The sequence below is a fragment of the Erythrobacter cryptus DSM 12079 genome (assembly GCF_000422985.1).
Taxonomy (GTDB): Bacteria; Pseudomonadota; Alphaproteobacteria; order Sphingomonadales; family Sphingomonadaceae; genus Erythrobacter; species Erythrobacter cryptus.
In genome coordinates this window covers 268,185-322,886 of record NZ_KE383966.1, presented here as the reverse complement: position 1 = coordinate 322,886, position 54,702 = coordinate 268,185, and the positions used below count along the sequence as shown (strand labels likewise).

Annotated in this window: 57 protein-coding genes (2 of these 57 running past the window's edge); 34 read left to right on the top strand and 23 right to left on the bottom strand. The window is 67.7% G+C overall.

The genetic code is table 11. From position 1 onward, the window contains the following. A protein-coding gene (locus G524_RS0113670) for an ABC transporter permease (RefSeq protein WP_084625194.1) crosses the window boundary here: on the bottom strand, nucleotides 1-789 show its 5' portion. Its footprint begins 114 nt before the window's first position; only the first 789 of its 903 coding nucleotides appear in the window; it begins with the start codon at nucleotides 787-789; its stop codon lies beyond the left edge, outside the window. A gap of 67 nt (nucleotides 790-856) precedes the next feature. Here G524_RS0113670 and G524_RS0113665 point away from each other — a divergent pair, with 67 nt between their 5' ends. Next, nucleotides 857-1,579, top strand: a complete 723-nt coding sequence (locus tag G524_RS0113665) for a GcrA family cell cycle regulator (RefSeq protein WP_027444198.1) — start codon at nucleotides 857-859, stop codon at nucleotides 1,577-1,579. A gap of 109 nt (nucleotides 1,580-1,688) precedes the next feature. Next, nucleotides 1,689-2,648 carry a DUF481 domain-containing protein gene (locus tag G524_RS0113660; RefSeq protein ID WP_027444197.1) on the top strand — a complete coding sequence of 320 codons (960 nt, stop codon included), beginning with the start codon at nucleotides 1,689-1,691 and terminating at the stop codon, nucleotides 2,646-2,648. A gap of 86 nt (nucleotides 2,649-2,734) precedes the next feature. Here the strand turns inward: G524_RS0113660 and pnp are convergent, their stop codons facing one another. The 3 genes from pnp to truB form a co-directional block, all read right to left on the bottom strand. Next, nucleotides 2,735-4,990, bottom strand: a complete 2,256-nt coding sequence (gene pnp, locus G524_RS0113655; RefSeq protein ID WP_027444196.1) for a polyribonucleotide nucleotidyltransferase — start codon at nucleotides 4,988-4,990, stop codon at nucleotides 2,735-2,737. A gap of 227 nt (nucleotides 4,991-5,217) precedes the next feature. Continuing rightward, nucleotides 5,218-5,487, bottom strand: a complete 270-nt coding sequence (gene rpsO / locus G524_RS0113650) for a 30S ribosomal protein S15 (RefSeq protein ID WP_027444195.1) — start codon at nucleotides 5,485-5,487, stop codon at nucleotides 5,218-5,220. Between the two features lie 12 nt (nucleotides 5,488-5,499). After that, nucleotides 5,500-6,468, bottom strand: coding sequence for a tRNA pseudouridine(55) synthase TruB (gene truB, locus G524_RS0113645; protein ID WP_051221273.1), 969 nt, complete (start codon nucleotides 6,466-6,468; stop codon nucleotides 5,500-5,502). Nucleotides 6,469-6,516: 48 nt separating this feature from the next. Between truB and glpD the strand changes: the two genes are divergently transcribed. Beyond that, on the top strand, nucleotides 6,517-8,061 hold the full coding sequence (glpD, locus tag G524_RS0113640) for a glycerol-3-phosphate dehydrogenase (RefSeq protein WP_036858003.1): 1,545 nt from the start codon (nucleotides 6,517-6,519) through the stop codon (nucleotides 8,059-8,061). Here the strand turns inward: glpD and G524_RS0113635 are convergent. Together G524_RS0113635 and G524_RS0113630 are read right to left on the bottom strand one after the other, a co-directional pair. Next, the gene (locus tag G524_RS0113635) at nucleotides 8,019-8,744 is read right to left on the bottom strand and encodes a site-2 protease family protein (protein WP_036858000.1); all 726 of its coding nucleotides are present in this window, start codon (nucleotides 8,742-8,744) and stop codon (nucleotides 8,019-8,021) included. The two genes, glpD and G524_RS0113635, sit on opposite strands and share 43 nt — an antisense overlap. 47 nt (nucleotides 8,745-8,791) lie before the next feature. Then, nucleotides 8,792-9,370 carry a thymidine kinase gene (locus G524_RS0113630; protein ID WP_027444191.1) on the bottom strand — a complete coding sequence of 193 codons (579 nt, stop codon included), beginning with the start codon at nucleotides 9,368-9,370 and terminating at the stop codon, nucleotides 8,792-8,794. A gap of 80 nt (nucleotides 9,371-9,450) precedes the next feature. Here G524_RS0113630 and G524_RS0113625 point away from each other — a divergent pair, with 80 nt between their 5' ends. Continuing rightward, a complete protein-coding gene (locus G524_RS0113625) occupies nucleotides 9,451-10,044 on the top strand; it encodes a YceI family protein (RefSeq protein ID WP_036857999.1) in 594 nt (197 codons plus the stop codon). Here the strand turns inward: G524_RS0113625 and rbfA are convergent. From rbfA to pspF, 8 genes are all read right to left on the bottom strand, one after another. Beyond that, nucleotides 10,041-10,445: a 30S ribosome-binding factor RbfA gene (gene rbfA, locus G524_RS0113620; RefSeq protein ID WP_027444189.1), complete on the bottom strand. Its 405-nt coding sequence runs from the start codon at nucleotides 10,443-10,445 to the stop codon at nucleotides 10,041-10,043. The genes G524_RS0113625 and rbfA overlap by 4 nt on opposite strands. Continuing rightward, a complete protein-coding gene (locus G524_RS0113615) occupies nucleotides 10,445-10,888 on the bottom strand; it encodes a PaaI family thioesterase (protein ID WP_027444188.1) in 444 nt (147 codons plus the stop codon). The genes rbfA and G524_RS0113615 overlap by 1 nt, the downstream gene beginning before the upstream one ends. Further along, a complete protein-coding gene (gene infB / locus G524_RS0113610) occupies nucleotides 10,885-13,461 on the bottom strand; it encodes a translation initiation factor IF-2 (protein WP_027444187.1) in 2,577 nt (858 codons plus the stop codon). Before infB ends, G524_RS0113615 begins: the two co-directional genes overlap by 4 nt. A 10-nt stretch (nucleotides 13,462-13,471) precedes the next feature. Continuing rightward, nucleotides 13,472-14,251, bottom strand: a complete 780-nt coding sequence (locus tag G524_RS16045; RefSeq protein WP_084625193.1) for a DUF448 domain-containing protein — start codon at nucleotides 14,249-14,251, stop codon at nucleotides 13,472-13,474. Further along, entirely contained in the window at nucleotides 14,232-15,860 is a 1,629-nt protein-coding gene (nusA, locus tag G524_RS0113600; protein WP_027444186.1) for a transcription termination factor NusA, read from the bottom strand. The genes G524_RS16045 and nusA overlap by 20 nt, the downstream gene beginning before the upstream one ends. Then, a complete protein-coding gene (gene rimP / locus G524_RS0113595) occupies nucleotides 15,860-16,429 on the bottom strand; it encodes a ribosome maturation protein RimP (RefSeq protein ID WP_027444185.1) in 570 nt (189 codons plus the stop codon). Before rimP ends, nusA begins: the two co-directional genes overlap by 1 nt. Before the next feature lie 175 nt (nucleotides 16,430-16,604). Next, nucleotides 16,605-16,901: a hypothetical protein gene (locus tag G524_RS0113590; protein WP_027444184.1), complete on the bottom strand. Its 297-nt coding sequence runs from the start codon at nucleotides 16,899-16,901 to the stop codon at nucleotides 16,605-16,607. 432 nt (nucleotides 16,902-17,333) lie between these two features. Then, complete coding sequence (gene pspF / locus G524_RS0113585) at nucleotides 17,334-18,377, bottom strand: phage shock protein operon transcriptional activator (RefSeq protein WP_027444183.1); 1,044 nt, start codon at nucleotides 18,375-18,377, stop codon at nucleotides 17,334-17,336. Between the two features lie 150 nt (nucleotides 18,378-18,527). Here pspF and G524_RS0113580 point away from each other — a divergent pair, with 150 nt between their 5' ends. From G524_RS0113580 to G524_RS0113530, 11 genes are all read left to right on the top strand, one after another. Next, a complete protein-coding gene (locus G524_RS0113580) occupies nucleotides 18,528-18,710 on the top strand; it encodes a hypothetical protein (RefSeq protein WP_027444182.1) in 183 nt (60 codons plus the stop codon). Between the two features lie 142 nt (nucleotides 18,711-18,852). Then, nucleotides 18,853-19,698: a phage shock protein PspA gene (gene pspA / locus G524_RS0113575; RefSeq protein WP_027444181.1), complete on the top strand. Its 846-nt coding sequence runs from the start codon at nucleotides 18,853-18,855 to the stop codon at nucleotides 19,696-19,698. Nucleotides 19,699-19,701: 3 nt separating this feature from the next. Next, nucleotides 19,702-20,013, top strand: a complete 312-nt coding sequence (gene pspB, locus G524_RS0113570; protein WP_027444180.1) for an envelope stress response membrane protein PspB — start codon at nucleotides 19,702-19,704, stop codon at nucleotides 20,011-20,013. Next, nucleotides 20,010-20,384 (top strand): envelope stress response membrane protein PspC, encoded by a 375-nt coding sequence (gene pspC, locus G524_RS0113565; RefSeq protein WP_027444179.1) that lies wholly within the window; start codon nucleotides 20,010-20,012, stop codon nucleotides 20,382-20,384. The genes pspB and pspC overlap by 4 nt, the downstream gene beginning before the upstream one ends. Before the next feature lie 36 nt (nucleotides 20,385-20,420). After that, nucleotides 20,421-20,735, top strand: coding sequence for a hypothetical protein (locus G524_RS0113560; protein ID WP_027444178.1), 315 nt, complete (start codon nucleotides 20,421-20,423; stop codon nucleotides 20,733-20,735). Beyond that, complete coding sequence (locus tag G524_RS0113555; protein ID WP_027444177.1) at nucleotides 20,735-21,061, top strand: hypothetical protein; 327 nt, start codon at nucleotides 20,735-20,737, stop codon at nucleotides 21,059-21,061. Before G524_RS0113560 ends, G524_RS0113555 begins: the two co-directional genes overlap by 1 nt. After that, on the top strand, nucleotides 21,061-21,432 hold the full coding sequence (locus G524_RS0113550) for a hypothetical protein (protein ID WP_027444176.1): 372 nt from the start codon (nucleotides 21,061-21,063) through the stop codon (nucleotides 21,430-21,432). The genes G524_RS0113555 and G524_RS0113550 overlap by 1 nt, the downstream gene beginning before the upstream one ends. After that, nucleotides 21,429-21,743 carry a hypothetical protein gene (locus G524_RS0113545; protein ID WP_027444175.1) on the top strand — a complete coding sequence of 105 codons (315 nt, stop codon included), beginning with the start codon at nucleotides 21,429-21,431 and terminating at the stop codon, nucleotides 21,741-21,743. The genes G524_RS0113550 and G524_RS0113545 overlap by 4 nt, the downstream gene beginning before the upstream one ends. Further along, the gene (locus G524_RS0113540; RefSeq protein ID WP_036857997.1) at nucleotides 21,740-21,988 is read left to right on the top strand and encodes a hypothetical protein; all 249 of its coding nucleotides are present in this window, start codon (nucleotides 21,740-21,742) and stop codon (nucleotides 21,986-21,988) included. Before G524_RS0113545 ends, G524_RS0113540 begins: the two co-directional genes overlap by 4 nt. Beyond that, nucleotides 21,985-22,158 carry a hypothetical protein gene (locus G524_RS17020; protein WP_169447854.1) on the top strand — a complete coding sequence of 58 codons (174 nt, stop codon included), beginning with the start codon at nucleotides 21,985-21,987 and terminating at the stop codon, nucleotides 22,156-22,158. Before G524_RS0113540 ends, G524_RS17020 begins: the two co-directional genes overlap by 4 nt. A 68-nt stretch (nucleotides 22,159-22,226) precedes the next feature. After that, the gene (locus tag G524_RS0113530; protein ID WP_027444173.1) at nucleotides 22,227-22,634 is read left to right on the top strand and encodes a SufE family protein; all 408 of its coding nucleotides are present in this window, start codon (nucleotides 22,227-22,229) and stop codon (nucleotides 22,632-22,634) included. A gap of 277 nt (nucleotides 22,635-22,911) precedes the next feature. Here G524_RS0113530 and G524_RS0113525 read toward each other — a convergent pair whose 3' ends face one another. Together G524_RS0113525 and G524_RS16040 are read right to left on the bottom strand one after the other, a co-directional pair. Further along, a complete protein-coding gene (locus G524_RS0113525) occupies nucleotides 22,912-23,451 on the bottom strand; it encodes a sterol desaturase family protein (RefSeq protein ID WP_027444172.1) in 540 nt (179 codons plus the stop codon). After that, nucleotides 23,448-24,245 (bottom strand): fatty acid desaturase, encoded by a 798-nt coding sequence (locus G524_RS16040; protein ID WP_036857995.1) that lies wholly within the window; start codon nucleotides 24,243-24,245, stop codon nucleotides 23,448-23,450. The genes G524_RS0113525 and G524_RS16040 overlap by 4 nt, the downstream gene beginning before the upstream one ends. A 164-nt stretch (nucleotides 24,246-24,409) precedes the next feature. Here G524_RS16040 and G524_RS0113515 point away from each other — a divergent pair, with 164 nt between their 5' ends. After that, nucleotides 24,410-26,461 (top strand): GMC family oxidoreductase N-terminal domain-containing protein, encoded by a 2,052-nt coding sequence (locus G524_RS0113515; protein ID WP_027444171.1) that lies wholly within the window; start codon nucleotides 24,410-24,412, stop codon nucleotides 26,459-26,461. Here G524_RS0113515 and G524_RS0113510 read toward each other — a convergent pair. Both G524_RS0113510 and G524_RS0113505 read right to left on the bottom strand, forming a co-directional pair. After that, entirely contained in the window at nucleotides 26,458-27,129 is a 672-nt protein-coding gene (locus tag G524_RS0113510; RefSeq protein ID WP_027444170.1) for an HAD family hydrolase, read from the bottom strand. The genes G524_RS0113515 and G524_RS0113510 overlap by 4 nt on opposite strands. 13 nt (nucleotides 27,130-27,142) lie before the next feature. After that, entirely contained in the window at nucleotides 27,143-27,559 is a 417-nt protein-coding gene (locus G524_RS0113505; protein WP_027444169.1) for an acyl-CoA thioesterase, read from the bottom strand. A gap of 134 nt (nucleotides 27,560-27,693) precedes the next feature. Between G524_RS0113505 and leuC the strand changes: the two genes are divergently transcribed. The 11 genes from leuC (at nucleotide 27,694) to G524_RS0113450 (ending at nucleotide 38,135) form a co-directional block, all read left to right on the top strand. Next, nucleotides 27,694-29,124: a 3-isopropylmalate dehydratase large subunit gene (leuC, locus tag G524_RS0113500; protein ID WP_027444168.1), complete on the top strand. Its 1,431-nt coding sequence runs from the start codon at nucleotides 27,694-27,696 to the stop codon at nucleotides 29,122-29,124. 47 nt (nucleotides 29,125-29,171) lie between these two features. Further along, the gene (locus G524_RS0113495) at nucleotides 29,172-29,348 is read left to right on the top strand and encodes an LPXTG cell wall anchor domain-containing protein (RefSeq protein WP_027444167.1); all 177 of its coding nucleotides are present in this window, start codon (nucleotides 29,172-29,174) and stop codon (nucleotides 29,346-29,348) included. A gap of 24 nt (nucleotides 29,349-29,372) precedes the next feature. Further along, the gene (gene leuD, locus G524_RS0113490) at nucleotides 29,373-29,978 is read left to right on the top strand and encodes a 3-isopropylmalate dehydratase small subunit (RefSeq protein WP_027444166.1); all 606 of its coding nucleotides are present in this window, start codon (nucleotides 29,373-29,375) and stop codon (nucleotides 29,976-29,978) included. A 24-nt stretch (nucleotides 29,979-30,002) separates the two neighbouring features. Next, nucleotides 30,003-31,001, top strand: a complete 999-nt coding sequence (locus G524_RS0113485) for an NADPH:quinone oxidoreductase family protein (protein ID WP_027444165.1) — start codon at nucleotides 30,003-30,005, stop codon at nucleotides 30,999-31,001. Between the two features lie 85 nt (nucleotides 31,002-31,086). Further along, entirely contained in the window at nucleotides 31,087-31,410 is a 324-nt protein-coding gene (locus G524_RS0113480; RefSeq protein WP_027444164.1) for a DUF1476 domain-containing protein, read from the top strand. A gap of 4 nt (nucleotides 31,411-31,414) precedes the next feature. Beyond that, complete coding sequence (locus G524_RS0113475; protein ID WP_027444163.1) at nucleotides 31,415-31,648, top strand: BolA/IbaG family iron-sulfur metabolism protein; 234 nt, start codon at nucleotides 31,415-31,417, stop codon at nucleotides 31,646-31,648. A gap of 35 nt (nucleotides 31,649-31,683) precedes the next feature. After that, a complete protein-coding gene (grxD, locus tag G524_RS0113470; RefSeq protein ID WP_027444162.1) occupies nucleotides 31,684-32,022 on the top strand; it encodes a Grx4 family monothiol glutaredoxin in 339 nt (112 codons plus the stop codon). A 327-nt stretch (nucleotides 32,023-32,349) separates the two neighbouring features. Further along, nucleotides 32,350-33,132 carry an NUDIX hydrolase gene (locus G524_RS0113465; protein WP_027444161.1) on the top strand — a complete coding sequence of 261 codons (783 nt, stop codon included), beginning with the start codon at nucleotides 32,350-32,352 and terminating at the stop codon, nucleotides 33,130-33,132. Between the two features lie 242 nt (nucleotides 33,133-33,374). Then, nucleotides 33,375-35,891, top strand: a complete 2,517-nt coding sequence (locus G524_RS0113460; protein WP_051221270.1) for a glycoside hydrolase family 3 protein — start codon at nucleotides 33,375-33,377, stop codon at nucleotides 35,889-35,891. Nucleotides 35,892-35,953: 62 nt separating this feature from the next. Next, the gene (locus G524_RS0113455; RefSeq protein WP_245561379.1) at nucleotides 35,954-36,988 is read left to right on the top strand and encodes a glycoside hydrolase family 5 protein; all 1,035 of its coding nucleotides are present in this window, start codon (nucleotides 35,954-35,956) and stop codon (nucleotides 36,986-36,988) included. Nucleotides 36,989-37,007: 19 nt separating this feature from the next. Next, nucleotides 37,008-38,135, top strand: coding sequence for a hypothetical protein (locus tag G524_RS0113450; RefSeq protein ID WP_027444158.1), 1,128 nt, complete (start codon nucleotides 37,008-37,010; stop codon nucleotides 38,133-38,135). A 21-nt stretch (nucleotides 38,136-38,156) separates the two neighbouring features. Here the strand turns inward: G524_RS0113450 and G524_RS0113445 are convergent, their stop codons facing one another. After that, nucleotides 38,157-39,809: a glycoside hydrolase family 43 protein gene (locus G524_RS0113445; RefSeq protein ID WP_027444157.1), complete on the bottom strand. Its 1,653-nt coding sequence runs from the start codon at nucleotides 39,807-39,809 to the stop codon at nucleotides 38,157-38,159. 96 nt (nucleotides 39,810-39,905) lie between these two features. On the opposite strand from G524_RS0113445, the gene G524_RS0113440 reads away from it, so the two are divergent. The 5 genes from G524_RS0113440 (at nucleotide 39,906) to G524_RS0113420 (ending at nucleotide 45,586) form a co-directional block, all read left to right on the top strand. Further along, on the top strand, nucleotides 39,906-41,030 hold the full coding sequence (locus tag G524_RS0113440) for a fumarylacetoacetate hydrolase family protein (protein ID WP_027444156.1): 1,125 nt from the start codon (nucleotides 39,906-39,908) through the stop codon (nucleotides 41,028-41,030). Between the two features lie 100 nt (nucleotides 41,031-41,130). Beyond that, nucleotides 41,131-41,889 (top strand): D-xylose 1-dehydrogenase, encoded by a 759-nt coding sequence (gene xylB, locus G524_RS0113435; protein ID WP_027444155.1) that lies wholly within the window; start codon nucleotides 41,131-41,133, stop codon nucleotides 41,887-41,889. Then, complete coding sequence (locus tag G524_RS0113430; RefSeq protein WP_051221268.1) at nucleotides 41,880-42,764, top strand: SMP-30/gluconolactonase/LRE family protein; 885 nt, start codon at nucleotides 41,880-41,882, stop codon at nucleotides 42,762-42,764. The genes xylB and G524_RS0113430 overlap by 10 nt, the downstream gene beginning before the upstream one ends. Nucleotides 42,765-42,772: 8 nt before the next feature. Continuing rightward, nucleotides 42,773-44,689 (top strand): sialate O-acetylesterase, encoded by a 1,917-nt coding sequence (locus G524_RS0113425; RefSeq protein ID WP_245561378.1) that lies wholly within the window; start codon nucleotides 42,773-42,775, stop codon nucleotides 44,687-44,689. A gap of 42 nt (nucleotides 44,690-44,731) precedes the next feature. Next, complete coding sequence (locus G524_RS0113420; RefSeq protein ID WP_036857993.1) at nucleotides 44,732-45,586, top strand: aldose 1-epimerase; 855 nt, start codon at nucleotides 44,732-44,734, stop codon at nucleotides 45,584-45,586. A 2-nt stretch (nucleotides 45,587-45,588) separates the two neighbouring features. Here G524_RS0113420 and G524_RS0113415 read toward each other — a convergent pair whose 3' ends face one another. The 4 genes from G524_RS0113415 to G524_RS0113400 form a co-directional block, all read right to left on the bottom strand. After that, nucleotides 45,589-46,572, bottom strand: coding sequence for a family 43 glycosylhydrolase (locus G524_RS0113415; RefSeq protein ID WP_027444151.1), 984 nt, complete (start codon nucleotides 46,570-46,572; stop codon nucleotides 45,589-45,591). 12 nt (nucleotides 46,573-46,584) lie between these two features. Next, nucleotides 46,585-48,369, bottom strand: coding sequence for an IlvD/Edd family dehydratase (locus tag G524_RS0113410; RefSeq protein ID WP_027444150.1), 1,785 nt, complete (start codon nucleotides 48,367-48,369; stop codon nucleotides 46,585-46,587). Continuing rightward, nucleotides 48,366-49,478: a LacI family DNA-binding transcriptional regulator gene (locus G524_RS0113405; protein WP_051221265.1), complete on the bottom strand. Its 1,113-nt coding sequence runs from the start codon at nucleotides 49,476-49,478 to the stop codon at nucleotides 48,366-48,368. The genes G524_RS0113410 and G524_RS0113405 overlap by 4 nt, the downstream gene beginning before the upstream one ends. A gap of 79 nt (nucleotides 49,479-49,557) precedes the next feature. After that, nucleotides 49,558-51,672 carry an alpha-glucuronidase gene (locus tag G524_RS0113400; protein ID WP_084625190.1) on the bottom strand — a complete coding sequence of 705 codons (2,115 nt, stop codon included), beginning with the start codon at nucleotides 51,670-51,672 and terminating at the stop codon, nucleotides 49,558-49,560. A gap of 94 nt (nucleotides 51,673-51,766) precedes the next feature. On the opposite strand from G524_RS0113400, the gene G524_RS0113395 reads away from it, so the two are divergent. Together G524_RS0113395 and G524_RS0113390 are read left to right on the top strand one after the other, a co-directional pair. After that, nucleotides 51,767-54,187 carry a glycoside hydrolase family 3 N-terminal domain-containing protein gene (locus tag G524_RS0113395; RefSeq protein WP_027444147.1) on the top strand — a complete coding sequence of 807 codons (2,421 nt, stop codon included), beginning with the start codon at nucleotides 51,767-51,769 and terminating at the stop codon, nucleotides 54,185-54,187. Further along, nucleotides 54,184-54,702, top strand: partial view of a glycoside hydrolase family 3 N-terminal domain-containing protein gene (locus tag G524_RS0113390; protein ID WP_027444146.1) — the beginning only. Its footprint extends 1,869 nt past the window's final position; the window shows 519 of its 2,388 coding nt (coding positions 1-519); its start codon is at nucleotides 54,184-54,186; its stop codon lies beyond the right edge, outside the window. Before G524_RS0113395 ends, G524_RS0113390 begins: the two co-directional genes overlap by 4 nt.

The following is a 54,702-nucleotide window of genomic DNA, read 5'->3' as shown; positions in this document are numbered from 1 at the left end:
ATCGCTCTGCCCCAGAAAGCCGTAGCGAAAGCCCGAGATGACATAGAAGAAGGGGTTGAGGCGGCTGACCAGCTGGAACACGCCGTGGAGGTTGTCGATCACGTAGAAGGTGCCCGACAGCAGCGAAAGCGGGGCGATGACGAAATTGGTCACCGCGGCGTTGTGATCGAACTTTTCGGCCCACACCGAAGTTGCAAGGCCAAGGCTCGCCAGCAGCAGCGAGCCCATGAGGCCAAACCACAAGACCGCAAAGGGGTGGGCAAGGCGAAGCGAGACCCCGGGCCACAGCGCCATGGCAAGAGCGACGGTGCAGCCCACCGCGATCGCCCGGGTGACCGCCGCGCCAAGGATGCCCCCCATCAGCTCGGCCGGGGACAGCGGGGGCATCAGATAGTCGATGATCGTCCCCTGGATCTTGCCGCCCAGCAGCGAGAAGCTGGAATTGGCAAAGGCGTTCTGCATCATCGCCATCACGATCAGCCCGGGGGCGATGAAGGTGGCAAACGGCACGCCCAGCACCATCCGCCCCTCGCGCCCCAGCGCCACGGCGAAGATCACCAGGAACAGCAGCGTGGTGAAGGCCGGTGCCCAGATCGTCTGGGTCTGCACCTTGAGAAACCGCCGCACCTCCTTCATATAAAGGGCGAGCAACCCCACGCGGTTGATCCCGGTGATCACCGGGACCCCGCGCGCCGGGAAGCGGGCGTCCCCGCCGGTCTTGTCAGCGACGGGCTTTTGCGGCACGGGGGCTGACTTTGCCGCGGGACGTGCAGGAGCAGGTTCGGCCATGGCGCGCGTGCCTAGGCGGAACCGGCCCGGCTGACAAGCGCCCCCAACAAGGAAGCAGGACGTGACTATGGGCTGGACCGAGGAGCGCATCGCAACGCTGCGCAGGCTGTGGGAAAGCGGCTCGACCGCAAGCGAAATCGCCGCCGAGCTGGGCGGGGTGAGCCGCAATGCGGTGATCGGCAAGGCCCACCGGCTCGGGCTCAAGGCGCGCCCCTCGCCGGTCAAGGCCAACGAGAAGAAGAAGGCCGCCGCCCCGGCGAAGAAGCCCGCCGCCAGCCCGGCGCGGCCCGCCGAGGAGCCGCGCGCCGAAGCGAGCGCGAGCGACACCGCGCCGCAGCGCCCGGCTCAGCGCCCGGCAGCGCCCGCGCCGGTGGCCCCGCCGCGCAGCGAGCCGGCCACCGCCGCGCCCGCGCAAACACCCTCGCAGCCGATCCCCGGCGCCCAGCCGGAAACGCCCCGAATCGTCTCGGTCGGCCCCGGCGGCTTCCTGCGCCAAGGGCCGGGCGATCAGCAGGCGCCGATCCCCCCGGCCCCGCCGCGGCGGCTGGTGCCGGCCAAGCCCAGCCCCGAGATCGCCGACAAGACCAGCCTGCTCGATCTGTCGGACAAGGTGTGCCGCTGGCCCATGGGCCACCCGGGCGAGCCCGATTTCCATTTCTGCGGCGAGCCGGTGAACCCCGGCTTTCCCTATTGCGTCGAGCATTGCGGGCGCGCCTATCAGGCCCAGCTCCCGCGCGGTGTGCGCCGCCCGCCCCCACCGCTGCCCTTTGGCGGGCCGCGGGTGCGCTGACACGGGAACGCCGCGCCCGCCCCTCCCCACGCTGCCCGGCGTACGCAGGGCGCTTGCGCGCGGCAGCGGCGCAAGGCTAAAGCGCGGGGCGAGCAAAGGGAGCGCTAACATGAAGGCGATGGCCACGCTGCGTCTGGGGAGCATTGCCATGCTCGCCGCGGTTTTGGCGCAGCCGCTTCATGCCGAACTGCCGCCGCCGGTGCGGGCGCTGATCGAGGCGGCGATCGCCACGGGCGATGAGGCCAAGCTGCGCGTGGTGGCCGAGCTGGCGCGCAGCACCTACCCCGCCGAGGTCGAGGAGATCGACGCGCTGGTCGCCGGTTTCGAGACCACGCTCGCGGCGCGCAAGGCGGCCGAGGCCGAGGCGCGCACCGCCGCGATCCGCGCGGCGGGCCTGCTCGAGAACTGGAGCGGCCAGGGCGAGTTCGGTGCCTTCCGGGCCACGGGCAATGCCAGCAATGCCGGGATAACCGCCGGGGTGACGCTCGAGCGACAAGGCCTCGCCTGGCGCCACCGCCTGACCGGGCGGATCGATTACCAGCGCGCCAAGGGCCGCACCACCCGCGAGCAGTTCCTTGCGCGTTACGAGCCCAATGTGAACATTGCCAAGAACCTCTTTGTCTATGCCCTCGCGCAGTATGAGCGAGACCGTTTCCAGGGCTTTCTTGGTCGCTATGCGGTCTCGGGCGGGCTCGGCTATGAGGCGATCAAGGACGAGGATGTCACCCTTTCGCTCAAGGCCGGGCCGGCCTGGCGCGCCACCCGCTTTGTCGATGGGCGCGAGGAAAACCGGATCGCCGGGCTGGTCGGCCTCGATTTCGGCTGGAGCATCACCGATACGCTCAAGCTGACGCAGACCGCCAATGCCGTGGCCGAGACCGGCGCCTCGGCGGTGGCGATCATCGATTCGCGCAACACCTCGATCGACCTCGTCACCGGCCTCGATGCCGCGATCAGCCGCAGCCTCAAGGCGCGCCTGTCCTACAGCGTCGAATATGACAGCAACCCGCCCCCCGGCGCGGTGGGCACCGACACGCAAAGTCGGGTGACGCTGATCTACGATTTCTGAAACGAGGCGCCTGCACCTCCACGGGGCAGCACAAGGCCCGCCGGGATCGCTCCCGGCGGGCCTGCGCTTGCGCCTTGGCGGCGCGATCAGTCCTTGAGGAAATCGGGCAGCGCCGCCGGGGCGCTGTCGCGCTCACGCCCGCCGCGCTCGCGCCCACCACGATCGCCGCCGCGCCCACCCTTGGGCCCGCGCCTATCGCCACCGCGCTCGGCGCGCGGCTCGCGCGGGGGGCGGGTGTCGGCGAGTTCCTCGCCGGTTTCCTGGTCAACCACCCGCATCGACAGGCGGACCTTGCCGCGGTTGTCGATCTCAAGCACCTTGACCTTCACCTCCATGCCTTCGGAAACGACATCGGTGGGCTTTTCGACGCGCTCGTTCTTCATCTCGCTGACATGGACGAGCCCGTCCTTGCCGCCCATGAAGTTCACGAAGGCGCCGAAATCGACGATGTTGACCACCTTGCCGGTGTAGATCTTGCCCACTTCCGGCTCCTCGACGATGCCGAGGATCCAGCGCTTGGCCGCCTCGATCTCGTCGAGATTGGACGAGCTGATCTTGATCACGCCTTCATCATCGATGTCGATCTTGGCGCCGGTTTCGGCCACGATCTCGCGGATCACCTTGCCGCCCGTGCCGATCACGTCGCGGATCTTGGACTTGTCGATGGTGATGGTCTCGATCCGCGGCGCGTGCTTGCTCACCTCGGTGCGGGCCGAGCCCAGGGCCTTGGCCATCTCGCCGAGGATGTGCAGCCGCCCGGCCTTGGCCTGTTCGAGCGCCTTGGCCATGATCTCGCGGGTGATGCCGGCGATCTTGATGTCCATCTGCATCGTGGTGATGCCCTCGGCGGTGCCGGCCACCTTGAAGTCCATGTCGCCGAGGTGATCCTCATCGCCAAGGATGTCCGAAAGCACGGCAAATTCATCGCCTTCGAGGATGAGGCCCATGGCAATGCCCGAAACCGGCGCCTTGATCGGCACGCCCGCATCCATGAGCGACAGGCACCCGCCGCACACCGTGGCCATCGAGGACGAGCCGTTCGATTCGGTGATGTCGGAGAGCACGCGGATGGTGTAGGGGAAGTCCTCCTTGCTCGGCAGCACCGGATTCAAGGCGCGCCAGGCAAGCTTGCCATGGCCCACCTCGCGCCGGCCGGGCGCGCCGAAGCGGCCCACTTCGCCGACCGAATAGGGCGGGAAGTTGTAGTGCAGCATGAAGCTCGAATAGCTGAGCCCCTCAAGCCCATCGATCATCTGCTCGGCATCCTTGGTGCCCAGCGTGGTGGTGCAGATCGCCTGGGTCTCGCCGCGGGTGAACAGCGCCGAGCCGTGGGTGCGCGGCAGGAAGCCGACGATGGCCTCGATCGGGCGCACCTCGTCAAGCCGGCGCCCGTCGATGCGGCTGCCGTCCTTGAGGATGGCGGTGCGCACGATATCGGCCTCGACCTTCTTCAAGGTCTTGATCGCAACCATCTGGGTCTGCGGGCTTTCCTCGGCAAAGGCAGCTTTGGCCTTCTCGCGCGCGGCGTTCAAGGCATTCGAGCGGGCCGACTTGTCGGTGAGCTTGTAGGCCGCGGCGATATCCGCGCCGACCAGTTCCTTGAGCTTGGCCTTGATTTCGGCGGTATCGTCCGAAAGGTCGATTTCCCACGGCTCCTTGGCCGCCTGCTCGGCAAGATCGATGATCGCGCCGATCACCTTGCGGCATTCGTCATGGGCGAACATGACAGCGCCGAGCATCTCGTCCTCGGAAAGCTCCTTGGCCTCGCTCTCGACCATCATCACCGCCTTGTCGGTGGCAGCGACGACGAGATCGAGCCGCCCTTCGGCAAGCGCCTTGTCCTGCTTGGGGTTGAGCACATATTGCCCGTCGATATAGCCCACCCGGCAGGCGCCGATCGGACCCATGAAGGGAACGCCCGAAATGGTCAGCGCAGCCGAGGCGGCAACCATCGCCACGATATCCGGCTCGGTCTCCCCGTCATAGGAGAGCACCTGGGCGATGACGTTGATTTCGTTATAGAAACCTTCGGGGAACAGCGGGCGGATCGGACGGTCGATCAGCCGGCTGGTGAGGGTTTCCTTCTCGGTTGCGCCGCGTTCGCGCTTGAAGAAGCCGCCCGGGATACGCCCGGCGGCGGAGAACTTTTCCTGATAGTGGACGGTGAGCGGGAAGAAGTCCTGCCCTTCCTTGACGCTCTTGGCGGCGGTGACGGCGCACAGCACCACGGTTTCGCCATAGGTGGCGAGCACGGCGCCATCGGCCTGGCGGGCAATACGCCCAGTTTCCAGAGTGAGGGTCTTTCCGCCCCACTCCAGCGATACTGTCTTGGTGTCAAACATCGGTTTTCCTTCCGACCCGCGCGGCCGGATTGCCGGGCGGGGCCTCATCTGCCGGGGAAAGGAACCGTCCCGGCCCGGTGCGGGGCCTTGTCTGCCCCAGGCCCCTCCACCGGATTGTGAAGGAAAGCCATTGAATTTTGGGCAGCCGGCGCACGCTCGCGCCCTGGCCGCCCGATGAACCAACCGGATAAGCGAAGCGGCCCGCTCAGGGGCCGCCTCGAAGCCGGTTACTTGCGCAGACCCAGCTTCTGGATCAACGCGTTGTAGCGCTCGACATCCTTCTTCTTGAGGTAGGCGAGCAGCGTGCGGCGCTTGTTGACCATCATCAACAGGCCCCGGCGCGAATGATTGTCCTTGTGGTGATCCTTGAAGTGCTCGGTGAGATTGCGGATGCGCTCGGTCAGGATCGCGACCTGCACTTCCGGGCTGCCGGTGTCCTTGGGATCACGGGCGTTGGCGGCAATGATTTCCTGCTTCTTCTCGGCACTCACCGACATGTTGGCTCTCTCTTACTCGGCGACATCGGGACAGTTGAAACCCCTGACGACCCTTGCCGTCCCATCCGCGATTTCCATCAGCGCGACCGGAACCGTGCCCAGTTTTGCCAGATAGAGCCCGGATGGATGGGGCATTCCAGACAAGACCCGGCCCTGGCGGACCGCCTGCGCGCCTGTCTGGTCGAGGTGAAGGGCCGGGATGTCGTCCAGCCCTGCCTCCAGCGGCAGGAGAAGGTGTTCAAGCCGCTGCCCCTTAGCGGCTTCCTCCAGTTTGTCCAGCGAAATCGATTGGCTCTCGGTGAACGGACCCGCCTTTATGCGCCGCAGAAAGGTGACATGGCCGCAGGTGCCCAGCGCCTGCGCAATGTCGCGCACGAGGCTGCGGATATAGGTGCCCTTGGAAACCTCGGCCTCGAGCGTCACGTGATCGATGGGGCCGCCCGGCATGGCCGCCTCGGCGCGGCAGATCGCCAGCCGATCGATCGTCACCTCGCGCGCGGCGAGCGCCACCGCCTTGCCCGCGCGTGCCAGATCATAGGCGCGCTGCCCATCCACCTTGAGCGCCGAATAGGCCGGGGGCACCTGTGCGATCACCCCGGTGAACCGGGCCAGCACCGCTTCCACCTCGGCAAGCGCAGGGCGCCGATCCGAGGTGGCGATCACCGCGCCCTCGGCATCGAGCGTATCGGTTTCGACCCCGAAGCGTAGCGTGAAGCGATAGATCTTGCGCGCATCGAGCATCCGCCCGGCCAGCTTGGTCGCCTCGCCCAGCGCCACCGGCAGCACGCCTTCGGCGAGGGGATCGAGCGTGCCGCCATGCCCCACCTTGGTTTTCGCATAGCCCCCTTGGCGCAGGGCGCGCTTGACCGCGCTCACGCCTTGCGTGCTGCCGAGCCCCGGCGGCTTGTCGAGCACGAGCCAGCCCGAAAGCGGCCGCCCGCTGCGGGGCTTTTCAGGGGTGGATCGGGAGCTTGCGTTCACCCGCTCCCCCTAGCCAAGCCGGGGGGAAAAGGCCAAGCTTTGCGCGCCATGGATATCAACGGGCCCCACAGCTTTGATCTGCTGGTGATCGGCGGCGGGATCAACGGCGCCGGGATCGCGCGCGATGCCGCCGGGCGGGGCCTCAAGGTGTGCCTGGTCGAACAGGGCGATCTTGCCGGTGCAACCTCCTCGGCCTCGACCAAGCTGGTCCACGGCGGCCTCAGGTATCTGGAGCAGTTCGCCTTCCGGCTGGTGCGCGAAAGCCTGATCGAGCGCGAACGGCTGCTCGCCATCGCCCCGCACATCATCTGGCCGCTGCGCTTCGTGCTGCCGCATGAGCCTGGCCTGCGCCCGCGCTGGCTGCTGCGCACCGGGCTGTGGCTCTATGACCACCTCGGCCCGCGAAAGCGCCTGCCGCCCTCGCGCAGTGTCGATCTCACAAGGCCGCCCCATGCCGGGGTGCTCGCGCCGCACCTGGTCCACGGGTTTGAATATTCCGATTGCTGGGTCGATGATGCGCGCCTCGTGGTGCTCAACGCCCGCGATGCGGCCGAGCGCGGGGCACAGATCCGCACCCGCACCCGCTGTATCGGCCTGAGGCGCGCGGGCGGGGGCTGGCAGGCGCGGATCGCCGGGCCGCTGGGGATCGAGGAGATCTCGGCCGCAGCGCTCGTCAATGCCGCCGGCCCCTGGGTGGACAAGGTGCTGGCCGAGGCCCTGCCCGGGCCGCGCCGTGCGCCGCTGCGGCTGGTCAAGGGCAGCCATCTCATCATGCCCCGGCTCTACGAGGGCGCGCATTGCTACATCTTCCAGAACCGCGATGGCCGGATCGTCTTTGCCATTCCCTATGAGGGCGACTTCACCCTGATCGGCACCACCGATGTCGCCTTCAGCGGCGATCCGGCCAAGGTTGCGATCAGCCCCGAGGAGGCCGCCTATCTGTGCGCGGCGGTGAGCGAATATTTCGCCACACCCGTCTCGCCCGACCAGGCGGTGGCCACCTATGCCGGGGTGCGCCCGCTCTATGACGATGCAGCGGAGCGCGATTCCGCCGTGACGCGCGACTATGTGCTGGCGCTTGATCGTGGCTGGGATGGCCGGGCGGCGCCGCTGCTCTCGGTGTTCGGGGGCAAGATCACCACCTATCGCCGCCTGGCCGAGCACGCCCTTGCCAAGCTCGGCGTCGAGGCAAGACCGTGGACCGCATCGGCACCGCTTCCGGGGGGCGACATTGCGCATGGGGATTTCGCCGCCTTCCTCGCCGCACAGCAGGCGCACTATCCCTGGGCCGCACCGGCCATGCTGGCGCGCATGGCGCGTGCCTATGGCACCCGGCTGGCCGAGGTGCTGGGCGATGCGCAGGGTGCGCAAGACCTCGGCCAGCATTTCGGCGGCGGGCTTCATGCCGCCGAGGTGATCTATCTCATCCGCCAGGAATGGGCGCGCAGCGCCGAGGACGTGCTGTGGCGCCGCTCCAAGCTCGGCCTCCACTTGACAGGCGAGGAGCAGGCGCGCCTTGCCCAGTGGTTCGCGCGCCTCAAGCTCGACGATCAGGCAATCAGCGCCGCGATCCAGTCTGCCAGCGCAAGATAGAGGCTCATGGCTAGGCTCACCGGCGGCATCAGAATCGCCGCCAGCCAGTTGCTGCCGAAGATCCAGGTCGAGGCGATGAGACCGAGCAGCAACACCATGCCGATGCGCTGCAGCCGCTCCCACCCGGCGCGCAGGCGCTCGGGCAAGAGCCCGCCGACGATGTGCGAACCATCGAAGGGCGGGATCGGCAGGAGATTGAACAGGCCAAGAAAGAGGTTGACGAGGATGAAATAGAACAGGCCGGTTTCGAGCCAGCGGGTCTCGCCCGCGCGGTCAACCAGCAGCGCCAGGCCCTCGGCGCCCGGCCCGCCAAAGCCGAGCCCTGCCGGCATGATGAGGCCCAGCAGCACTGCGCCGATCGCGGCGAGCACGAAATTGCTCCCCGGCCCGGCCGCGGCCACCGCCATCATGCCGAAACGCGGGTTCCTGAGCCGCCAGCGGTTGACCGGCACGGGCTTGGCCCAGCCGAACACCGGCGCACCGAGCAGCGCCAGCCCCCCCGGCACCAGCAGCGTGCCCACCGGATCGACATGGGCGAGCGGATTGAGCGTGAGCCGCCCGCGCTCGCTCGCGGTCATGTCCCCCAGGAGCCGCGCGGCATAGCCGTGGGCGACTTCGTGGAACACGATCGCGATCACGATCGCCGGGATCAGCACCAGCGCGATGGAGAGGGTCTGCGTCATGCCTGCCAAGGTAGGAACCCTTCAGCCCCGGCGCCAGAGGGCGCGGCTCAGGCGCCGGCAAGCGCCGCGGAAAAATGGCGGCGGCACAGCGCGACATAGCGGTCATTGCCGCCGATCTCGGTCTGCGCGCCGTCACTGACCGCCCGGCCCTTCTCATCGACGCGCAGGTTCATCGTCGCCTTGCGCCCGCAATGGCACACCGCCTTGAGTTCGACGAGCGCATCGGCAATGCCCAGCAGCACCGCCGAGCCGGGAAACAATTCGCCCCTGAAATCGGTTCGCAAACCATAGCACAGCACCGGGATGGCCGCCTCGTCGGCAAGGCGGGCCAATCGCCAGACCTGCTGCGGCATGAGGAACTGCGCCTCATCCACCAGCACGCAGGCGAGCGGGGCGGCGGCATGTTCGGCCATCACCGCGGCCCACAGATCGGTTTCGGGGGTGAACAGGTGCGCCCCGCTTTCAAGGCCGATGCGGCTTTTCACCCGCCCGCCCGAACGGCTGTCGAGCGCGGCGGTCCACAGCATGGTGCGCATCCCCCGCTCGCGGTAGTTGAAATCGGCCTGGAGCAGGTGGGCAGACTTGCCCGCGTTCATGCTGGCATAGTAGAAATAGAGCTTGGCCATGGCCCGAGCCTAGCGCCGGGGCGTGCCCGCGGCGAGGCGGGCTTGAACCTTTTGCGCAGATCATGCGTATGGGATGCGGGATGATCAGCAAGTGTGATCCGCTGCGCCGCGTGCTGCTGGCGCTTGCCGCGCTCCTCGCGCTCGCCAACAGCGCGCCGGGCGCGCCCTTGCGCTACAGCCTCGATGCCTCGGCCAGCACGGTGGCGGCGCGGGTGCCGTTCTTCGGCCTTGCCAGCAAGACCGCGCGCTTTCCCAAGATGGAAGGGGTGGTGACGATCGTGCCCGGCGCGCCCGAACGCGCGGTGATCGATGTCAGCTTCGATGCCGCTGCGATCGAGGCGCCCGATCCGATCACGCTCGCCCGGCTCAAGGGCGAGAAGTTCTTCTGGGTGGAGAAATATCCCAAGATCCGCTTCGTCGGCCGCGCGCTGAGGCTCACCAGCCCTACCAGCGGCACGCTCCAAGGGGAGCTGACCGCGCGCGGGATCACCCGGCCGCAGGTGCTCGCGGTGCGCTTCGATGCCGATCCGGCAGCGCAGGCGGGCCGGCCGGTGAGCTTCACCGGCACCACCACCATCGACCGGCGCGATTACGGGATGAAGGCCTATCAGCTGCTGGTCGGCAACAAGGTGGAGATTACGCTTAAGGCGCGGATGGTGCCGCGCGAACGCTAGTCCGCGGCGCCTTCGTCGAGATCGCGCCGCACCCTTGGATCGCGCAAGAGGCTCTCGATCCGGTCGGCCTCGGCAAAGCTTTCATCCTTGCGGAACCTGAGCTTGGGCGCGAACTTGAGCCCGAGCCGCTGGGCCACCTCGCGTTGCAGGAAGGCGGTGTTCTGCCGCAGGGCATGGACTACGTCGTCCTCGCCCGCACCCATCAGCGGCTTCACGAAGGCGGTGGCAAGGCGCAGATCGGGGCTCATGCGCACCTCGGTGACGGCGATATGCGCAGCGCTCACCACCTCGTCGTGCACGCTGCCGCGGGCGAGCAGCTCGGAGAGGATATGCCGCACCCGCTCGCCGACCTTGAGCACGCGCACCGAATGCTGCTGGGCTGTGAAGGGGGCCTTGGCCACTATTCCATCCCGGTGCTGTCGGGCGTCGGCCGCGGTGTGGGGATCGCGGTCGAGGTGGCGCGGGCGTGGAGCGTGCCATCCTCGCCGTAAAGCTCGCCTTCGAGGAAGATCACCCGCCGCCCGGCCTTGACCACCCGGCCCTTGCCGATCAGGCGCGCGCCTTCGGGGATCAGGCGGATGAGGCTCATCGACAGCTCGAGGTTGAGCGGGGCCATCGCCCCGCCGGTGGCAGCGACGAAGGCATAGCCCATCACGTCATCGAGATAGCCCGCGACCAGCCCGCCCTGCACCCCGCCGCGCCAGGTGCACACCTCGCGCCTGACGGCAAAGCGCATGGTGACGGTCTGGCTCGCCTCGTCCCAGCTGACGAATTCTGAGCCCAGGAGCGCGGTGTGCGGCGACTGCCCGGCATCCTTTGGAAAGAAGGGATCGTCTCGGCTCACAGCGTGCGCTCACGCTCCTCGACCGAGAACACCTCGAGCATGTCGCCCGGCTTGATGTCGTTGGTGTCCTCGAGCACCACGCCGCATTCGAGCCCGGCGCGCACTTCCTCGACGTCGTCCTTGAAGCGCCTGAGCGAGGCGATCTTGGTGGACGAGACGATCACATCGGCGCGGGTGAGGCGCGCGAACAGGCCCTTCCTGATCGCGCCTTCGAGCACCAGCAGACCCGCCGCCTTGTCGCGCTTGCCGGCGGGGAAGACCTGCTTGACTTCGGCGCGGCCCACGACCGTCTCGATCCGCTCCGGCCCCAGTTCGCCCGCCATCTCCTTGGCCACCGCATCGGTGAGGTGATAGATGACATCGTAATACATCATCCGCACCCCATCGCGCTTGATGAGATCGCGCGCCTTGGCGTTGGGCCGCACGTTGAAGCCGATGATCGGCGCCTTGGAGGCCGCGGCCAAGGTCACGTCGCTCTCGGTGATCGCGCCGACCCCGGCATTGAGCACCCGCACCTTGATCTCGTCGTTCGACAGCGCATGAAGCGCGCCGACGATCGCTTCGACCGAGCCGTGCACGTCGGCCTTCACCACCACCGGATATTCCTTGACGTTGGAGGCGAGCTTGCTGAACATCGTATCGAAGCTGGTGGGCGCCAGCGCGGTGCGCTTTTCAGTCGCCTTTTCCTGACGATACTTGGCAACCTCGCGGGCGCGCTGCTCGCTCTCGACCACGGTGAGGATGTCGCCCGCGGCCGGCACGCCGCCAAGGCCCAGCACCTCGACCGGCATCGACGGGCCGGCCTCGCTGAGCTGGCGGCCCTTGTCATCGACGATCGCGCGCACCCGGCCCGATTGTGTGCCGACCACGAAGTTGTCGCCGCGCTTGAGCGTGCCGCGGGTCACCAGCACGGTGGCCACCGGGCCGCGGCCCTTGTCGAGCTTGGCCTCGATCACCGTGGCCTCGGCCGGCCGGTCGGGCCGGGCTTTGAGCTCGAGCAGTTCGGCCTGGAGCAGGATCGCCTCGATCAGCTGGTCGAGCCCCGCCCCGGTCTTGGCCGAGACCTCGACATCCTGGACATCGCCCGAGAGCGCCTCGACGATCACCTCGTGCTCGAGCAGGCGCTCGCGCACCTTCTGCGGGTTGAACTCGGGCTTGTCCGACTTGGTGATCGCCACGATCATCGGCGCTCCGGCGGCCTTGGTGTGGCGGATCGCTTCGATCGTCTGCGGCATCAGCCCATCATCGCCCGCCACCACCAGCACCACGATATCGGTGACATTGGCGCCGCGCATGCGCATCTCGGTGAAGGCAGCATGGCCGGGCGTGTCGAGGAAGGTGATCTTCTGCCCGCCCTTGGTGGTGATCTGATAAGCGCCGATGTGCTGGGTGATGCCCCCGGCCTCGCCCTTGGCGACATCGGTGCCGCGCAGCGCGTCGAGCAGGCTGGTCTTGCCGTGATCGACATGGCCCATGATCGTCACCACCGGCGGACGCGGGCGCTTGGTTTCCTCCGGATCGGTGTCCTCGCTGGTGTCGATATCGACATCGCTGTCCGAGACGCGCACGATGTTGTGGCCGAATTCGGTCACCAAGAGCTCGGCGGTGTCCTGGTCGATGGTCTGGTTGACGGTGACCATCATGCCCATGTTGAACAGCGCCTTGACGAGGTCCGCGCCCTTCTCGGCCATGCGGTTGGCCAGTTCCTGCACGGTGATCGCCTCGGGCACGACGACGTCGCGCACCTGCTTCTCGCGCGGCTTGGCGGCGCCGCCGCCGTGCATCCGGCGCTCCTTCTCGCGGGCACGCTTGAGCGCGGCGAGGCTGCGGGCCCGGCGGCCCTCGTCCTCGTTGAGCGCGCGGGTGACGGTGAGCTTGCCCGAGCGGCGCTTGTCCTTGTCGCCATCGATCGGGGCAGCGCGCTTGTCTTCCTTCTTCTTGCCCTTGGCCTCACTTGCGGGGCGCTTGGGCTCGGGCCGTTCGACCGGGGTGAAGCGGCGCGCGGCGGGCAGCGTCTCGGCCCGGGCCGGAGCAGCGGCAGATGCGGCGGGCGCCTCTGCCGCATCCTCTACCGCCGGCTCCTCGGCCGGTTCGGCGGTCGGTTCAGGCGCGGCGGCGGCAGGGGCGACGCGGGCCTCATCCTCGGCGCGGCGCTCCTCCGCCCGGCGGCGCTCCTCCTCCTCGGCGCGGCGACGTTCTTCTTCCTCGCGCTTGCGGGCCTCCTCGGCGAGGCGCAGGCGCTCCTCCTCGGCCTCGCGCTGGAGCCGGCGCACCCGCTCCTGCGGGGTCTCACCCGGTGGTCCGGCACGCTCGGGACGCGGCGCGGGCGCAGCGGGCGCCGGGCGCGGGGCAGCGGCCGCAGGGGCCGGCGCAGGCGTGGGCGCGGGCGCAGCCGCGCTCGGCGGCGCGGCCGGTTCGGCGCCGGGCTTGCCGAGCACGCGGCGGCGCTTGACTTCCACCACCACCTTGTTGGTGCGGCCGTGGCTGAAGGTCTGCTTGACCTCGCCCGCATCGACCGAGCGCTTGAGCCCAAGGGGTTTGCGGATGCGCTGGTTGTCGTTCTCGTCGCTCATTATCGCTTCGTCAGTCCTTCACGTATTCGTCTTGTGCCGCTGCCCGATCCTGCGGCCGGTCAGCGCAGCCGGGAGCATCCCGGCCCGTTTCGATCGCAGCGCTTGCCCGCTGATCCCCGGTGAATTGCACCAGCCGGGACACCGCCTCGCCCACGCGGCTGGCCGCGCGCATATCGCCCGCATGGCCAGCCACACCGAGGTGGACCACATTGTCGCGGCCCAATGCCACAGACAGCGCCGCGCGGTCCAGTGGCAAGACCGTGCCGCACTGTCCGGTGCCTTCTGCGCCGATCCCCACGCGCCAGGCCTGATCGAGCTTGCGCCGGCCATCGGCACTGGCGTCGCGGGCATGAAGCAGCAGGGCGATGCGCCCAGCGCGGGCCTCATCGGCGATCCGCGCCGCGCCCAGCACGAGGTGCCCGGCGCGCAGTTCAAGACCCAGCCGGGCGCACAGATGCCGCACCAGCGCCGCTTCGGCCTGTTCAGGCAGGTCGGCGGGCAAGGTCAGCGGCGCGCCCTTGAAGGCGCGCGCCAGCGCGCGGCGCAGGCGCCCGTCGGCCAGCGCTGCGGCCAGTTCGGGACGATTGACGCCGATCCAGGCGCCGCGACCCGGCGCTTTGGCGGCAGGATCGGGCAGCACCAGGCCGTCAGGCGCGATCGCGAGGCGCAGCAACGCCTCGCGCGCCGCGCCTTGGCCGGTCAGGATGCAGCGGCGCACGCTCCCGGCAGGTGCCGGAAGCCGGGAGCCATCGCTGTCGGCGCTCAGGCGCTCATGGGGTGGAGTCCGCATCGGCGGCCTCCTCGGCAGGCTCATCCGCGAACCAATGCGCGCGGGCGGCCATGATGATCTCGTTGCCCTGTTCCTCGGTGAGGCCGAATTCGCCGAGCACCCCGCCCTTGTCGCTGTCGCGCTGGACGCGCTTGAGCGGCGGGCCATCGGCGGCATTGCGCCGCCGCGGCGCCTCGCGCTTCCTCGCGATGAGTTCGTCGGTGGACAGATCGGCAAGGTCATCGAGGGTCTTGATCCCAGCCTTGCCCAGCGTCACCAGCATTTCCTCGGTCAGGTGCGGGATCTCCGCCAGCGCATCCTCGACCCCGAGCGCGCGGCGTTGCTCGCGGAAGGCGGCATCGCGCCGTTCGAGCGCCTCGAGCGCGCGGCTCTGGAGTTCCTCGGCGAGTTCCTCATCGAAGCCCTCGATGCTGGCAAGTTCCGCCAGATCGACATAGGCGACCTCCTCCAGCTCGGCAAAGCCCTCGGCCACCAGCAGCTGCGAGAGGGTTTCATCGACGTCGAGTTCCTCCTCGAACATCTTCGAGCGCTCGGCAAATTCGCGGCTGCGCTTCTCCGAGGCTTCTTCCTCGGTCATGATGTCGATCTGGTGCCCGGCGAGCTGACTGGCGAGGCGCACGTTCTGCCCGCGCCGACCGATCGCAAGGCTGAGCTGATCGTCGGGAACCACCACCTCGATGCGGCCATCATCCTCGTCGAGCACCACGCGGCTGACGGTGGCGGGCTGGAGCGCATTGACCACGAAGGTCGCGGTGTCCTCGCTCCAGGGGATGATGTCGATCTTCTCGCCCTGCAGCTCCTGCACCACCGCCTGCACCCGGCTGCCCTTCATGCCGACGCAGGCGCCGACCGGATCGATCGAGGAATCGCGGCTGATCACGCCGATCTTGGCGCGGCTGCCCGGATCGCGCGCAGCGGCCTTGATCTCGATGATGCCATCGTAGATCTCGGGGACCTCCTGGGCGAACAGCTCCTTCATGAAATCGGGGTGGGCGCGGCTGAGGAAGATCTGCGGCCCGCGGTTGTTGCGCTCGACCTTGGTGATCAGCGCGCGCACCCGCTCGCCCACGCGGGCCGGCTCGCGCGGGATCTGCTGGTCGCGGCGGATCACCCCCTCGGCCCGGCCGAGGTTGACGATCACATGGCCGAACTCGACCGACTTGATCACCCCGGTGATGATCTCGCCGACACGGTCCTTGAACTCCTGGTACTGGCGCTCGCGCTCGGCATCGCGCACCTTTTGGAAGATCACCTGCTTGGCCGACTGGGCATCGATGCGGCCAAGATCAACGGGGGGGAGCGGATCGACGATGAAATCGCCGATCTTGGCGCCGGGCTGGAGCTTCTGCGCCTGCTTGAGATCGACCTGCTTGAACAGGTCCTCGACCTCCTCGACCACCTCGACCACGCGCCACAGCGTAAGATCGCCGGTCTGCGGATCGAGCCGGGCGCGGATATCGTTTTCCGCGCCATAGCGGTTGCGCGCGCTCTTCTGGATCGCCTCTTCCATGGCCTCGATGACGATCGCCTTGTCGATCATCTTCTCGGCCGCGACCGCATTGGCGATCGCGAGGAGCTCGGCCTTGTTGGCGGAAATGGCGCTGGCCATCAGTCGTCTGCCTCTTCTTCGTCTTCGTCTGCGACAAGTTCTTCTGCCCCACCCGCATCGAGCGGGCGGGTGGCGGCGATCAGCGCGTCGGTCAGGACGAGCCGGGCCGTGTGAATCTGTTCGAGCGGCAGGCGCACCGCCCCCGCCTTCACCTCGCGCACGTGCACCATACCATCTTCAAGGCCTTCCAGCACGCCCTTGTTGACACGCTGGCCGGCATAGCCCTTCTCCATCACGATCCGCACCTCGTGCCCGGCCCAGGCGATGAAGTCCTTGGGACGGGTGAGCGGACGATCGATCCCGGGGCTGGAGACCTCGAGATGATAGGCCCCCTCGATCAGCACATCGCCCGCCGCTTCGGCCGCGTCGATCGCCTCGGAGACGCGGCGCGACAGCGCGGCGCATTGATCGAGCGTGAGCTGGCCGGTGGCCGGATCCTCGGCCATGATCTGCAGCGCCATGCCGCCATCGCCCGCTTCGGAAGGCACAAACGCCACGCGCACGAGATCAAAGCCGAGCGCGCGCGCCTCGGGTTCGATCAACTGGGTCAGGCGGGCGATATCGGCCATCACATCCTTGCTTTCGGGCGGCCCTGTCGTGATCACATGGGGCAATGAGCTTGGGGCCGGCCCCTCGCGGCGCCAGCACCCTAACCTTGTCACGACAATGCCGGGATTGCCGGCGCATCTAGGCGCAGATTGCGCGCTTGGCAAGAGCCAAGCAGCGCCCGCGCCGCAGCAGCGCTCAGATCGGGCGCTCGTCGTCGGTGTCGCCGGTGACCCAGCGGCGCGCGGTCTCGATCAGCGCGCGCCGCTCGCGTGCCTCGAAGGTCTCGTGGTAGCGCCGGGTCTCGAGCACCACGGCATCGCTCAAGGGTTCGTCGAATACCAGCGCGTTGCGCCCGAATTCGGTGCGGGTGACGATGGCGAAATGGTTGATCACCCCGCAGCGCAGGATCGCACCCTCGCCTTCGCGGATCGCCTCGAGGATCGCCAACTTCGCACCGGTGCGCGAGAGGTTGAGGAGGATGCAGGCGTGCACCTTGTCGACTTGTCGACCGCGATCAGCTGGCCAGGCAGGCTGAGGCGCAGCCGCGGTGCGGCGCGGCGCCCCACCGCGAGCGCCGGGGCCGTGGCCGCGGGCACTTCTGGTGAAGTGGGCGCCGGTTGCGCCGCAACGCCGCAATCAGCGCTTTCTGCCGCAGCAGGCGACGTGGGTGCGGCAGGCAGGCCCGCTGCGGGCGAGGCGACAAGATCAGGGCGCATCTTCAGGCCAACCCCCGCAAGGGCAGACCGCAGCGGCAGGGTGACAGCCCGCGCCGCGAATCGCGCGCTGCCGCCGCAGATCGGCCAGCCGGGGCGATCCGGTTGAGAAGGCTAGAGACATTTTTGCAATGCCGCACATCCGATCATTTCACCCCAAACAGATCGACGGCAATAATTGGAAAGACTTGCCAAGCCGTTAGGAGCCGCCTCAGTCCTGCCCCTCCATCAGCCCATGCTTGCGGATGCAGTGGCGCAGCTGATCGTAGGTCAGCCCGAGCGCGCGGGCGGTCTGGCGCTGGTTCCAGCGGTGCTTGCCGAGCGCGTGCTGGAGGATCGCGCGCTCGTGCGCATCGACGGCGGCGCGCAGGTCGTCCACCGCATCGAGGTTGATCGCAGCGCTGCCGAGAGGCGGCGGCGGCGCAGGCTGTTCGGGTTGGGCCGTGCCGGCAGTTCGGCGCGGCTCGGCGCTCCGCGGGCGCCAGGGGCTGTCGAAGGGATCGAACTGGACATGGGCGATCGGCCCCTCGTCATCGGCCCAGCGATAGACCGCCCGTTCCACCACATTGCGCAGCTCGCGCACATTGCCGGGCCAGGGATAGTCCTCGAGCGCATCCATCACATGCGCGGCAAAGCCGGGCCAGCGCTCCCACCCCAGTTCGGCGGCCATGCGGCGCCCGAAATATTCGGCCAGCACCCCGATATCCCCCTCGCGCACGCGCAGCGGCGGCAGGGTGATGACCTCGAAGCTCAGCCGATCAAGAAGGTCGGCGCGGAACCGGCCCGCAGCCGCGAGCGCGGGCAGATCCTCGTTGGTCGCAGCCACGATCCGCACATCGACCCGGATCGGGCGCGAGGCGCCGATGCGGGTGACCTCGCCATATTCCACCGCGCGCAGCAGGCGCTCCTGCGCGCCCAGGCTGAGCGTGCCCAGTTCATCGAGGAACAAGGTGCCGCGGTCGGCCTCCTCGAAGCGCCCGGCGCGCGCCCGGGTGGCGCCGGTGAAGGCCCCGGCCTCGTGCCCGAACAGCTCGGCCTCGATCAGGGTCTCGGGCAGGGCCGCGCAGTTCATCGTCACCAACGGCTCGTCCCAGCGACTGGAGAGGCGGTGCAGCCGCTCGGCGATCAGCTCCTTGCCCGTCCCGCGCTCGCCGATCACCAGCACCGGGCGGTTCATCGCCGCGGCGCGGCTGGTGCGTTCGACCGCATCGAGAAACGCCCCCGATTGGCCGATGAACTGGGTCTCGAGCTTCATTTCCAAACTATAGTGAAAATTCCCAAGCCTTGGCAAGAATAGCCAAGGGCTTGATCCCGTAATTGTCGGATAACCGCGCAATTCCGCCATTCCCGAAGTTTGGCACGGTCATTGCGAAAGGAGCTGACAAGACCACCAGGGAGACCCGCCATGCAGCATCGCAACACCACGCCAGGCTTCTGGAACAGCAAGCTCGGTCACGCCGCGATCGCCAGCATCGCCGCGATGACGCTGATGATTGCCCTTTCCTCGCAGATCCAGCCGGGTCCGCTCAGCGCCGCGCCGATGGTCCATCCCGCGGCCGAAGCCGGCGTGATGGTCGAGATCGCCTGAGGTGAGCGATCCTCGCGATCCCTTCGGGCCGGAGCATGGCGGGCAGGATGTCCCCCCTGCCACCCCTCCTGCTGCCGATGCCGCCGGCGCGCATCCCACCCGCGCCGCGCACGACACGGATGCTCCGGCCCGTCCCGCCCGCCTGATTTCCTCGGGTCGGCGCTCGCGGCTCGACGAGGAAATCGAAGCCTTGCGCCGCAGCCCCGCACAGGCGCAAGCTGGCGCCGACAGGTCCGCGCAAGGGGCCGAGCGAGTCGGCCCGCGCGCCAAGACCAACACGTTTCTCGATGGAGTAGCCTTCATGGGCATTTTCAGTCGCACCCGTGACATCATCGCCGCCAATTTCAACGACATGCTCGACAAGGCCGATGACCCGGCCAAGATGATCCGGATGATCATCCTCGAGATGGAGGAAACCCTGGTCGAGGTGCGCGCCAGCGCCGCGCGCACGATCGCCGACCAGAAGGAAATGCACCGCCACTGCCAGAGGCTGGAAAAGCTCCAGGCCGACTGGGCCGAAAAGGCGCAGCTGGCGCTCAGCAAGGATCGCGAGGATCTCGCCCGGGCAGCGCTGGTCGAGAAGAAGAAGGCCGCCGACATGGCCGAGCAGCTCAAGGCCGAGATCGCGGTGCTCGACGATGCCCTGCGCGCCTATGAGGATGACATCGCCAAGCTCCAGCACCGCCTGCGCGAGGCCCGCAGCCGCCAGACCGCGATCGCCGCGCGGCTCGAAAGCGCCGAGAACCGGGTCAAGCTGCGCACGCTGCTCAGCACCGAGCGCACCGATGAAGCGCTGACCCGCTTCGACCAGCTCGAACGGCGGGTCGATTATGCCGAGGGCCGCGCCGATGCGCTGCGCATCGCCGAGAGCGGCCCGCCGTCGCTCGCCGATGAAATTGCCGCGCTCGCCGGTTCGGACGCGATCGATGACGAGCTTGAGGCGATGAAGAAGGCGCTCGGCAAGTCGGGCGAGAAGAAGGGAGAATAGGCGATGGAGTTCGATCTCGATGTCGTGGTGGTGATGGCGACGCTGTTCATCGGCCTGCCCTGGGTGATCCTCCACTACATCACCAAGTGGAAGACCGCCGCCACCATCACCACCGATGATGAGGTGCTGCTCGAGGAACTCTACAACCTCGCCAAGCGGCTCGATGAGCGGATGGACACGGTTGAACGCCTGGTGGCGGCGGACGATCCGTCGTTCACGCCCGCCCGGCGCCTGATCCCCGATCAGGAACGCGACAATCAGCAGCTGCGCGAACTCGAAGCGCTGATCGCCGAGAAGAAAGGAGTCCGCCCGTGAACAGCCCCCGCACCACGCTTTACCGCGACAAGCACAATGCCCGGCTGATGGGCGTGTGCGCCGGGATCGCCGATTACACCGGCATCAACGTGTTCTGGGTGCGGCTTGCCACCGTGGCGCTCTCGCTCGGTCTGGGCTGGCCGATCCTGGCCTATTTCGTTGCCGGCTTCCTGCTGAGCAAGAAGCCGCCGCATCTCTACCGCGACGAGAGCGAACAGAAATACTGGCAGGGCGTGCGCCAAAGCCCGCAGCGCACCGCGCGCGAGATCCGCGCCGCCTTCCGCGACATCGATCGGCGCCTGGCAGCGGTCGAACACCACTATGTCGGCAACAATCCGCGCCTCAACGCCGAGATCGAACGGCTGCGCTGAGCGCGGGCCTGCACAACAGGGGAAAGGAATTACCACATGGATCCTGCAAGCTTGGGGGTAATGATCCCGATCGTTGCGCTTCTGATCCCGATCGTCGCGATCTGGACCAAGCACCAGCAGAAGATCGCCGAGATGCAGCTCGGCGCCACTGCCGAGCAGACCGCCGAGAAGGCCGCGCAATATGCCAGCCAGATCCAGCGGCTCGAAGACCGGGTGCAGGTGCTCGAACGCATCGTCACCGACCGCGGCTATGACATCGCCACCCAGATCGAGGCGCTGCGCGATACCCGCAGGGTCGACGAGGCCAGCAGCGGCGTGGCGCTCGACCTGGCCAGCAAGGAGCGCGCGTGATGCATTTCGGAGGCCCTGGCTTTATCGTCGCGATCGTGATGGTCTGCACCTTCGGCTGGATCGTCAACAACTGGATCCGCGCTCGGCATGGCTATCCGCTGGAAGACGAGTGGGGCGGCAAGACCGAACCTGCCACCAATGCGCAAACCGCGCGCCTCATCGCGGAAAACCGCGAGCTGCATGGCAAGATCGAGGCCATGCAGGACCGGCTGGTGGTGCTCGAGAAAATCGTCACTGATCGCGGCTATGGCCTTGCCGCCGAGATCGAGGCGCTGCGCGAAGCACCCAATGCCAAGATGATCTCGTCCGACAAGGAGCGTATCTGATGCAGCTTGAAATCTTCTTGCCCTATATCGGCTGGATCATCGCCGCGGGCTTCGGCCTCGGGGCCATGGGCATCCTCGCCTCGTTCCAGACCACCCGGATGAAGATCAAGAACGGCTATCCGCTCGAAGGCATGTGGGGCCAGTCCCTGAAGCCAGGCACCGACCAGCAGACCGCCCACCGCGTCACCCTGCTCACCCAGGAGAACGCCGAGCTGCGCGCCGAGCTTGGCAGCATCAAAGACCGCCTCGCCAATGTCGAGCGGATCGTCACCGATGGCGGCTATCACCTCGGCGCAGAGATCGATGCGCTGCGCGACCGGGCGCTGGCCAACCTGGCCGAGAGCCAAGGCGAGCGGAGCGAGGTGCAATGAGCAGCTGGGCGATCGTTGCGATCGTCGCGATCATCGTCTTAGGCCTCGTCGAGTTTGCCAAGGCCCGCTCCGGGATCGTCACCGATGAGGATGGCTACAAACGGCTGGTCCCGCGCGAGGATGGGCAAGCGCGGGTTGAGCTGGAGGCCACCAGGCGCGAACTGGTTGACCTCAAGGAACGGGTGAAGGTGCTCGAACGCATCGCCACCGACGCCCACAGCGGCGATGCCCGCGAACAGGCGCGGATCGCCGCCGAGATCGAAGCGCTGCGCAGCCTGCCCGCGCGCAGCGAGGAGGGAGACAAGGCATGACCACGGTTCTTGCCCCCGCGCTGATCGATGCCAGTTCCTGGCTGATCGGCCTGGTCGTGATCGCCGCGGCGCTGCTGCGGGCCTGGCAGGGCTGGCTCGATCTCAAGCGGCACGAGTTGGAGCGCGGTCTGCCGTCGCGCCCGGGCGAGGAGGGCGCAGGCCTTGGCAGCGCGCGGATCGAACTGGCTGATCTGAAAGAACGCATCCGCAAGCTTGAGGCGATCGCCAGCGGGGTGGACCCGTGAGCACCCGCACCACCGCCACGCAGGCCGGGATCGGGCTGGGCAGCGCGATCGCCGTGGCGATCAGCTGGAGCCTTCACCAATCGATCCTCTGGGCGATCCTGCACGGCCTGCTCGGCTGGCTCTATGTCATCTGGCACGCCTTCACCCGGCCCGGCGGGCTGTTCGGCTGATCGGCCGATCGGCGAGGCGGGACGAATTGCCCTTTGCCATGGCGCACAAGGCTTACTAGGTGCGCGCCATGCGCAGCCTCTCGGACATTCTCGAAGAATACCAGTTTCTCGACGGCGATGACCGCTACCGCCTGCTGATCGAGCTCGGCCGCGAGCTTGAGCCCATGCCCGATGCGCTCAAGACCGATGCGACGCTGGTGCGCGGCTGTTCGGCGGCGGTGTGGGTCTATCCCGCAGGCAGCGACCCGGCGCGGCTCCACTTCCTTGCCGACAGCAATGCCGCGATCACCAAGGGCATCGTGGCGCTGGTGATCGCCGCGGTGCAGGACAAGAGCGCGGCCGAGGTCGCGGGCATGGACATCATGGCCGCGCTCGCGCCCTTTGACCTTAAAAACCAGCTGTCGAGCAACCGCACCCAAGGGGTTCCCAACATGATCGCGCTGGTCAAGGAGCACGCCGCAAGACTCGCCGCATGAAGGCGACGCACAAGATCATCCATGCGTGCCTCGCGGTCATGTTCGCAGCCGCGCTTGCGCGCTATCCGCGCGGGATGATCGGCCTTGAGGCCAGCGCCGGGTTCATCTTTCGTGGCGCGATGGTGACTGCGTGGATCGCGGCGATCGCTGTCTTTCCGGCATGGCTGTGGTGCAGACGCCCGCCTCACAATGTTTCACGTGGAACACCGAGATGCACCCGGTCTGGCGAGGGTCTGGCCGCGGGCCAAGGGAGGTCTAGCGCACCTCGAGGCGCAATCTAGAGGTTGCGCCCCACCACCTCGAAAGCATCGTCCCCGCCCGCGCCCGCACTATCGCGCACCACCGCAATCCCGGCCTCCTTCTGGCGCTTCAATTCGGCCTTGAGCTTTGCCGGATCGCGGGCGAAGACGAAACCGAAGCTCACCCCGCCCTCTTTCCCGATGGTGGCATGGTGGAGCTTGTGCGCCTGCACCAGCCGCTTGGCATAGCCCTTCCGCGGCACCCACTTGAAATAGCGCTGGTGAACAAGGCCATCATGCACCAGCGTGTAGATCACTCCGTAAAGCGTGATCCCCACCGCAAACCACCACAGCCAATCCCAGTAGAGCGAGCCGAAAATATACATCGCGGCGTTGATGGTGCCGAACACCACCGCAAACAGATCGTTCTTTTCCAGCACCTTGTCATGCGGCTCGTGATGGTCGCGGTGCCAGGCCCAGCCCCAACCATGCATGATGTATTTGTGCGCCACCCAGGCGAACAGTTCCATCCCGATCAGTGAGGCGAGGACGGTAAGGGCGATCTCGAGCCAGCTCATGCGGGCACCTTCTCGGCAAGTTCATCGCGCCCCACCCCAGCCCGGCGCGCCACCGGCAGCGCCCACCACGGTACGTCGGGGCGGCGGTGGTGTTCGAGATGATAGCCGAAATGAAAGCAGGTGGCGAGGCTCGCGAGGGTGCCGAATTCCTCGCTGCGGGTGTTGTGGTGATCGGCAAAGGCCGCCGCATCGCGCCCGCCCAGGTGGCGATGCGGGCGGAAGGTGCCGAAATAGAACAGCTGGAGCGAGGAGCCGAGCGCGGGCAAGCCATAGAGCAGCACGATCTGCGCCATCGGAACCCTCAGCACCAGCCAGTAAAACCCCACCACGCTGTGGACAAACAGGATCGAGCGCCAGCCGAAATAGCGGCGGAAGAAAGTGGCATACCAGCGCCAGAAGTCATCCGGATGGTGCTCGTCGAAATCGGGATCGCCCGCGCGCCCTGCCAGGCGGTGATGGGCAAAATGGGCATCGCGCAGCTGCTTCCAGGCAAAGCCCGCATAGAGCGCCAGCAGCACCGCCCCGATCGCCGAATTGAGCCGCGGCCGGCCCGGCACCAGGCTCCCGTGCATGGCATCGTGGCAGATGATGAAAACGCCGACCGAAAGCCAGCACTGCACAAAGGCCACCACCAGCGCGAGCGGCCAGTTGGCGGCGCTCAAGCGGAAGATGAACATGCCCCACACATGGATCGCCGCCCAGCCGCCGGCGATCGCCAGCGCCAGCGCCAGCCCCACGGCGCGCTGGAACGACCGGGGCGGCAGGGCGAAGGACGGGGCAGGCGTGAGGCTCATGCCTCAAGGCTTACGCAATCAGGTGCCATGGGGACGCCTATAATCGCCGCGCGGCAAAGGGCAAAGCTGTTTGCCCCCCTGGCACGCCGCTTGGGCCGGGCGGGCTTGCATGTGCCGGGCGCTGTGTCAGGATCGCGCCCGGGCACGAGGGGGATCGCAGGGCCATGGAGAGCAAGCCGTTCAATCCGTTCATCGCCGCGATCTGGCGGCGGCTGGCCGAAACCCTGCTCGCCGAACCGGACGCGATGCAGATCAGCGCGCAGCAGGTGGTCGACAATCTCCAGGCGATGTTCGCCAATATCGCCGGGCCCAAGCCGCGCGAGACCGCGCTGGCGGTGCTCGCCTGCTGGATCGTGCTCGGCGGGCCGCTGTGGCATTTCGCCCCGCGCCGCCTGCGCATCCGCCGGATCGAGCAACGTTTGAAGAACACCCGGGTCGATCTGTTCCAGGACATGGCCCGCATCCGCGGCATCGTCTATGCGGGCTATTATGGCCATTGGCTGCCTGCCGCCGCGCCGGGGGATGCCGCCGAGCAGGAGGCCAACGCCGCAAACCCGGTGCTTGCCAGCATCGGCTTTGTCCTGCCGCGCCACCGCGCCCGTGCAGGCACCGCGGATGACCCTGCAATCGCGCTCCACACCGCCAATGACCTGCCGGACAGCGTTTTCCTCGGCGCCGAGGCGGTGCCCGAAAGGGTCGAGGTGGTGGTGATCGGCTCGGGCGCGGGCGGGGCAGTGGCGGCGGCCAACCTTGCCGATCAGGGCTATGAGGTGCTGGTGATCGAGGCCGGCCCCTATCTGGCCAGCACCGCCATCACCCCGCACGAGCTGCGCATGTCCTCGCGCCTGTTCAAGGACGGCGCGATCCAGACCACCCGTGACCGCGACATCATCGTCTTCCAGGGCCGCGCCGTGGGAGGATCGACGGTGATCAACAACGGCATCTGCCTGAGGCTCGCTGCGCCGGGCGAGACCCACCCCGATGCCCCCGATGTGCTGGCGCATTGGGCCGCGCTCGGCGCCCCCATCCCGGCAGAGGAACTGGCCGCCGCCTATGCCCGGATCGAGGCGCGGCTCGGCATCCACACCATCGATCATCGGCTCGGGCGCAGCAACGGCACCAGGCTGCTCGCCGCCTGGCAGGCCTATCGCGCCGCCACGCCCGATCCCGACCCCATGGATGCCCGCGCCACCTGTGGCTGGTTCCGCAAGAACTGGGGGGCCAAGCACGCGCCCAATGCCTGCCTTTCCTGCGGCTATTGCAACACCGGCTGCCCCTATGGCCGCAAGAATGCCATGCCCGAAAGCTTCCTTGCCCACGCCACCTGCCACGCTGTCCGGCGGGCGCGCATCCTGCCCGAGGCCGAGGTGCGCACCATCGCCTGGGGCCAGCGCGCCGCGGACGGGCGCCGGGTGGCAAGCGCGGTGCAGGTGGTGTTGGCCGACGGGCGGGCCAAGTGGATCGGCGTCAGCCACGGGGTGGTGGTGGCCGCGGGGGCGATCGCCTCGTCCAACCTGCTTGCCGCGAGCGGCATTGCCGGCACCGGGCGGGGCATCTCGCTCAACATCGCCTGCCCCGTGCCCGCGCTCATGGCCGAGGAGGTGCGCGCCTGGGACGAGGACCAGATGGCCACCTATATCGACCGCGGCGACTTTCTCATCGAAAGCCATTTCCAGCCGCCGATGAGCATGGCAACGCTGGTGCCGGGCTGGTTCGACAATCATTTCCGCCGGATGCGCCACTACAACCGCCTCATTTCGGCCGGGGTGCTGTTCCCGGCCGACCGGCGCGGGCAGATCAAGCGGGGCAAGCTCGCCTTCCGCCTCGCTGAGGAGGATCTGGCGGCGCTGCGCCGGGCGCTGGGTTTGCTCGCCAAGGTGCACTTCGCCGGGGGCGCGCAGGAGGTCTATCCGGCGCTGCTCAGGGGCCAGACGCTTCGCGCCGGGATGCGCCACGAAGAGATCGACCGCTTCCTTGCCGAGGCGATCCGCGAGCCCGACGACGTGGTGCTCTCATCCAGCCACCCCCACGGCGGCAATGCCATCAATACCGATCCCGCAAGGGGCGTGGTCGATTGCGATCAGCGCGTCCACGGCACCACCAATGTGCTGGTGTGCGATGCGAGCGTGATGCCAAGCTGCATCAGGGTCAACGCCCAGCTCACCACCATGGCCATGGCCGACCGGGTGACTCACGGGCGGCGGGTGTTCGGCTAAGCCGCGGCGGGCGCCTCAAGCAGGCGCGCGATGTCCTCCCACGATCCGGCCAGCGCATCGGCCCCGGCATCGCCGAGGCGCGCGGCGTGCCCGGCGGTGAGATGGCTCGCCGCGCACAGGCCGATCACCCGCATCCCGGCCGCCTTGGCGGCGATGACGCCCGAAGGGCTGTCCTCGATCACCACGCAGGCCTCGGGCGCGATCGCAAGGCGCTCGGCCGCGAGCAGGAAGATGTCGGGGTGAGGCTTGCCCCGCTCGACGAGATCGGCGCTGAACACCGCATCGCCGAACGCCGCGCCAAGGCCCAGCACGTCAAGACACAGATGAAGCCGCGCCATCGCGCTTGACGAGGCAATCGCGCGCGGCAGCGCCCCAAGCGCGCGGATGAAGGCCGAGGCCCCCGGAACCTCGCGCAGATCGCGGCGGAACCGCTCCAGCGTGGCCTGTTCAAGCTGTGCCGCGAAATCATCCGGGAGCGGCCGGCCAAGCCCCGCGGCGGCGAGCGCCAGCACCTCGCCCCAGCGCTTGCCGAGGTAACGGGCATAGCAATCCTCAAGCGTGGTCGGCAGACCGAGGTCGGTGAGCGCCTCGGCCAGCACCTGGTTGGCCAGCGCCTCGCTGTCGGCGATCACGCCGTCGAAATCGAAGATGATCGCGGCCGGGCGCAAGGCAGGTGCGCGGCTATTCGCCTCTGGGGAAGAAGAAGGCGCGCAGATGCTTGCCAATGCGCGCCGGGCGCAGGGTTGCCGCATCGATGCAGCACCAGGACGATTTGACCTCGGCCAGCACCTCCTCGCCGCGCTTGATCAGCGTGTGATAGAAGGCCCGCGCACCGTTGAAGCCTTCAAGCACGGTCTGGGCAAAGACATCATCCTCGAGAAAGGCGGGCTTGCGGTAAGTGATCTCGTGCTTGAGCGCCACCCAGGCCTTGGCCGCGATCTCCTCGGCCGGGGCAAGCTTGTGCCAATGGGCCAGCACCGCATCCTGCACCCAGGCAAGATAGCGCGCATTGTTGACATGGCCCATGAAGTCGATGTCCTCGGGCTGCACCGTGATCGGGTGGTGATAGGGGGCAGCGGGCGGCGGATTGGCGGTCATGGGCCGTGCCTAGAGCAAGATTGTGACAATTTCCACCCGCTCCGCGGCAAGCCGCGCGGCAATCTTGCCACGGCTCGGCAATCCTGATTAAGGAGCCGCTCCCCCTTCCCCTCTGCCCGAACGGACACACCGCCATGGCCAGCCGCCCGCGCACGCTCTACGAAAAGATCTGGGACGCGCATGTGGTCGAAACGCGCGAGGATGGCACCGCGCTCATCTATATCGATCGGCATCTGGTGCACGAGGTCACCAGCCCCCAGGCCTTCGAGGGGCTGCGCGCCGCTGGGCGCCGGGTGCGCCGGCCCGAACTTACCCTTGCCGTGCCCGATCACAATCTGCCCACCACGCCGCGGGTGGATGCCGCCGGGCGGCCCGTGCCGATCGCCGACCCAGAAAGCGCAGCCCAGCTGGCCGCGCTCGAGGCCAATGCCCCGGCCTTTGGCATCCGCTATATCCCGGCCACGGCGCGCGAGCAGGGGATCGTCCATGTCGTCGGCCCGGAACAGGGCTTTTCGCTCCCCGGCACCACCATCGTCTGCGGCGATTCGCACACCGCCTGCCATGGGGGCCTCGGCGCGCTTGCCTTCGGCATCGGCACCAGCGAGGTCGAGCACGTGCTGGCAACGCAAACCCTGCTGCTCCAGCAGGCGCGCCCGATGGAGGTGCGGGTCGAGGGCGAGCTTGGCCTTGGCGTCTCCGCCAAGGACCTGATCCTGCACATCATCGGCCGGATCGGTGCGGCGGGGGGCACCGGCCACGTGATCGAATATCGCGGGCGGGTGTTCGAGCGCATGAGCATCGAGGAACGCCTCACCGTGTGCAACATGAGCATCGAGGCGGGCGCGCGCGCGGGCCTGATCGCGCCGGATGATACCACTTTCGCCTACCTCAAGGGCCGCCCGATGGCGCCCAAGGGCGCGGAATGGGACGCGGCGGTGGCCTATTGGCGCACGCTCAGGACCGATGAGGGCGCGGTCTTTGCCAAGAGCGTCACCATCAACGCCGCCGATGTCGAACCCAGCGTCACCTGGGGCACTTCGCCCGAAGACGTGGTGCCCATCGGCGGGCGTGTGCCTGCGCCTGAGGACTTCGCCGACGAGGCCAAGCGCATCGCTGCGCAAAAATCGTTGGAATACATGGGCCTTGCCCCCGGCACCCCGATGACCGAGGTTGCGATCGAGAATGTCTTCATCGGCTCGTGCACCAACAGCCGCATCGAGGATCTGCGCGCGGCGGCCGCGGTGCTCAAGGGCCGGCGCAAGGCCGACAATGTCCGCTGGGCGATCGTGGTGCCCGGCTCGGGCCTGGTGAAGGCCCAGGCCGAGGAAGAAGGGCTCGACCGGATCTTCACCGAAGCGGGTTTCGAATGGCGCGAGCCGGGCTGTTCGGCCTGCCTCGGCATGAACCCCGACAAGGTGCCGCCGGGTGAACGCTGTGCCTCGACCAGTAACCGCAATTTCGTTGGCCGGCAGGGGCCGGGGGCAAGAACGCACCTCGTCTCGCCGGCAATGGCAGCGGCAGCGGCGGTGACCGGGCGGCTTACCGACGTGCGCGCATTGGTTTGAGCCTGCCCCCCTTGAACAAGCGCTGCGCGAGGCGCATGAAAAAGCCCATGACCGACAAGCCCAAGAACAACAACGCCCGCACCGCCGCCCTCGCCGCGGTGGGAGCGATCGGCTCCGCCGCCATCGCAGCGGCGCTGCTCTATGCCAGCAAGCGCAAGAAGAAGCCCGACGCGCCGCCCTCGCCCCCCGCGATCCCCTCGGGCGAGCCGCCGCAGACCGATTGATATTGGCCGACCAAAGGGAACCCCATGCAGCCCCTCACCCGCGTCACCGGCCGCGCCATTCCGCTTGGCCTCAAGAATGTCGATACCGATGTCATCATTCCGGCAAGGTGGCTGAAAACCATCAGCCGCGAGGGCCTCGGCGCGGGGGCCTTCGAGGCCATCAGGTCAGAGCCCGGAAATGTCTTCGACAACCCGCTCTATGCCGGGGCGAAGCTGCTCATTGCGGGTGACAATTTCGGCTGCGGATCAAGCCGCGAGCACGCGGCCTGGGCCCTCGCTGACCTTGGCATCCGGGTGGTGATCGCGCCGTCCTTTTCCGACATCTTTTCGGGCAATGCGGTCAAGAACGGCATCCTGCCGCTGGTGCTGGAACAGGACGCGGTTGACCGCCTGCTCGCCGTGGCGCGCGAGGGGCTGGAGCTCACCGTCGATCTCGAGGCGCAGACCGTCACCACCCCCTATCAGGACCGCTTTGCCTTCGCGATCGACCCGTTCCGCAAGCATTGCCTCCTCAACGGGCTTGATGAGATAGGCCTCACCATGGCCCGCAGCGAGGCGATCGCCGCCTTCGAGGCGCGCCGCGCCGCCGCCCAGCCGTGGCTGATGCGCGGCACTGCGGCGACCAGCTGACACGCATCAATCGGGAGAGAGACCATGAAAGCCATCCGCACCCACCAGACCGGCGGGCCTGAAACCCTGACGCTTGACGAGCTTCCCGATCCCGTCCCCGGCAAGGGCGAGGTGCTGGTTGCGGTCAAGGCCTGTGCGATCAACTTTCCCGATGGCCTCATCATCCGCGACCTCTACCAGTTCAAGCCCCCTCGCCCGTTCTCGCCCGGCGGCGAGATTGCCGGCGTGATCGAGGCGTTGGGCGAAGGGGTTGAAGGCTTTGCCGTGGGCGACAGGGTGCTTGCCGGGATCGGCCACGGAGGCTTGGCGGAAAAGGTGGTGGTGCCGGCGGGCCGGATGTTCAAGGTGCCGGACGGCGTGCCCTTCGAGAAGGCGGCAAGCCTGCTCATGACCTATGGCACCACCATCCACGGCCTCAAGGACCGCGGCCATATCAAGCCGGGCGATACGGTGCTGGTGCTGGGCGCCGCGGGGGGCGTGGGCCTGGCTGCGGTGGAACTTGCCAAGGCCTTCGGGGCGCGGGTGGTTGCCGCGGTCTCCTCCGAAGCCAAGGGCGAGGTGGCGCGCAAGGCCGGGGCCGATGAGGTGGTGATCTATCCGCGCGAGGCGATGGACAAGGAGGCCTCAAAGGCCCTTGCCGATGCCTTCAAGAAAGCCTGCGGGCCGGAGGGCGCCAACATCGTCTATGACATTGTCGGCGGCCAATATTCCGAGCCTGCCCTGCGCGCGATCGCGTGGGAAGGCCGCTTTCTCGTGGTCGGCTTTCCCGCTGGCATTGCCAAGATGCCTTTGAACCTTACCCTGCTCAAATCCTGCGATATCTGCGGGGTGTTCTGGGGCGCCTTCACCGCGCGCGAGCCAGCCCGGTTCCGGGCCGAGGTGGAGGAATTGTTCGACCTGATGGCCGCAGGCAAGATCGACCCGCTGGTCTCCGAAACCTTCCCGCTCGAACGCGCTGGCGAGGCGATCGCCAAGCTCGAGGCGCGCGAGGCGGTGGGCAAACTGGTCGTGACCATGGATTAGCCGCTCCCGCGCGCCGCTTGGTGCTTGAAGCGCGCCGCGGCGCGCTCTATCGCGGGTGCCAAACCCAGTGTGAGGGACTTGTCGCATGACCGATTTCAAGGACCGCGAACGCGCGGAAGAGGCCCATTTCGCGCTCGAGGAGGAAATGGCTTTCCGCATCGCTGCGCGCCGCAACCGCCTGCTGGGCGAATGGGCTGCGGGGCTGATGAAGCTCACGCCCGAGGAGACCGACGCCTATCGCAAGTCGGTGGTGCAGGCCGATTTCGAGGAAGCCGGCGATGAGGACGTGGTGCGCAAGCTGCTCGGCGATCTTACCGCGGCCCAGGCCGAGGTGAGCGAGGCCGACATCCGCCGCAAGATGGAGGAACTGGCGATCGAGGCGCGCCGGCAATTGCTGGGCGAGGTGTGATCCCATGCCGATGAGCGCCGCCGAGATCGAAGAAGCCATCCTTGCCGCCCTGCCCGGGGCCAAGGTCGAGCTTACCGATCTTGCCGGGGACAATGACCATTGGGCGGCCAAGGTCACCGCGCCGCAATTTGCCGGCCTGAGCCGGGTGAAGCAGCACAAGCTCGTCTATGATGCCCTCGGCGGGCGCATGGGCGGCGTGCTGCATGCCTTGCAAGTCACCACCGTGGTTCCCACCTAGCCTTCGTTCCTTCATCACCGAGGCCCTGATATACCATGTCCAACACGCCTGATGTGCACGCCCGCATTGCCGATCTTGTCTCCAGCAACGACGTGGTGCTGTTCATGAAAGGCACGCCTTTGTTCCCGCAATGCGGCTTTTCTGCCCGCGCGGTGGCGATCCTTGATCATTGCGGCATCGCCTATGAGAGCGTCGATGTGCTGCAGGACATGGAGATCCGCCAGGGGATCAAGACCTATTCCGATTGGCCCACGATCCCGCAGCTCTATGTGAAGGGCGAATTCATCGGCGGCAGCGACATCATGACCGAAATGTTCGAGGCGGGTGAATTGCAGCAGCTTCTGGCCGAAAGTGGCGTTGCCCGCGCCGAGTGACGCCAGCGGCGATCTGGCACCAAGACCTCAAGCCCCAACGAAAAACCGCCCCGCAGGACCAGTGCGGGGCGGTTTCGCGTTGACGGGGAGGCGCGGCCCGAAAGACCAGGAGCGGCCGCGCCTCGCATCGAAGACCACTCGGATGCCTGAGGATATGCACGGCGCGTGCCAAAGCTGAAAAACAGCGGAAATCCGCGATTTTGGCGCAGCGCGATACGCGCGCAGGCGGCCGAGGTGTAAAGCGGGCCGACAGCCCCGCGGCGCCTGCGGCAGGCACGCGCCGGGTGCACTTGGCAAGCGTCTGCCGCCGCGCCATGCTGGTGGGCGATGAGCGCTGATTCCCCCCGCGCCGGCATTCCGGCCGCCACCATCATCATTTTCCGCAACAACCCCGATGGCGGAGCGCCGCAGGTGTTGATGACCGTGCGCGCGCGCGAAATGCGCTTTGCCGGGGGGATGGCAGTGTTTCCCGGCGGGCGGGTCGATCCTGCAGACTATGCGCTGGGCGAGAAGGTGGCCGGGGAATGGGGCCTTTCAAGCGACGAGGCCGCGCACCAGATCGCCGCGGTGCGCGAGACACTCGAGGAAACCGGCCTCGCGCTCGGTCTTGCCGGTGCGATCACGGCTGAGAGCGCCGCGGCCGCGCGGGCAATGCTGGGGGAGACCGGCGCGCTCGCCCCGGTGCTCGAGGCCTTCGGCTGGCGGCTCGACCTTGCCCAGATCGTCCCCTTCGCCCGGTGGTTTCCCAAGAACGAGAACATCCCGCGGGTCTATGACACCCGCTTCTACATCGCCGACCTTGGCACCGGCGATGTCGAGGTGTCGATCGACGCGGCCGAAAACACGCGCCTGTTCTGGACCACCGCCAAGGGCGCGCTCGAGGCAGCCGAACGCGGCGAGATCAAGCTCATTTTCCCCACCCGCCGCAATCTTGAACGGCTCGCGCTGTTTGCGAGCTTCGCCGAGGCCCGCGCCCAGGCCGAGGCAATCCCGGTGCGCACGATCATGCCGCAGGTGGTCGAGGAAGATGGCAAGGCCTGGCTGACGATCCTTGCCGATGCGGGCTATCCGGTGACCCGCGAATTGCTGGAGACCGTGGCCCGGGGCTGAAGCCTGCCGGAACGGCGACTCGCCTTGGGCACAATGGTATCGCTATCATGTCCGGGTCCCTCCCCGCGCATCGGGCATTTCTCGCTCACTATCTTTGTTTGAGAATGATTTGAGTGTAAAAATCCCGTCGGCTGCGGCGAAACCTGCGCCGGCTGATTGACTTGGCGGTCGAGATTTCCCAAGATTGATGTTAGCGTTAGCAATACGCAGGCAGACGGGCATCGCCGCCTTGGGAGAGGGACATGAGAATCACATCGGGCGCCTTGCGGGCGTGCACGGGCGCGGCCATTGTGCTTGCCGCCCTGGTTGCCGGCGCGCCGCTCAAGGCGGGCGCCGCCGAAGGAGCCGCGCCGGCGCCTGCGGGCACGGCCCACCCCGAGCTCTGGCCGGCCTATACCTATCCCGTGCCCAGGCACCCTGAACACGAGGCGCTGGTCGGTGCGCTGATCTCCCGCATGAGTATCGAGGAGAAGATCGGCCAGCTGGTGCAGGCCGATCTGTGCTGCGTGACGCCCGATGACGTGCGCCGCTACAAGCTCGGCTCGATCCTCGTCGGTGGCAATTCGGGCCCCAATGGCAACGACCTTGCCCCCGCGCCCGAATGGCTCAAGGCCGCCGATGCCTTCTATCTTGCCTCGATCGACCGCTCCGATGGCGGCGTTGGCATCCCGATCATCTGGGGCACCGATGCGGTGCATGGCCATTCCAACATCATCGGTGCCACCATCTTCCCGCACAATATCGGGCTTGGGGCCATGCGCGATCCGGCGCTGGTGGAGAAGATCGGCGCCATCACCGCCAGGGAAATCCGCGTCACCGGGCAGGAATGGACCTTCGCCCCCACGGTGGCGGTGCCGCAGGATTTCCGCTGGGGCCGGGCCTATGAGGGCTATTCCTCCGATCCCGAACTGGTCGCCGCCTATGTCGGGGCGATGGTGCGCGGGCTGCAGGGCCCGCCCGAAAATGACAACCTCCTCTCCGGGCCTTACGTGATCGCCTCGACCAAGCATTTCCTTGCCGATGGCGGCACCGATGGCGGGGTTGATCAGGGCGACAGCTCGATCAGCGAGGAAAAGCTGCGCGACATCCACGGCCGGCCCTATGGCCCGGCAATCGCCGCGGGGGTCGCCACGGTGATGGCCAGCTTTTCAAGCTGGCACGGGGTCAAGATGACCGGCAACCACTCGCTGCTGACCGGCGTGCTCAAGCAGCGCATGGATTTCGGCGGCTTCGTGGTCTCGGACTGGAACGCCCACGGACAGGTCGCGGGCTGCACCAACGAGGCCTGCCCTGAGGCGCTGCTGGCGGGGATCGACATGTACATGGCGCCCGACAGCTGGAAGGCGGTCTATCACGACCTCCTCGCCCGCGCCCGGGCCGGCACACTTCCTATGGCGCGGATTGATGATGCGGTGGCGCGCATCCTGCGCGTCAAGGCGCGGCTCGGCCTGTTCAGCGCCGGCAAGCCGTCCGAACGCCCCTGGTCGGGGCGGTGGGAGTTGCTGGGCGCGCCCGAACACCGCGCCGTGGCGCGCGAGGCGGTGCGCAAATCGCTGGTGCTGCTCAAGAACAATGGCGTCTTGCCGCTGGCCCCGGGCGGGCGGCTGCTGGTGGCTGGTGACGGGGCCGATGATATCGCCCGCCAGTCGGGGGGGTGGACGCTAAGCTGGCAGGGGACGGGCATCGACAACCGCCACTTCCCCGGGGCAACCTCGATCTGGCAGGGGCTGCGCGCGGCGGTCGAGGCGGGCGGCGGGCAGGCCGAGCTTGCCCCCGATGGGCGCTATGGGGTGCGGCCCGACGCCGCGGTGGTGGTCTTTGGCGAGACCCCCTATGCCGAGTTCCAGGGAGATCGCGCTGCCCTCGCGCTCGATCCCGAACTGATGGCCCCCTTCGCCACCATGCGCCGCCTCAAGGCCGAGGGCATCCCGGTGGTGGCGGTGATGATCACCGGACGCCCGCTCTATGTGAACCCGGCGCTCAACCTCGCCGATGCCTTCGTGGTCGCCTGGCTGCCGGGCAGCGAAGGCGGCGGCATCGCCGATGTGCTGGTGGGCGATGCGGCGGGCCAGGCGCGCTTCGACTTTGCCGGCCGCCTGCCCGCAGCCTGGCCGCGCACCACCCAGATGGCTGAGGGCGCACTGTTCCCGCTGGGCTATGGGCTTGATTACCGCAGCGCCAAAGCCGACTGGACGCCCCTGCCCGAGCTTGATCTTGCCGCGCTTGAAGGTGACAGCCGCACCTGGTTTGCCGCCGGCACGCCGGCGCCGCGCTGGTCGCTGTGGGTTGGCGGCGCCGCCGATGCGCCGCAGACCCGGCTCACCACCGTGCCTGCGGCCATGCTCGACGGGCGGGTGCAGGTGATGGCCGAAAACCACAAGGTCCAGGAAGGTGCGCGCCGCTTTGCCATTTCCTCGGGCAGCGTGCGCATCGCGCTCGGCGATCTTGAAGCGCGCAATCTTGCCCGCGAGGCCAATGGCGATGTGCAGCTGCTGGTGACGCTGCGGGTGTGGCAGGCGCCCGCGCGGATGCGGATCGGCGCGAGCGGGCAGAACGGCAAGGGCTTCCTCAACGTCAGCCTGCCTGCCGGGCCGGGCTTCGTGCGCTATGGCATTGCGCTCAAATGCCTCGCGGCCAAGGGCGCTGACCTTACGGCGCTCACCCGCCCAATGGTGATCGAGACCGAGGGACCGGCAGACTTTGCCATTGCCGAGGTGCGACTGGGCAATGATGCCGAAACCGTGCTGCCCTGCACCTGAGCAATGCCGTTCTGGTGGGAGAACAACGGGCCGAATGGCCGATGAAGGGGAGAAAGATTGGCATGACACAGCGCATCCTCACCACGGCCCTTGCGGCGGTGCTGGCTCTGACCTCGGGCACCCCGGCGATGGCGGCCACTGCGCCGAGCGCGCCCCCGGCCAAGCCGCTGCCGGTGGGCACCTGCATCAACATGGGCAACACGCTCGAGCCGCCGAGTGAGGGCGCCTGGGGCGGCAGGCCGGCGCGCAAGGACGATTTCGAGCGCATCAAGGCCGCTGGCTTCGATACCGTGCGCCTGCCGGTGCGCTGGGACAACAAGTCGCTTTCCACCCCGCCCTACGCGGTCGATCCCAAGTGGATGGACCGGGTGCAGCAGATCGTCGACTGGGCGCTCGGCGCCGGGCTCAACGTCATCCTCAACAGCCACCATTTCGATCCGATCCATGAGGACCCGCTCGCCGTGGCCGAATGGCACGGCGGGGTGTGGCAGCAGATCGCCGCGCGCTTCAAGGACTATCCCGAGGACAGGCTGTGGTTCGAGCTCGAGAACGAGCCGCACAAGAACTTCAACCACACCAACCTGCTTGCCACCCTCGCCCCGGCACTCAAGGCGGTGCGGGCGCTCCACCCCACCCGGGCGGTGATCATCGGCGGCGAGAACTGGAGCGGGATCAGGTCGCTGGAAACGCTGCCCCTGCCCGATGATCCCAACGTCTATCCCACCTTCCACTATTACGATCCCTTCACCTACACCCACCAGGGCGCCGAATGGACCGCGCCCGACATCCCGCCGGTGGGCCGCGCCTTTCCCACCACCGAGGATGCCGCGCAGCTGGCCCGCGACGTGCTGGCAATCGAGGCGTTCAAGGCGCGCACCGGGCGGGTTCCCTTCATGGGCGAAGTCGGCGCCTTTGATCGCCACATCCCGCTGGCGGACCGGGTCAAGTATCACCGCATGATCACCGATGCCTTCGCCCCCACCGGGATCGGCATCTGCGTGTGGGCCTATGCCAACACCTTCCCCTTCTATGACCTTGACAAGGGCCGCTGGCTGCCCGGTTTACGCGGCGCGCTGGGGCTCAAGGAAAGCGAGTGAGCGCAGGGAGACAAGCAGCATGACCACGAACCGCATCCTTCTGTTCGCCGGGGCCGCCCTCATGGCCCTCGCAGGCCCGCTGGCGGCCAAGCTGCCGCCCGAACTGGCTGCCCTCGATGCCGAGACGCCGGGCGATCTCATCAACGATCCCAGCCGGATCGACTGGACCAGCTATGGCGAGAATTACGAGACCACCGGGCGCCAGGCCGCGGACATCCCCGGCGGCGGTGCCGCGCGGGTGTTCACCATCAAGGAGCGCGGCGCCTTTCCCTACACGGTGGCTGCCAATGTGCCCTTGCTGAGCGAGATCAAGCCGGGCGAGCAGGTGACGGTGGGCTTCTATGCCCGCACGCTGGCGAGCGAACGCAGTGATGGCAAGGGCATCATCGGGGTGCGCTTCCAGGAAAACGCCGCCCCCTATGGCGGCTTTGGTGACAGCAATGTGCTGATCGGCAGCGACTGGGAGTGGTACGAGGTCAGCGCTCGTGCCGACAAGCGCATCCGCCGCGCTGATGCGATCGTCGCCCTGCAACTCGCCGGCGCCCGCCAGACGCTCGAAATCGGCCAGACGATCGTGGTGAAGAACGCCGCGAGCATCGCCGCCAAGGCCAATCTGGCCGCCACCTCGCCGCAGCCCAGCCTCAAGGACCCGGCCACGATCGAGATGCCCGATGCGCTGCGCAGCGCGGGGCAGCTGGTCAACGATCCCACCAACCGCAGCTGGGGCAGCGGCGGCCCAGCGGGCACCTGGCAGGATCTCGACATGCCCGAGATCTGGCTCAAGAAGGCAACCCGCTTCACCACCAATGCCGTGGGCGAGAACCGCTGGGACCTGAGCACCACGATCCCGATCACCACCGCCATTTCCGAGGGCGACAGCTTCACCGTGGCGGTGATCGCGCGCACCATCAGCGCCGAGACCGAGGATGGCAAGGGGCTGATCTATGCCCGCATCCAGGGGGCCTTTCCGCCCTATGAGGGCTTTGGCGACAAGGTCTTCAAGATCGGCGAGCGCTGGCAGATGGTCAATCTGCCCTTCACCGCCACCCGCGGCTTTGGCCCCGGCGATGCGGCGGTGGCGCTCCACTTCGCCGCGGCCAGGCAAAGCGTGGAGATCGGCCCGGTCTATGTGTTCAAGACCAATTGAGGCCGCCCCTCGCCTGCCCTGTCAGCCAGAGGCATGGGCATAGGGGCCAACCACCAGCCCGGTGAACAACCCGGCATGAACCGAGGCAAGCGGTTCAACATCGATCGGCCCACCGAGGGCCTGCCAGGCGGCTGAGGCGTCGGCGCGCCACAGCACCCGGGCCGTGCCGCCATCAAGTTCGAGCCGCAATTCGATCGGGCCGGGGGTGGTGAGCGGCGCTTGGGCGATGATCTCGCCCTGCGCGCTCTCGCCCGCGGCCTTGCGCAGACGCACCACCAGGCGCGCGCCCTCCTTGCCGGCGGCGAGAAAGTGGTGCTCGTCCATGAAGGCGAGCAACCCGGCAAAATCCCCCCGCCGCTCGGGCGCGAAGGCGAACCGGGTGACAAAGGCGGCGCGGTGGTGGCGCAAGCGCCGGCCGATGAAGGCCGGCTTGCCCAGGCTGCCCGCCGCGGCGCTGCCCGCCGCGACCCGCAGCGCCCCGTCATCCGTTGCGATCAGCGCACGCGGCCCGGGGGTGCGCAGGCCGATCCATTCCGGGCCGAGCGGACCATCGAACTCCTCGCGCCAGCTGTCCCATGCCGAAGGCGCGGACTGCGGCAGGCGCGGGCGCTCCAGCACCAGCGGCACCGGCTCGCCGCGATCGAGAAAGCGCGGCCAGCCATCCTTCCAGCGCAGCGGCAGCAAGAAGGTCTCGCGCCCCATCAGCGTCGATTGCCCGGCAAAGGGCCTGGTCGCAAGGAACAGCCCCCACCACGTGCCATCATCGAGCTGGACAATATCGGCATGGCCGGTCGCCTCGATGCGGTCGGGACGGCTGGGCGGCAGATCGCGCTGGGTGAGGATCGGGTTGAACGGCCCCGGCACATAGGGCCCGGTGATCTTGCGCGCGCGGTAGATCGTCTGCGAATGCTGGTCTGCCGTGCCGCCCTCGGCCGCGAGCAGATAATACCACCCGCCAACCTTGTAGATATGCGGCCCTTCGGCCCAGATCGGGTTGGCCTTGGGATCGACCCCGCCATCGACCAGCAGGGTGCGCTCGGGCAGCACCTGCATGGCCTCGGGATCGAAGCGCTGGAGCCACAGGGCGCGGTGGCCCTCATAGCGCGGCGGACCCGGGGGCGCATCATTATAGACGATCCAGGCGCTGCCATCCGCATCGAAGAACAGCGACGGGTCGATCCCGCCGAAATCGAGCCATTTGGGATCGCTCCACGGCCCGGCCGGATCGTCGGCGGTGATGACGAAATTGCCGCCGCAATCGATGCAGGTGTTGACGATCCAGAACCTGCCCTGATGATGAGTGATCGCCGGGGCAAAGAGCCCGCGATTGGTGCCCAGCCCGCTGAAATCGAGCTGGCCCGGCCGATCAATGGCATTGCCGATCACCCGCCAGTTGACGAGATCGGTGCTGTGGAAGATCGGCAGGCCTGGAAACCAGCTGAAGGTGGAGGTGACGGCATAGAAATCCTTGCCCACGCGCACGATTGAAGGATCGGGGTGAAAGCCCGGGATCACCGGATTGCGGTAAGTGCCCTCGCCCAGCGGCTGGGCAGGCTCGAGCGATTCGTAGGCAAGATAGTCGAACCGGGCCGCGGAGCCGCCCGCGCTTGCTGCCGATGGCAGCCCCAGCACCGCCGCTGCCACCCCCACCTTCATCGCCCATCCCATCCGCATCTGCGTCCTCCCGAAATTTGCCTTGTGCTTGGGGCTTGCCGGCCCGTGATTGCCTGTTTATGGTAGCGCTATCAGAGAGGAGGGCAAGAGCCAGCAATGGCCGTTGATGTTTTGAGCAGCCTGCCGGCGGACTATCTGCACGGCCATTTCATCGGGCGCGCACAATCGCCCGCTGGCCCCTGCGTGATCACCATCGCCGAGGGCATGATCCACGATCTCACCGCCGAGGCGGCCACCGTATCCGGGGCGATTGCGCGCCGGGTGCTGCGCGGCGGCGCGCTGATCGGCCCGGTCGAGCGGGGCCTGCCCGAGGGCTGGCAGCTGCTTGCCCCGATCGATCTCCAGGCGATCAAGGCGAGCGGGGTGACCTTTGCGGTCTCGGCGATCGAGCGCGTGATCGAGGAGCGCGCCCGCGGCGATGCGGCCCGGGCCGCGGAAATCCGCGCCCAGCTCGAGGACAAGATCGGCGCCGGGATCCGCGCCGTGGTGCCCGGCAGCGCCGCGGCCGAACAGCTCAAGGCCGCCCTGATTGCCGAGGGCATGTGGTCGCAATATCTCGAGGTGGCGATCGGGCCGGATGCGGAAATCTTCTCCAAGGCGCCGGTGCTCTCGGCGGTCGGCACCGGGGCGATGGTGGGGGTGCGCTCGGATTCGCACTGGAACAATCCCGAGCCCGAAGTGGTGCTGGTGTGCGATCCCCACGGCGCGGTGCTCGGCGCGACGCTTGGCAATGATGTCAACCTGCGCGATTTTGAGGGGCGTTCGGCGCTGCTCCTGTCCAAGGCCAAGGACAACAACGCCTCCTGCGCGATCGGCCCCTTCATCCGCCTGTTCGATGATGGCTTTACCATCGATGACGTGCGCCGGGCCGAGATCGAGCTCGTCATCGAGGGCGCCGATGGCTATCGGCTCGAAGGGCGCAACGTCATGGCCGAGATCAGCCGCGATCCGCTCGAGCTGGTGGCACAGTGCCTTTCAGAGCATCACTATCCTGATGGCTTCGTGCTGTTCTGCGGCACGCTGTTCGCGCCGACGCAGGATCGCGATCAGCCCGGCGCGGGCTTCACCCACAAGCCGGGCGATGTGGTGACGATCCGCGCCGACCGGCTCGGCACGCTCACCAACACGGTGACCACCTCGCGCGAGGCGCCGCCCTGGATCATCGGGATCGCGGCCTTCGCCCGCAACCTTGCCGAGCGCGGCCTGATCGCGGCGATCTGACGGCAGATGACGAATTGACACGGCGGGCCGGTGACCAATCATCCGGGCCGCGATTGAGGGATGGGGACAGCAATTGAAGGCGCATTCAAGCAGCGCAGGCGTGCACAGCGCGATCTATCCGAGCCTCGTGGGGCGCAAGGTGATCGTGAGCGGCGGCGGATCGGGGATCGGCGAGGCGGTGGTTGAGGCCTTTGCGCGGCAGGGCGCGGCGGTGGCCTTTGTCGATATCCAGGAAGATCCCAGTGCGGAGCTGATCCGGCGACTCGCCGATGTCGATATTCCGCCCCACTTCATCCGCTGCGATATCACCGATTGTGCCGATTACGGGCACAAGATCGGCAAGCTCATCGCCCATCTGGGCGGCTGCGACGTGCTCATCAACAACGCTGCCAATGATGATCGCCACAGCTTCGAGGAGGTGACCCCGGCCTATTGGGACGAGCGGATCGCGGTGAACCTGAAGCACCAGTTCTTTGCGGCCAAGGCGGTGGTGCCGGCGATGCGCGCCGCCGGGGGCGGATCGATCGTCAACCTCGGTTCCATCAGCTGGCACCTGGGGCTCAAGGACCTCGTCGTCTATCAGACCGCCAAGGCTGCGATCGAGGGGCTGACCCGCAGCCTCGCACGCGAGCTGGGGCGCGACAACATCCGGGTCAACACCATCATTCCCGGCAATGTCCAGACCCCGCGGCAGATGAAGTGGTATTCGCCCGAGGCCGAGGCCGAGATCGTCGCCGCCCAGTGCCTCGATGGGCGCATCCAGCCCGCCGATATCGCCGCCATGGCGCTGTTCCTGGCCGCCGATGATTCGCGCTTCTGCACCGCGCACAATTACTGGGTGGATGCCGGATGGAGATGAACCTGCAGGTGCGCCAGGCGCTCGCCGCCGATTGCCTGCTGGGCGAAGGCGTGGTGTGGGATGCGGCGCGCGGGATCGTCTGGTTTGTCGATATCAAGCGCCAGCGGCTGTGGCACTTCGATCCGGCCAATGGCAGCAATGGCTACACGCAAGCCCCGGCCCAGATCGGCTGGGCTCTACCGGCCGAAGGCGGGCTCTTGCTGTGCGGCCTCAAGGACGGGCTTTACACCTTCGCGCCCGAGCGCGAGGTCTTCACCCGCCTTGGCCCCGTGCCGGGGGAGCCGGCCGGCAACCGGCTCAACGATGCCTGCACCGACCCCTGGGGCCGGGTGTGGTTCGGCTCGATGGATGATGGCGAGAGCGCTGCCTCGGGCCGGTTCTACGTGTTCGATCGCGGCACCATCCGCGCGGCAGGCCCTGCCGGCATTGCCATCACCAACGGCCCGGCGGTCAATGCCGCGGGCACGCGAATCTATTTCACCGACACCCTCGGCCAGAAGATCTTCGTCGCCGATCTGTCAGCGGCAGGCGCAGGCGAGCCGCGCCTCTTTGCCGACATAGGCGCGCTGTTTCCCGAGGCCTATCCCGATGGCCCGGTGATCGATGCCGAAGATCACCTGTGGACCGGGCTTTACCATGGCAGCTGCCTCGCGCGCTTTGCCCCGGATGGGACGCTGGTGGCGACGCAGGCCATGCCCGCGCGCGACATCACCAAGCTTGCCTTTGGCGGGGCCGACCTCAAGACCGGGTTCGTCACCACGGCAACCAAGAACATGAGCGGGCGCGACATGGTGCACATGCCCCAGGCAGGCAGCCTGTTTGCCTTTGATGCGCCGGTGGCCGGGTTCGCTCAGCCGATTGCTCGGCTGGGATGAGGCCTGCGGTGGCCAGAACCGCGCTCTCCGCCCTCGCGCTCGGGCTGGCGCTGGGGATGCCGATCACCGCGCAGGCCAGTCCTGCGCTCGATCCGGGCTATGGCGCGGGGATGGTGCTGCAGGCGGGCATGCCGGTGGTTCTTTCCGGCACCACCGATCCGGGCGCCAGGGTGACGGCGCAGCTCGATACGATCAGCGCAGAGGCCGAGGCCGATGCCGAAGGTCGCTTCGTCCTCACCCTGCCCGCCCAACCGGCGAGCACCACCCCGCGCGTGCTGACGCTGCGCGATGCACGCGGCGCCACCATCCTTGCCAATATCCTCATCGGCAATGTGTTTCTGTGCGGGGGCCAGTCGAACATGGAGCTGCCGGTCACCCGCGCGCTCGATGCCGACACCCAGCTTGCCCGCGCGGCGGATGACAATATCCGCCTGCTGATGGTGCCCAAGGCCACCGCGCCATTGCCGCAGCGCAGCCTTGCCGCACCGGCGCGCTGGCAGGCCGCCACGCGCGAAAGCGTCGCGCCCTTCTCCGCCGCCTGTTTCTATCTGGCCAAGGCGCTGCGCCGCAGGGATCCGGCCACCCCGGTGGGCTTGATCCACGCCAATTGGGGCGGCAGCGCCGCGCGGGCCTGGCTCGATCCCGAAGCCGTGGGCGCGCTTTACGGGCCGGAGGCGCGCGAGCTGCTGGCGCTCTTTGCCCGCGATCCGCTCGCCGCCACCCGCGCCTTTGCCCCGCAGTGGCTGGCCTGGTGGCGCCGCGAAAATGGCGGGCGCGAGCCATGGCGCAGGCCCGATGCGCTCACCTGGCGGCCGATCCCGCAATTTTCCTTCTGGAACGATTGGAAAGGCACCGGACTCGACACCAACCCGCGCGCCAATGTGTGGCTGCGCCAGACCCTCACCCTCACCCCGGCGCAGGCGCGGGGCGATGGCACGCTGGCCATCGGCGCGATCGATGACATGGACTTCACCTTCGTCAATGGCGAACCGGTGGGCTATACCTTCGGTTGGGGGGTGGAACGGCACTACCGCGTGCCCGCGCGGCTGCTGCGCCCCGGGCGCAACGAGATCCTGATCGCCGCCAACAATGCCTGGGACACCGGCGGCTTCAATGCCGGCCCGGAGCGGCTCTTTTTCACCGCCGCCAATGGCGAGAAGGTGCCATTGGGGGCCGATTGGCGCTATTGGCTGAGCCCGGTGCAAGGCGTGCCGCCGCGCGCGCCCTGGGATGCCAATGCCGGGCTGGGGGTGATGCACAATGCCATGATCGCGCCGCTGGGCGCAATGCGGCTCGCGGCGGTGGCGTGGTACCAGGGCGAATCCGATGTCGGCCAGCCCGGCTATGCGGCGCGCCTCGCCCAGCTTTTTGCGGGCTGGCGCCGCCAGTTCGGGCCTGAGGTGCGGATGCTGGTGGTGCAGCTGGCCGATTTCGGCGAGCGCCGCAGCACCCCGGGCGAATCCGACTGGGCCGAGCTGCGCGAGGCGCAGCGCCGGGCGGTCGCCTCTGACCCTGCGGCCGCGCTCGTCAGCGCGATCGACCTTGGCGAGCCGAGCGACATTCATCCCGCCAACAAGAACGTGCTCGGCGAAAGGCTGGCCGCAGCCTTTGCCGGGCGCGCCATGCCCATGCCCCTTCGCGCTGTGAGCCGGGGAGGCGAGATCGAAGTGGCCTTTTCCGGGCTAATGGGATCGCTGACAGTCCACAGCGGCCCCTATCCGCTTGGCATCGAACTGTGCGAGGCTACGCCCGGCACCTGCCGCTTCGTGCTCGCCCGGGCCGAAGGGCAGCGCCTCGTCATTCCCGTGCCCGAGGGCATGGCCCCCACCCGTGTCCGCCACGCCTGGGCCGATGCGCCGGTGGTCAACCTCTATGACGAAAGCGGGCTGCCGATCCCGGGCTTTGAACTGGCCATCACGCGGTGAGATGTCCCACTAGGCCGCAAGCATCAGCGCGGGGGCAAGCTGATGGCTGATCTCGCGCTTGCCCGCGGGGCCTGGCGCGCGCAGGTGAGGGCCGAAGCGGGGCTGATTGGCGCGCTGTCGCATGGCGGGGTGCCGCTGCTGCGCAGCATGGACGAGGATGCAATCTCCCCGCTCGCCGCTGCCTGCTTTGCCATGGTGCCCTGGTGCAATCGCATCGCCGAGGGGCGCTTTGTCTGGGCGGGCAGAGAGGTGCGCCTTGCCCCCAATTTTGCGCCCGAGCCGCACGCCATCCATGGGCATGGCTGGCAAGCACGATGGCAGGTGGAGGAAAGCAGCGAAAATCGCTGCGTCCTCGTCCATCGCCACCCTGGCTCCGAGAATGGCGGGGCATGGCCCTGGCCCTATGTCGCGCGCCAGACGCTCACGCTTGACGGGGCGGGCTGCACGCTTTCGCTGGCGCTCACCAGTCTGGCCGGCGAGGCGGTGCCGGCGGGGCTGGGCCTTCACCCCTATCTGCGCCGCCGGGCCGAGACCCGCCTTGCCTTCAACGCGTCAGGCTGTCTTGCCGTTGGCGCCGACATGATCCCCACCGGGGCCGTGCGTACGCCTGATTGCTTTGCCGATTTCGCCGTGCCCGGCGGCGCGCCGCTGGCCGCGCAAACCACCGACCATTGCTTTACCGGCTGGGATGGGCGCGCGGCAATCGCGGACGATCTGGGCGTGATCGTGCTCACCGCAAGCGGCGCGCCCTTCCTGCATCTCTACGCCCCGGCGGGGAGCGATACGCTGTGCCTTGAACCCTGCAGCCACGCGCCCGATGCGATGAATGCCGGCGGCATGCCGCTGATTGCCCCCGGTGCGACGCGGGAATTGGCGCTTCGGATCACGCGCGGCTGAGCCTATTCGGGCGGCGGCGCGGTGACCCCGGCGGCGGTCTGGATGACCGGGCGCATCAGCCCGTTCTCATCATAGGCAAGATGCTCCACCGTCACCGCCCGACGCCCCAGCGCGCCCTTGCGCGTGCCGATGGTGAGCGCGGCATTGTGCAGGAAGATATACCAGCGCCCGCGATATTCCACGATCCCGGGGTGGATGGTGAAACTGCCCTCGCCCGATCCGGTCAGCTCGCCGCGATAGGTCCAGGGGCCGAGCGGATGGGGCGCCGTGGCGTAAGAAACGCGCTCGTCGCTGTGGCGGGAGCGTTCAAGCGAGGCATAGGTGAGGTAATAGATATCGCCGCGCTTGTGCAGCCAGGGGCCTTCCTCGAAATGCGGCGGGGTGATCTCGGTGATCGGCCCGTCGATGCTGATCATGTCGGCGCCGAGGCGGGCGATATAGCAATGCCGATTGCCCCAGGCGATCCAGGTGGTGCCGTCATCATCGGTGAACACCGTGGGATCGATATCCTCCCAGCTGTGGGTGCCCTTGGGGGTCATGTCATTGGTAATGAGCGCTGCCCCCTTGGCATCGACAAAGGGGCCTTCGGGCCGATTGGCCACCGCCACGCCAATGGCCTTGCCCGGACGCGTCGCGTCATGTTCGACCGCGGCATAGAGCCAGAAGCGGCCGTGCTTTGCGATCACCTGCGCGGCCCAGGCATCCTTCATCGCCCAGGCAAAGTCACCCACCCGCATGATCGGGCCATGAAAGTTCCAGGTGCGCAGGTCGGTGGTGGAATAGGCGAGCCATTCCTTCATGGTGAACATCTCGCCGTCCGCCGCTTCGTCATGGCCGGTGTAAAGCCACAGCCGCCCGCCGATCACCACCGGGGCCGGATCGGCGGTGAAGCGATCGCGGATGATGGGGTTGGCGCCCGGGGGAAGTTCCTCGGCAAAGGCTGCCGCGGGCGCTAACAGGCACAGGAGAGGCAGAAAAGCGCGCATCGCCCACCAGCCCTAATGATTGTGCCGCGGCAGGCAGCGCGCCGTGCCGCGATATTTGAGCGCGAACTCCATCACCCCGCCAGTCGCCAATTGCCCGGTCTTCTCGCGGTAGAGTTCCTCCCACGGGGTCTGGCTTTCGGGCACCGGCGGGCAGGGCTCCTCGGCCTTGCGCCGGGCGATCTCGGCCTCGTCCACCAGCGCATCGCAGCGGCGCTGGTTGAGATCAATGCGGATGATATCGCCGGTGCGCAGCCAACTGAGGCCCCCGCCGACCGCACTTTCGGGGCTGACGTTTAGGATCGAGGGGCTGTCGCTGGTGCCCGACTGGCGCCCGTCGCCGAGCGTGGGCAGCCACGGCTTGCCGGCGCGGATCATGGCATCGGGCGGCTGCATGTTGACCACCTCGGCGCTGCCCGGCCAGCCGATCACCCCCGACCCGCGGATCACCAGGATGCAATCCTCATCGATGGCAAGATCGGGATCGTTGATGCGGTGGTGATAATCCTCCGAGCCATCGAACACGATCGCGCGTGCCTCGAACACGCCTTCCTTGCCGGGCCGCGAGAGATAGCGCTGGCGGAATTCCGGGCCGATCACGCTGGTCTTGAGAATGGCAAAATCGAACAGGTTGCCGCTCAGCACCATGAAGCCGGCCTTCTCCATCAGCGGCGCGGCAAAGGGGCGGATCATCTCGCGATCCCGGCTTTCGCAGCCTGCGAGGTTCTCGGCCATGGTGCGGCCCGTGCAGGTGAGGCAATCGCCGTGCAGGCGACCGGCCTCGAGCAGCTCCCACATCGCCGCCGGCACCCCGCCGGCGCGGTGGAAACGCTCGCCCAGATATTTGCCTGCAGGCTGCATGTTGACCAGCAGCGGCAGATCATAGCCATGGGTCTGCCACACCTCCGGCTCAAGCGGCACCCCGGCATGGGCCGCCATCGCCTGGATGTGCGGCTGGGCGTTGGACGAACCCCCGATCACGCTGACCGTGGCAATCGCGTTCTCGAACGCCTTGCGGGTGAGGATGTCCGAGGGCTTCAGATCCTCGTGCACCATTTCCACGATCCGCCTTCCGGTGCGATAGGCCATCTGCCCGCGCTCGCGATAGGGCGCCGGAATGGCGGCGCAGCCAGTGAGCGACAGGCCGAGCGCTTCGGCCACGGCGTTCATGGTGCTGGCCGTGCCCATCGAATTGCAATGCCCGGCGGAAGGCGCGCTGCCGGTGGCGAGCTTGAGGAACTCCTCCTCGTCGATCTCCCCGGCAGCAAGCTTGCGGCGGCTGCGCCAGATCACCGTGCCCGAGCCGACCAGTTCGCCCTCGTGCCAGCCGTCGAGCATCGGCCCGCCGGAGAGCACGATCGCCGGGATATCGACGGTCGAGGCAGCCATGATCTGGCTCGGCGTGGTCTTGTCGCAGCCGGTGGTCAGCACCACGCCATCAAGCGGATAGCCGTTGAGCAATTCAACGAGGCCAAGATAGAGCAGGTTGCGATCAAGCGCGGCGGTGGGCCTGCGGCAATTCTCGAAGATCGGGTGAACCGGAAACTCGATCGGAATCCCGCCGGCATCGCGGATCCCGTCGCGCACCCGCCGGGCCAGTTCCACATGGATGCGGTTGCAGGGGGAAAGATCGCTGCCCGATTGGGCAATGCCGATGATCGGCTTGCCCGATTGCAACTCCTCGGGCGTCACCCCGTAATTCATGAAACGTTCGAGGTAGAGCGCGGTCATGTCCATGCGATCGCGGTTGTCGAACCAGTCGCGCGAGCGCAGGCGCCGGGGTGAGGATGGTTTGGTCATGGACTCCCTGGAGGTTGGCTGAAAGAGGCAGCGAGGCTCGGCCCCGCATCGGAATTGCGGCGGATCAGCTGATAGGCGAGCGTGATCTGCTCGGGCTTCGCCCGTGCGCTGCGCCCCTTCTGCTTGTGGACGCGCGCGATCATCGCCACCGCTTCGGCGGTCATTTCGCGGATCGGCTGGCGAATGGTGGTAAGCTCGGGCCAGATCGAGCTGGCAAGTTCGGTATCGTCAAAGCCGCACACGGTGATGTCGCCGGGCACGTCGAGATGGCGCCGATGCGCCATGGCGACCGTGGCGGCGGCCATGTCGTCGTTCGAGGCGAAGATCGCGGTGGGCGGATGGGGCAGGCTCAGCAAGCGTTCCGCCGCCACCATGCCCGAGCGATAGGTGAACAGGCCCTGGGCGATCAGGTTTTCATCGATCGCAAGGCCCGCATCCTTCATCGCCGCGCGATAGCCGAGCAGGCGCCGCCCCGAGGCGACCTGTTCGGGATTGCCGATGATGAAGCCGATGCGTTCGTGCCCCAGGCTGATGATGTGCCGGGTCATGTCATAGGCGGCCTGGAATTCGTCGATCAGCACTGCCCCATGGCTGCCACTGGCCTTGCCCGGGCCAACCGCGACCGCAATTCCGCCCTGCGAGCGGATGAGATCGAGCACGCTCTGATCGTCGCACAACGGCGGGGGCAGGATGAAGCCCTCGATCCCGCCATCGAGCAGCTTCTTGATCACCGCGTGGGATTCGGCCGCATCCTCGCAGGCCTGCACCACCAGATAGATATCGCGGCGGCTGGCCTCCTCGAGCGCGCCCATCAGGAACTCGCTCAAATAGGAGGCCGAGGGGTTGTCGAACAGGAGCGCGATGCGCAGCTGCGATCCGGCGGCGAGTGAACGCGCCGCGCGGTTGGGCACGTAATTGAGCTTGGCGATCGCGGCGAGCACCTTCTTTTTGGTGTCCTCGCGCACGTTCTCCTCGCCATTGATGACCCTGCTCACCGTCATCGGCGAGCATTGCGCCTCGCGGGCGACATCGGTGATGGTGGGCGCGGCGTTGGAACGGCGCGCGCTGCGCTTGCGGCCCTGGGCGGGCGTCTGGGGCTTGCTGATCATGGCGAGGGACATAGGCCCATCCCCCGAAACCCGGCAAGCGCGATGATCGGCGCTAACATTGCCGCAGCAGGCCCCCTGCTCATTGCCCCGGCGCCTCGGGAAAATTGCGCGCCTGATAGGCCTCAAGGCTCTCGGCCACTGGCGCTGCGCCCTCGGGCAGCGGCAGGCCGTTGAGCGATTGCCAATAGGCCAGCGAGGCATCACGCCACCAGCGCGCTTCGCGGCGCTGGATCGCCAGGTCGGCGCTCACCGCAGCATGGCGGGCAGCATCGAGCGCGCCGGCAAGGCGCCCCCACTGCGCCGCCATGGCATCGACGCCGGCAACCCCGGCATCATAGCGCGCCACCAGTTCGGCCCACAGGCTGCGCCCCGTGGGCAGGGCGGCGTCCCAGGCGAGGCGGTGGAACCACAACAAATAACGCAGGTCGATGCTTGCCGGGTCAGCCCACTGCGCGGCGATAGCAGGCGCATATTGCCCGAGCGCGTTGGAGCCTCTGGCGGTGCGGTCAAAGCCGATCCCGTCCTTGTCAGCGCGGTGATAGTAGCAGGGGTTCCATTCGGGCCGCGGCAAATCGCAGACCCACGGCGCCGGGCCATAGTGGTGCCCCGTGCCCATCAGATGGGCAAGGCCGAGGGGGCCGGTGTAGTTGACCACATGCTCGCGGCTGGCGCGCATCATTTCGGTAATGGTGCCGAGCGCCTGCGGATCACGCGTGAAAGTCTGCGCCGCCCATTCGCGCGCGATCTGTTCGCTCGAAAGCGCCGGCTGCCAGGCCAGCCGGCCGAAGGCATACCAATTGGCCTGATCGAAATCGGTGCCGGTCCAGTTGCGATCCGATCCGGTGTTGGCCACCCCGGCCATGCCCACCGGCGCGATCACCTCGGCCACGACGCCCCCGCCGCGCCCGGTATCGGCCCCAAGCACTTCCTGCCACAGCGGGCCAAGATAGGCGATGCCGCTGGCCTGCCCGAGATATTCGCGGGTGATCTGCACTTCCAGCATCAGCCGGGTGTTGGGCATTGCGCCGAACAGTGGGTGGAAGGGCTCGCGCGGTTGGAAATCGAGCGGACCGTTCTTGACCTGGACGATGACGTTCTTCGCAAACTGACCGTCCAATGGCACGAATTCGGCAAAGGCCTGCATGGTGCGGTCGGTCGCATCCTCGGCCTTGTAAACGAAGGCGCGCCAGATCACCGTGCCACGGTTGCCGAGCGCGGCGGCGAGCATGTTGGCGCCTTCGGCATGGCTGCGGCCATAATCCTGCGGGCCGGGCTGGCCTTCGGAATTGGCCTTGACCAGAAAACCGCCGAAATCGGGAATGGCGGCATAGATCTCGTCGGCCTTGGCCTGCCACCACGCCCTGACTGCAGGGTCGAGCGGGTCGGCCCTCGCCAGCCCGCCGATCTCGATCGGCGCGGAAAAGCGCGCCGCAAGGAACACCCGGATGCCATAGGGCCGCCAGGCATCGGCCAGCCGCTTGAGCTTGGCGATGTAGCGCGGCTCGAGCATGAAGGCGCGGGCGTTGACATTGTTCACCACTACCGCGTTGATGCCGATGCTGGCATTGGCGCGGGCATAGTCGATCATCCGCGGATCGAGCCTTTCGGGCAGGCGCCACCAATCGAAGATCGACCGGCCGGCATAGCCGCGCTCGACATGGCCATCGGGATTGTCCCAGTGGTTGAGCATCCTGAGCGGCATGGCCGGAGCCTCGCCGAGGCGGATCGCATGGAGCGGCCGACCCAGCGCCACTTCGCGCAGCAAGGCAAAGCTGGCATAAAGGCAGCCGAGGTGATCCGGCGCCGAGATTGCCAGGGCGCGGCGACCGGCAAACGCTTGCGGCGCGATCGCAAATCCGCTCTGCCCATCGCCACGCGCCCGGCCGCAGCGCAGCACGATAGGCAGCGAATCAGGTGTTGCGCGCAGCTTGGTTTCGCCCTGCATGGCCGCAAGGCCTTGGGCCAGCTCGGCCCGGGTGATTTTCAGTGTTGGGCTATCATCTTCGCCGGGCGGCGCCACCACCACCGGTGCCGCCGCGCGCAGATCGGCCAGCGCCTCACCCTCCAGCGGCGCATGGCGCAGCCACAGGGCATAGCCATCCTCGGCGCGCAGCGGCGCTGCCGCCACGGCGCAGCCCAGTGCCGCGGCGATCACCATCGCAAGCCGGTTGACAACCCCTCTCCCGCTCATCATGGTAGCGCTACCACACGCGAGCGGCCAGTCAAGCCGTCTCGCGCAGCCAAGGCGACGCGCACAGCGCGCACCGGATCGGGAGAGGGAGTTTAAGATGAGGCGATTCAAGCGGGCCGCGCTGGCGGCGGGGGTGGGTCTGGCGGCATTGGGATTGCTCGGCGCGCCCCTCGCCAGCGCCTCGGCGCAAAGCGTGCCGACAACGATCGAACGGGCGATGAAGGACGCGCCCTATTGGAACCCGGCCCTGCCGGTGGAGCAGCGGGTTGAGGACCTGCTGGCGCGCATGACGCTGGAAGAAAAGGTCGCGCAGCTCCTTACCATCTGGGACAGCAAGGCTGAAATCCAGGGGGATGGCGACCGCTTCGATCCGGCCAAGGCCAAGGCCCGCTTCCCCCACGGAATCGGGCAGATCGCCCGACCTTCCGACCGGGCTGGCCCGGCCTCGCCGCGCAAGGTGCCCCGCCGCGGGATCGCGGACAGCGTGCAATATGTGATCGACGCCCAGAGATGGGCGATCAGCCAGACCCGGCTCGGAATTCCCATCCTGTTTCACGAGGAATCGCTTCACGGCTTTGCGGCGAAGGATGCGACCGCCTTCCCGCAGGCGATCGGCCTTGCCAGCACCTGGGACCCTGATCTCGTGCGCGAGATCAACGCCCTCATTGCTGACGAGGTGCGCGCGCGCGGCGTCCACATGGTGCTCTCTCCCGTGGTGGACGTCGCGCGCGATCCGCGCTGGGGCCGGATCGAGGAGACCTTTGGCGAGGATCCCTTCCTGGTGGGGGAAATGGGCGTCGCCTCGGTCGAGGGGCTGACCGGCCCCGGCACCGACCGCAAGCTGAGGCCCGGCAAGGTGATGGCCACGCTCAAGCACATGACCGGGCACGGCCAGCCCGAAAGCGGCACCAATGTCGGCCCTGCCCCGATTGCCGAGCGCACCTTGCGCGAAATGTTCTTCCCCCCCTTCGAACAGGTGGTGAGGCGCACCGCGATCGATGCGGTGATGGCCAGCTACAACGAAATCGACGGGGTGCCGAGCCACGCCAATTCGTGGCTGCTCAATGATGTGCTGCGCGGGGAATGGGGTTTCCGCGGCACGGTGGTCTCGGACTATTACGCCATCGAAGACATGGCGCGCCTGCACCACATCGCCCCCGACAATGCCCGGGCGGGCGAAATCGCGCTGCTGGCCGGGGTCGATGTCGATCTGCCCGAAGGGGCAGGATTCAAGGATCTGGCCGCCAGCGTGCGCAGCGGAAGGGTGCCCGAGGCCGCGCTCGACCAAGCGGTGCGGCGCCTGCTGACCATGAAATTCAACGCCGGCCTGTTCGAGAACCCCTGGCCCGATCCAGCCAGGGCCAAGACCTCCAACGGCCCCAAGGCGGTGGCGCTGGCGCGCAAGGCGGCGGAAAAATCGCTGGTGCTGCTCAAGAACAACGGCGCCCTGCCGCTCCAACTGCCCGAGAGCGCCGGAGCGAGAAAGCCGATGATCGCGGTGATCGGCCCCAATGCCGATGTCGCCCGGCTCGGCGGCTATTACGGCGAGCCGCGCGCGAGCGTGACCCCGCTTCACGGCCTGCGCGCCGCCGTGGGAGACAAGGCCGAAATCGTGCACGCGCTCGGCGTCGAGATCGTCAAGGGCGACAGCGACTGGTGGGACGATCCCGTGGAACTGGCCGACCCGGAAGAAAACCGCCGCCGCATCGCCGAAGCGGTCGAAGTGGCGCGGCGGGCCGATACCATCGTGCTGTTCATCGGCGATACCGAGAAGACCAGCCGCGAAGGCTGGGCCGCCAATCACCTTGGCGATCGCACCAGCCTTGACCTGGTGGGCGAACAGAACGAATTGTTCCGGGCGCTGAAGGCGCTCGGCAAGCCGGTGATCGCGGTGCTCGTCAATGGCCGCCCGCCGAGCTATCCGGCGATTGCGGCCGAGGCCGATGCCATCCTTGAAACCTGGTATGCCGGCGAACAGCAGGGCACGGCCATTGCCGATGCGCTGCTGGGCCGGATCAACCCCGGCGGCAAGATGCCGGTTTCCACCGCGCGCAATGTCGGCCAGCTGCCGATCTTCTACAACCACAAGCCCAGCGCCCGGCGCGGCTATCTGTTCGACGAGGTCACCCCGCTGTATCCTTTCGGCTGGGGGCTGAGCTACACCACCTTTGCCTTTGGCGCGCCCCGGCTTTCGGCCAGCACCATCAGGCCGGGCGAAGGGGTGAGCGTGACCGTCAGCCTCACCAACACCGGCACGCGCGAAGGCGACGAGGTGGTGCAGGCCTATCTGCGCGACGATGTCAGCTCGGTCACCCGCCCGGTCAAGGAGTTGGTCGGCTTCAAGCGGGTGACGCTGAAGCCCGGGGAGACGCGCGAGGTCACCATCCCCATCCGCCCCGAAGCCTTCATGCTCTGGAACACGCAGATGGAGCGGGTGGTGGAACCGGGCACCTTCACCATCATGGTCGGGCCCAATTCGGTTGACCTTCAAAGCGTCACCCTGACGGTGAGCGAGTGAGCCACACCCGCCGCCATGCGCTGCGGCTGCTGGCAGGAGGCAGCCTCGGCGCGCTGGCGCTGGCCGGGGCGCCTCCCGGCTGGGCCGCAGAAGCACAACCGCTCTACAAGAACCCCAAGGCCCCGATCCCGCTGCGGGTCGCTGACCTTATGGCGCGCATGAGCCTTGAGGAAAAGGTCGCCCAGCTGCGCAGCGCCTGGGCGGGCAAGGGGGCGATGCTCGAGGGGCTGGCCTTCGATCCGAAGAAGGCCAGCGCCGCCTTCCCCCACGGGATCGGCCATGTCACCCGCCCCAGCGACAAGCGCGGGGTGCCCGGCATCACCGGCGCGGCGGGCGGCACCGCGGCGCGCTGGCGCACGCCGGCCGAAACCATTGCCTTCATCAACGCGCTCCAGCGCTGGGCGATGGAGGACACCCGTCTCGGCATCCCGGTGCTGCTGCACGAGGAGGCGCTCCACGGCTACATGGCCACCGAGGCCACGATGTTCCCCCAGGCAATCGCGCTGGCCGGCAGT

Bases quoted from the DNA above. Each gene is read 5' to 3' on its own strand.
- G524_RS0113665 (WP_027444198.1), top strand. From the start codon at position 857: ATGGGCTGGACCGAGGAGCGCATCGCAACGCTGCGCAGGCTGTGGGAA.
- G524_RS0113660 (WP_027444197.1), top strand. From the start codon at position 1,689: ATGAAGGCGATGGCCACGCTGCGTCTGGGGAGCATTGCCATGCTCGCC.
- pnp (WP_027444196.1), bottom strand. From the start codon at position 4,990: ATGTTTGACACCAAGACAGTATCGCTGGAGTGGGGCGGAAAGACCCTC.
- rpsO (WP_027444195.1), bottom strand. From the start codon at position 5,487: ATGTCGGTGAGTGCCGAGAAGAAGCAGGAAATCATTGCCGCCAACGCC.
- glpD (WP_036858003.1), top strand. From the start codon at position 6,517: ATGGATATCAACGGGCCCCACAGCTTTGATCTGCTGGTGATCGGCGGC.
- G524_RS0113635 (WP_036858000.1), bottom strand. From the start codon at position 8,744: ATGACGCAGACCCTCTCCATCGCGCTGGTGCTGATCCCGGCGATCGTG.
- G524_RS0113630 (WP_027444191.1), bottom strand. From the start codon at position 9,370: ATGGCCAAGCTCTATTTCTACTATGCCAGCATGAACGCGGGCAAGTCT.
- G524_RS0113625 (WP_036857999.1), top strand. From the start codon at position 9,451: ATGATCAGCAAGTGTGATCCGCTGCGCCGCGTGCTGCTGGCGCTTGCC.
- infB (WP_027444187.1), bottom strand. From the start codon at position 13,461: ATGAGCGACGAGAACGACAACCAGCGCATCCGCAAACCCCTTGGGCTC.
- G524_RS16045 (WP_084625193.1), bottom strand. From the start codon at position 14,251: ATGCGGACTCCACCCCATGAGCGCCTGAGCGCCGACAGCGATGGCTCC.
- nusA (WP_027444186.1), bottom strand. From the start codon at position 15,860: ATGGCCAGCGCCATTTCCGCCAACAAGGCCGAGCTCCTCGCGATCGCC.
- rimP (WP_027444185.1), bottom strand. From the start codon at position 16,429: ATGGCCGATATCGCCCGCCTGACCCAGTTGATCGAACCCGAGGCGCGC.
- pspF (WP_027444183.1), bottom strand. From the start codon at position 18,377: ATGAAGCTCGAGACCCAGTTCATCGGCCAATCGGGGGCGTTTCTCGAT.
- G524_RS0113580 (WP_027444182.1), top strand. From the start codon at position 18,528: ATGCAGCATCGCAACACCACGCCAGGCTTCTGGAACAGCAAGCTCGGT.
- pspB (WP_027444180.1), top strand. From the start codon at position 19,702: ATGGAGTTCGATCTCGATGTCGTGGTGGTGATGGCGACGCTGTTCATC.
- G524_RS0113560 (WP_027444178.1), top strand. From the start codon at position 20,421: ATGGATCCTGCAAGCTTGGGGGTAATGATCCCGATCGTTGCGCTTCTG.
- G524_RS0113555 (WP_027444177.1), top strand. From the start codon at position 20,735: ATGCATTTCGGAGGCCCTGGCTTTATCGTCGCGATCGTGATGGTCTGC.
- G524_RS0113550 (WP_027444176.1), top strand. From the start codon at position 21,061: ATGCAGCTTGAAATCTTCTTGCCCTATATCGGCTGGATCATCGCCGCG.
- G524_RS0113545 (WP_027444175.1), top strand. From the start codon at position 21,429: ATGAGCAGCTGGGCGATCGTTGCGATCGTCGCGATCATCGTCTTAGGC.
- G524_RS0113540 (WP_036857997.1), top strand. From the start codon at position 21,740: ATGACCACGGTTCTTGCCCCCGCGCTGATCGATGCCAGTTCCTGGCTG.
- G524_RS0113530 (WP_027444173.1), top strand. From the start codon at position 22,227: ATGCGCAGCCTCTCGGACATTCTCGAAGAATACCAGTTTCTCGACGGC.
- G524_RS0113525 (WP_027444172.1), bottom strand. From the start codon at position 23,451: ATGAGCTGGCTCGAGATCGCCCTTACCGTCCTCGCCTCACTGATCGGG.
- G524_RS16040 (WP_036857995.1), bottom strand. From the start codon at position 24,245: ATGAGCCTCACGCCTGCCCCGTCCTTCGCCCTGCCGCCCCGGTCGTTC.
- G524_RS0113515 (WP_027444171.1), top strand. From the start codon at position 24,410: ATGGAGAGCAAGCCGTTCAATCCGTTCATCGCCGCGATCTGGCGGCGG.
- G524_RS0113505 (WP_027444169.1), bottom strand. From the start codon at position 27,559: ATGACCGCCAATCCGCCGCCCGCTGCCCCCTATCACCACCCGATCACG.
- leuC (WP_027444168.1), top strand. From the start codon at position 27,694: ATGGCCAGCCGCCCGCGCACGCTCTACGAAAAGATCTGGGACGCGCAT.
- G524_RS0113495 (WP_027444167.1), top strand. From the start codon at position 29,172: ATGACCGACAAGCCCAAGAACAACAACGCCCGCACCGCCGCCCTCGCC.
- leuD (WP_027444166.1), top strand. From the start codon at position 29,373: ATGCAGCCCCTCACCCGCGTCACCGGCCGCGCCATTCCGCTTGGCCTC.
- G524_RS0113485 (WP_027444165.1), top strand. From the start codon at position 30,003: ATGAAAGCCATCCGCACCCACCAGACCGGCGGGCCTGAAACCCTGACG.
- G524_RS0113480 (WP_027444164.1), top strand. From the start codon at position 31,087: ATGACCGATTTCAAGGACCGCGAACGCGCGGAAGAGGCCCATTTCGCG.
- G524_RS0113475 (WP_027444163.1), top strand. From the start codon at position 31,415: ATGCCGATGAGCGCCGCCGAGATCGAAGAAGCCATCCTTGCCGCCCTG.
- grxD (WP_027444162.1), top strand. From the start codon at position 31,684: ATGTCCAACACGCCTGATGTGCACGCCCGCATTGCCGATCTTGTCTCC.
- G524_RS0113465 (WP_027444161.1), top strand. From the start codon at position 32,350: ATGAGCGCTGATTCCCCCCGCGCCGGCATTCCGGCCGCCACCATCATC.
- G524_RS0113460 (WP_051221270.1), top strand. From the start codon at position 33,375: ATGAGAATCACATCGGGCGCCTTGCGGGCGTGCACGGGCGCGGCCATT.
- G524_RS0113455 (WP_245561379.1), top strand. From the start codon at position 35,954: ATGACACAGCGCATCCTCACCACGGCCCTTGCGGCGGTGCTGGCTCTG.
- G524_RS0113450 (WP_027444158.1), top strand. From the start codon at position 37,008: ATGACCACGAACCGCATCCTTCTGTTCGCCGGGGCCGCCCTCATGGCC.
- G524_RS0113445 (WP_027444157.1), bottom strand. From the start codon at position 39,809: ATGCGGATGGGATGGGCGATGAAGGTGGGGGTGGCAGCGGCGGTGCTG.
- G524_RS0113440 (WP_027444156.1), top strand. From the start codon at position 39,906: ATGGCCGTTGATGTTTTGAGCAGCCTGCCGGCGGACTATCTGCACGGC.
- G524_RS0113430 (WP_051221268.1), top strand. From the start codon at position 41,880: ATGGAGATGAACCTGCAGGTGCGCCAGGCGCTCGCCGCCGATTGCCTG.
- G524_RS0113420 (WP_036857993.1), top strand. From the start codon at position 44,732: ATGGCTGATCTCGCGCTTGCCCGCGGGGCCTGGCGCGCGCAGGTGAGG.
- G524_RS0113415 (WP_027444151.1), bottom strand. From the start codon at position 46,572: ATGCGCGCTTTTCTGCCTCTCCTGTGCCTGTTAGCGCCCGCGGCAGCC.
- G524_RS0113410 (WP_027444150.1), bottom strand. From the start codon at position 48,369: ATGACCAAACCATCCTCACCCCGGCGCCTGCGCTCGCGCGACTGGTTC.
- G524_RS0113405 (WP_051221265.1), bottom strand. From the start codon at position 49,478: ATGATCAGCAAGCCCCAGACGCCCGCCCAGGGCCGCAAGCGCAGCGCG.
- G524_RS0113400 (WP_084625190.1), bottom strand. From the start codon at position 51,672: ATGATGAGCGGGAGAGGGGTTGTCAACCGGCTTGCGATGGTGATCGCC.
- G524_RS0113395 (WP_027444147.1), top strand. From the start codon at position 51,767: ATGAGGCGATTCAAGCGGGCCGCGCTGGCGGCGGGGGTGGGTCTGGCG.